General features: G+C 66.3%; 51 protein-coding genes. 26 read left to right on the top strand and 25 right to left on the bottom strand.

Annotation, left to right across the window (positions count from 1 at the left end):
• Positions 1-95: 95 nt before the first annotated feature.
• Positions 96-1010: a LysR family transcriptional regulator gene (locus E3T43_RS11450; protein ID WP_092447907.1), complete on the bottom strand. Its 915-nt coding sequence runs from the start codon at positions 1008-1010 to the stop codon at positions 96-98.
• 502 nt (positions 1011-1512) lie between these two features.
• Here E3T43_RS11450 and pyrE point away from each other — a divergent pair.
• Positions 1513-2061, top strand: a complete 549-nt coding sequence (gene pyrE, locus E3T43_RS11445) for an orotate phosphoribosyltransferase (RefSeq protein ID WP_134472546.1) — start codon at positions 1513-1515, stop codon at positions 2059-2061.
• Complete coding sequence (locus E3T43_RS11440) at positions 2061-3194, top strand: hypothetical protein (protein WP_134472545.1); 1134 nt, start codon at positions 2061-2063, stop codon at positions 3192-3194. Before pyrE ends, E3T43_RS11440 begins: the two co-directional genes overlap by 1 nt.
• A gap of 4 nt (positions 3195-3198) precedes the next feature.
• Here E3T43_RS11440 and E3T43_RS11435 read toward each other — a convergent pair whose 3' ends face one another.
• The 3 genes from E3T43_RS11435 to E3T43_RS11425 form a co-directional block, all read right to left on the bottom strand.
• Positions 3199-3999, bottom strand: coding sequence for an HAD-IIA family hydrolase (locus E3T43_RS11435; RefSeq protein WP_104131812.1), 801 nt, complete (start codon positions 3997-3999; stop codon positions 3199-3201).
• Positions 4000-4145: 146 nt separating this feature from the next.
• Positions 4146-4790: a metal-dependent transcriptional regulator gene (locus tag E3T43_RS11430; protein ID WP_134472544.1), complete on the bottom strand. Its 645-nt coding sequence runs from the start codon at positions 4788-4790 to the stop codon at positions 4146-4148.
• A gap of 36 nt (positions 4791-4826) precedes the next feature.
• A complete protein-coding gene (locus tag E3T43_RS11425) occupies positions 4827-6098 on the bottom strand; it encodes an Nramp family divalent metal transporter (RefSeq protein WP_134472543.1) in 1272 nt (423 codons plus the stop codon).
• A 77-nt stretch (positions 6099-6175) separates the two neighbouring features.
• Between E3T43_RS11425 and E3T43_RS11420 the strand changes: the two genes are divergently transcribed.
• The 9 genes from E3T43_RS11420 to E3T43_RS11380 all read left to right on the top strand — a co-directional run bounded on the left by E3T43_RS11420 (position 6176) and on the right by E3T43_RS11380 (position 13793).
• Positions 6176-6823: an RNA methyltransferase gene (locus E3T43_RS11420; RefSeq protein ID WP_134442351.1), complete on the top strand. Its 648-nt coding sequence runs from the start codon at positions 6176-6178 to the stop codon at positions 6821-6823.
• A 42-nt stretch (positions 6824-6865) separates the two neighbouring features.
• Entirely contained in the window at positions 6866-7234 is a 369-nt protein-coding gene (locus E3T43_RS11415; protein WP_104135897.1) for a nuclear transport factor 2 family protein, read from the top strand.
• A 193-nt stretch (positions 7235-7427) separates the two neighbouring features.
• Entirely contained in the window at positions 7428-7913 is a 486-nt protein-coding gene (locus E3T43_RS11410; RefSeq protein ID WP_092447899.1) for a DUF3151 domain-containing protein, read from the top strand.
• Positions 7914-9200, top strand: coding sequence for an adenylosuccinate synthase (locus tag E3T43_RS11405; protein WP_134472541.1), 1287 nt, complete (start codon positions 7914-7916; stop codon positions 9198-9200). It abuts the gene before it with no gap.
• Positions 9201-9241: 41 nt separating this feature from the next.
• On the top strand, positions 9242-10057 hold the full coding sequence (locus tag E3T43_RS11400) for a GNAT family N-acetyltransferase (protein ID WP_134472540.1): 816 nt from the start codon (positions 9242-9244) through the stop codon (positions 10055-10057).
• Positions 10058-10249: 192 nt separating this feature from the next.
• Positions 10250-11209 carry a DMT family transporter gene (locus E3T43_RS11395; protein WP_370449942.1) on the top strand — a complete coding sequence of 320 codons (960 nt, stop codon included), beginning with the start codon at positions 10250-10252 and terminating at the stop codon, positions 11207-11209.
• A 28-nt stretch (positions 11210-11237) separates the two neighbouring features.
• Positions 11238-11702: a chorismate mutase gene (locus E3T43_RS11390; RefSeq protein ID WP_134472539.1), complete on the top strand. Its 465-nt coding sequence runs from the start codon at positions 11238-11240 to the stop codon at positions 11700-11702.
• Positions 11703-11730: 28 nt separating this feature from the next.
• Positions 11731-12666, top strand: coding sequence for an SDR family NAD(P)-dependent oxidoreductase (locus E3T43_RS11385; RefSeq protein ID WP_241978952.1), 936 nt, complete (start codon positions 11731-11733; stop codon positions 12664-12666).
• 116 nt (positions 12667-12782) lie between these two features.
• Complete coding sequence (locus tag E3T43_RS11380) at positions 12783-13793, top strand: aldo/keto reductase (RefSeq protein WP_134472538.1); 1011 nt, start codon at positions 12783-12785, stop codon at positions 13791-13793.
• 75 nt (positions 13794-13868) lie between these two features.
• On the opposite strand, the gene E3T43_RS11375 is transcribed toward E3T43_RS11380, so the two are convergent.
• On the bottom strand, positions 13869-14780 hold the full coding sequence (locus E3T43_RS11375) for a hypothetical protein (protein WP_134472537.1): 912 nt from the start codon (positions 14778-14780) through the stop codon (positions 13869-13871).
• A 138-nt stretch (positions 14781-14918) separates the two neighbouring features.
• Positions 14919-17225, bottom strand: a complete 2307-nt coding sequence (gene purL / locus E3T43_RS11370) for a phosphoribosylformylglycinamidine synthase subunit PurL (RefSeq protein WP_134472536.1) — start codon at positions 17223-17225, stop codon at positions 14919-14921.
• Positions 17226-17497: 272 nt separating this feature from the next.
• On the opposite strand from purL, the gene E3T43_RS11365 reads away from it, so the two are divergent.
• The 6 genes from E3T43_RS11365 to E3T43_RS11340 all read left to right on the top strand — a co-directional run bounded on the left by E3T43_RS11365 (position 17498) and on the right by E3T43_RS11340 (position 23035).
• Positions 17498-18235, top strand: a complete 738-nt coding sequence (locus E3T43_RS11365) for a DsbA family protein (RefSeq protein WP_134472535.1) — start codon at positions 17498-17500, stop codon at positions 18233-18235.
• Between the two features lie 22 nt (positions 18236-18257).
• Complete coding sequence (locus E3T43_RS11360) at positions 18258-18761, top strand: SRPBCC family protein (protein WP_134472534.1); 504 nt, start codon at positions 18258-18260, stop codon at positions 18759-18761.
• 208 nt (positions 18762-18969) lie between these two features.
• Positions 18970-19344: a hypothetical protein gene (locus E3T43_RS11355; protein ID WP_134442732.1), complete on the top strand. Its 375-nt coding sequence runs from the start codon at positions 18970-18972 to the stop codon at positions 19342-19344.
• A complete protein-coding gene (locus tag E3T43_RS11350) occupies positions 19341-20324 on the top strand; it encodes a hypothetical protein (RefSeq protein WP_134472532.1) in 984 nt (327 codons plus the stop codon). Before E3T43_RS11355 ends, E3T43_RS11350 begins: the two co-directional genes overlap by 4 nt.
• A complete protein-coding gene (locus E3T43_RS11345) occupies positions 20321-21508 on the top strand; it encodes a S9 family peptidase (RefSeq protein WP_134472531.1) in 1188 nt (395 codons plus the stop codon). Before E3T43_RS11350 ends, E3T43_RS11345 begins: the two co-directional genes overlap by 4 nt.
• A gap of 159 nt (positions 21509-21667) precedes the next feature.
• Complete coding sequence (locus tag E3T43_RS11340; RefSeq protein WP_134472530.1) at positions 21668-23035, top strand: NAD-dependent succinate-semialdehyde dehydrogenase; 1368 nt, start codon at positions 21668-21670, stop codon at positions 23033-23035.
• A 19-nt stretch (positions 23036-23054) separates the two neighbouring features.
• Here the strand turns inward: E3T43_RS11340 and E3T43_RS11335 are convergent, their stop codons facing one another.
• Complete coding sequence (locus E3T43_RS11335) at positions 23055-24641, bottom strand: AMP-binding protein (RefSeq protein WP_198414354.1); 1587 nt, start codon at positions 24639-24641, stop codon at positions 23055-23057.
• Between the two features lie 331 nt (positions 24642-24972).
• On the opposite strand from E3T43_RS11335, the gene E3T43_RS11330 reads away from it, so the two are divergent.
• Positions 24973-25731, top strand: a complete 759-nt coding sequence (locus tag E3T43_RS11330) for a phosphonatase-like hydrolase (protein ID WP_134472548.1) — start codon at positions 24973-24975, stop codon at positions 25729-25731.
• Between the two features lie 2 nt (positions 25732-25733).
• Positions 25734-26972, top strand: a complete 1239-nt coding sequence (locus E3T43_RS11325) for an alcohol dehydrogenase catalytic domain-containing protein (RefSeq protein ID WP_241978951.1) — start codon at positions 25734-25736, stop codon at positions 26970-26972.
• Between the two features lie 69 nt (positions 26973-27041).
• On the opposite strand, the gene E3T43_RS11320 is transcribed toward E3T43_RS11325, so the two are convergent.
• Positions 27042-27503, bottom strand: a complete 462-nt coding sequence (locus E3T43_RS11320; RefSeq protein WP_134472528.1) for a DUF3817 domain-containing protein — start codon at positions 27501-27503, stop codon at positions 27042-27044.
• A gap of 301 nt (positions 27504-27804) precedes the next feature.
• Between E3T43_RS11320 and E3T43_RS11315 the strand changes: the two genes are divergently transcribed.
• Positions 27805-28671, top strand: coding sequence for an EamA family transporter (locus E3T43_RS11315; protein ID WP_134472527.1), 867 nt, complete (start codon positions 27805-27807; stop codon positions 28669-28671).
• Between the two features lie 102 nt (positions 28672-28773).
• Here the strand turns inward: E3T43_RS11315 and purQ are convergent, their stop codons facing one another.
• From purQ to kynA, 5 genes are all read right to left on the bottom strand, one after another.
• Positions 28774-29469 (bottom strand): phosphoribosylformylglycinamidine synthase subunit PurQ, encoded by a 696-nt coding sequence (gene purQ / locus E3T43_RS11310; protein ID WP_134472526.1) that lies wholly within the window; start codon positions 29467-29469, stop codon positions 28774-28776.
• Positions 29469-29753 (bottom strand): phosphoribosylformylglycinamidine synthase subunit PurS, encoded by a 285-nt coding sequence (locus tag E3T43_RS11305; RefSeq protein ID WP_134443034.1) that lies wholly within the window; start codon positions 29751-29753, stop codon positions 29469-29471. Before E3T43_RS11305 ends, purQ begins: the two co-directional genes overlap by 1 nt.
• A gap of 84 nt (positions 29754-29837) precedes the next feature.
• A complete protein-coding gene (locus tag E3T43_RS11300) occupies positions 29838-31130 on the bottom strand; it encodes a kynureninase (protein ID WP_134472525.1) in 1293 nt (430 codons plus the stop codon).
• Positions 31127-32041: an amidohydrolase gene (locus tag E3T43_RS11295; RefSeq protein ID WP_134472524.1), complete on the bottom strand. Its 915-nt coding sequence runs from the start codon at positions 32039-32041 to the stop codon at positions 31127-31129. Before E3T43_RS11295 ends, E3T43_RS11300 begins: the two co-directional genes overlap by 4 nt.
• Complete coding sequence (gene kynA, locus E3T43_RS11290; RefSeq protein WP_134472523.1) at positions 32038-32892, bottom strand: tryptophan 2,3-dioxygenase; 855 nt, start codon at positions 32890-32892, stop codon at positions 32038-32040. Before kynA ends, E3T43_RS11295 begins: the two co-directional genes overlap by 4 nt.
• Before the next feature lie 96 nt (positions 32893-32988).
• Between kynA and E3T43_RS11285 the strand changes: the two genes are divergently transcribed.
• Positions 32989-33702, top strand: a complete 714-nt coding sequence (locus E3T43_RS11285) for a TetR/AcrR family transcriptional regulator (protein ID WP_134472522.1) — start codon at positions 32989-32991, stop codon at positions 33700-33702.
• A gap of 37 nt (positions 33703-33739) precedes the next feature.
• Here E3T43_RS11285 and E3T43_RS11280 read toward each other — a convergent pair whose 3' ends face one another.
• The 3 genes from E3T43_RS11280 to purD form a co-directional block, all read right to left on the bottom strand.
• The gene (locus tag E3T43_RS11280) at positions 33740-34612 is read right to left on the bottom strand and encodes a VOC family protein (RefSeq protein WP_134443058.1); all 873 of its coding nucleotides are present in this window, start codon (positions 34610-34612) and stop codon (positions 33740-33742) included.
• A 251-nt stretch (positions 34613-34863) separates the two neighbouring features.
• Positions 34864-35841, bottom strand: coding sequence for a phosphoribosylaminoimidazolesuccinocarboxamide synthase (locus E3T43_RS11275; RefSeq protein ID WP_134443039.1), 978 nt, complete (start codon positions 35839-35841; stop codon positions 34864-34866).
• Positions 35842-35976: 135 nt separating this feature from the next.
• Positions 35977-37242: a phosphoribosylamine--glycine ligase gene (gene purD / locus E3T43_RS11270; protein WP_134472521.1), complete on the bottom strand. Its 1266-nt coding sequence runs from the start codon at positions 37240-37242 to the stop codon at positions 35977-35979.
• Positions 37243-37508: 266 nt separating this feature from the next.
• Here purD and E3T43_RS11265 point away from each other — a divergent pair, with 266 nt between their 5' ends.
• Entirely contained in the window at positions 37509-37877 is a 369-nt protein-coding gene (locus tag E3T43_RS11265) for a sterol carrier family protein (RefSeq protein ID WP_134443041.1), read from the top strand.
• Between the two features lie 94 nt (positions 37878-37971).
• On the opposite strand, the gene E3T43_RS11260 is transcribed toward E3T43_RS11265, so the two are convergent.
• On the bottom strand, positions 37972-38889 hold the full coding sequence (locus E3T43_RS11260; RefSeq protein WP_134472520.1) for a ribokinase: 918 nt from the start codon (positions 38887-38889) through the stop codon (positions 37972-37974).
• 38 nt (positions 38890-38927) lie between these two features.
• On the opposite strand from E3T43_RS11260, the gene E3T43_RS18965 reads away from it, so the two are divergent.
• From E3T43_RS18965 to purM, 3 genes are read left to right on the top strand one after another with little or no spacing between them, the layout of a single operon-like run.
• A complete protein-coding gene (locus E3T43_RS18965) occupies positions 38928-39332 on the top strand; it encodes a hypothetical protein (protein WP_174844343.1) in 405 nt (134 codons plus the stop codon).
• Positions 39333-39344: 12 nt separating this feature from the next.
• Positions 39345-40934, top strand: coding sequence for an amidophosphoribosyltransferase (gene purF, locus E3T43_RS11250; protein WP_134443043.1), 1590 nt, complete (start codon positions 39345-39347; stop codon positions 40932-40934).
• A complete protein-coding gene (gene purM, locus E3T43_RS11245; RefSeq protein ID WP_134472519.1) occupies positions 40931-42055 on the top strand; it encodes a phosphoribosylformylglycinamidine cyclo-ligase in 1125 nt (374 codons plus the stop codon). Before purF ends, purM begins: the two co-directional genes overlap by 4 nt.
• Positions 42056-42316: 261 nt before the next feature.
• On the opposite strand, the gene E3T43_RS11240 is transcribed toward purM, so the two are convergent.
• The 5 genes from E3T43_RS11240 to E3T43_RS11220 form a co-directional block, all read right to left on the bottom strand.
• On the bottom strand, positions 42317-42604 hold the full coding sequence (locus E3T43_RS11240) for a DUF3073 domain-containing protein (RefSeq protein ID WP_134472518.1): 288 nt from the start codon (positions 42602-42604) through the stop codon (positions 42317-42319).
• 248 nt (positions 42605-42852) lie between these two features.
• Positions 42853-44988, bottom strand: coding sequence for an APC family permease (locus E3T43_RS11235; protein ID WP_134472517.1), 2136 nt, complete (start codon positions 44986-44988; stop codon positions 42853-42855).
• A gap of 134 nt (positions 44989-45122) precedes the next feature.
• Positions 45123-45806: a PadR family transcriptional regulator gene (locus tag E3T43_RS11230; protein WP_134472516.1), complete on the bottom strand. Its 684-nt coding sequence runs from the start codon at positions 45804-45806 to the stop codon at positions 45123-45125.
• Positions 45803-46741 (bottom strand): DUF4097 family beta strand repeat-containing protein, encoded by a 939-nt coding sequence (locus E3T43_RS11225; RefSeq protein ID WP_241978949.1) that lies wholly within the window; start codon positions 46739-46741, stop codon positions 45803-45805. The genes E3T43_RS11230 and E3T43_RS11225 overlap by 4 nt, the downstream gene beginning before the upstream one ends.
• Positions 46742-46824: 83 nt before the next feature.
• Complete coding sequence (locus tag E3T43_RS11220) at positions 46825-47619, bottom strand: CPBP family intramembrane glutamic endopeptidase (protein ID WP_134472515.1); 795 nt, start codon at positions 47617-47619, stop codon at positions 46825-46827.
• 113 nt (positions 47620-47732) lie between these two features.
• On the opposite strand from E3T43_RS11220, the gene E3T43_RS11215 reads away from it, so the two are divergent.
• Positions 47733-48893 (top strand): M20/M25/M40 family metallo-hydrolase, encoded by a 1161-nt coding sequence (locus E3T43_RS11215; RefSeq protein ID WP_134472514.1) that lies wholly within the window; start codon positions 47733-47735, stop codon positions 48891-48893.
• Here the strand turns inward: E3T43_RS11215 and E3T43_RS11210 are convergent.
• Genes E3T43_RS11210 through E3T43_RS11200 form a run of 3 tightly spaced genes read right to left on the bottom strand, consistent with a single transcriptional unit; the run spans position 48880 to position 51641 of the window.
• On the bottom strand, positions 48880-49338 hold the full coding sequence (locus E3T43_RS11210) for a pyridoxamine 5-phosphate oxidase (RefSeq protein ID WP_134472513.1): 459 nt from the start codon (positions 49336-49338) through the stop codon (positions 48880-48882). The two genes, E3T43_RS11215 and E3T43_RS11210, sit on opposite strands and share 14 nt — an antisense overlap.
• Before the next feature lie 53 nt (positions 49339-49391).
• Positions 49392-50018, bottom strand: a complete 627-nt coding sequence (locus tag E3T43_RS11205) for a YitT family protein (protein ID WP_134443051.1) — start codon at positions 50016-50018, stop codon at positions 49392-49394.
• 57 nt (positions 50019-50075) lie between these two features.
• The gene (locus tag E3T43_RS11200; protein WP_134472512.1) at positions 50076-51641 is read right to left on the bottom strand and encodes a M23 family metallopeptidase; all 1566 of its coding nucleotides are present in this window, start codon (positions 51639-51641) and stop codon (positions 50076-50078) included.
• Positions 51642-51963 lie beyond the last annotated feature (322 nt).

The raw sequence follows: 51963 nt of genomic DNA, 5'->3' as shown, positions 1-51963 counted from the left end.
ACCCTGCATCACCCCAGTCTTAACGACCACGAGCCAACCCCCGGCAGGCGCGCCTTAAAAAGGCGAAACCACACCCAAAGTTGTTCAGCAGACTCCTAGTGGGCGGTGTGGGACTGCTGCACCCTCGCGGCTTCGGATTGCAGGGCTTCTATTACGGTGCGCACGGCCAGGCGCTCGGCCCGGTCGGGGCGCATGAGGGCCACGATTTGGCGCTCGGATTCGATTCCGCGCAGGGGCTTCAGCACGAGGCGGCCGGGCTGGCCGCCGCCGGAGGTGTAACGCGGCACCAGCGCGATGCCGAGCCCGGCGATCACGAACGATTCGATCAGGGCGAGGTCGGCGAACCGCTGCGACATCGACAGCCGCGCGCCCGCCTCCTGCTCGATCGCGTGCAGAATGCGCTCGAACGGATACCCGTCGGTCACGCCGATCCAGGTCTCGCCGATCAGGTCGCTCGGACGCACCCAGGCGCGATCTTCCAGCGGATGCCCCACCGGCAGCCCCACATCCAGCGGCTCGGTCATCAGCGGCACCACTTTCAGGCCGCGGCCGGCCCAGGAAAGCTGCCCACTCATCGAGTGGGCCAGCACGATGTCGTACTCTGCCGTGAACGCGGGAAAGTCGCTCAGTTCGGGGTCTTCATCGGCGCAATTGAGCACGAGGCCGGGCCTCAGGTGCTTGATCACGCCGGGCAGCAGCATCTGGCCGGCGGTGGGAAAGGTGACGAGGCTGACTTCGCCGGTGGCGAGGTTTCGAAATTCGTCCCAGAGGGCGGTCGCCTTCGCGAGTGACACCGCGACATCCGTTGCGCTGCGGGCGAGGGCGCGGCCGGCGTCGGTGAGCACGAGGCCGCGACCCTGACGCTGGGTGAGCGGCAGACCGGCTTCGCGTTCGAGCACCTTGAGCTGTTGGGAGACCGCCGAGGGGGTGCGGTGGGTGGCCAGGGCGACCGCTGTGACGCTGCCGCGGTCGGCGAGTTCGCGGAGTAGTTCGAGTCGTTGCACGTCCATGTAGTTAGCCTAAACAGTTCATGCAACATAAAGCGATTGTGCTGCACGGTTGCTGGTGGTCTACTAAAAGAGTCATACACGAGCAATGTCGCCTCCGTGCCGGGCCACTCCATCTCCTCTGAAAGGCACCTCGTGTTCATCCTCATCGCACTCCTGTCCGTTGCCGTTGTCTCCATCGCCGCCCTCGTCGTTGAGGTTCGCCGCGATGGCTACCGTCAGATCGAGCGTCGCAACTTGGTGCGCGCCTTCTAACTCCCACCGCTTCTCCACTTCACTTCCCGCTCTCGCGTGAGGTTGAGGGGTTGGCGCGAGCATCCGTCCCTCGTAGGGCCGTTTGCGAAACCGAGCCATCTGCGTCCTCACTGGCTGCGCTTGTGCACTCCATCATGGGGATCGGCGGTGGCAGGGTCACCTGCTCCTCGCTCAAAACTCGCAACCCCGCACGAAACCCCGCCCCGCCTTGTCTCTTGGGGGCTGTGAGCCATGCTCTAAACTGGCGAGCGTGACTGATACGCGGCAGAAACTCATCGACTTCATCTCGGCCGAGGCCGTTTTTCACGGCGACTTCGTTCTCACGAGCGGCAAGAAGGCCACGTACTACGTGGACATGCGCCGGGTGAGCCTTGACCATCGGGTCGCTCCGCTCATCGGGCAGGTCATGCTCGACCTGATTCAGGACGTTCCCGACGTCGTCGCCGTCGGCGGCATGACCATGGGCGCCGACCCGATCGCTGCCGCCGTCATGCACCAGGGCGTGGCCCGTGGCGCCAACTACGACGCGTTCGTCGTGCGCAAGGAGCCGAAGGACCACGGACGGGGCCGCCAGGTCGAAGGCCCCGAACTCGCCGGCAAGCGCGTGATCGTGCTCGAAGACACCTCGACGACCGGCGGGTCGCCCCTCGCCGCCATCGAAGCCCTGCTCAAGATCGGCGCCGAGATCGCTGGCGTCGCCGTGGTGGTCGACCGCAACACCGGTGCCCGCGAAGTGATCGAAGCCGCCGGCTACCCCTATTTCGCCGCGATCTCCCTTGAGGACCTGGGGCTGAACTAGTGGCGCCAGACGACGACGAGCTCGGAATCGACTGGCTCGCGTCGCAGCTCGGCAAGCCCGTCGGCGAGTCGGGTGCGGAATCCGGTGCCGATTCGCTGGTGGCGTCCGGTGCTGACGATGCGGATGCCGCCGCTCCCATTGTTCCGGTCACACCCATTTCGGACGAGCTCGGGCGAAGAGGCCACCGCGCCGCTGAGGCACAGGCCGAACCGGTTGCCGCCGTCGAGCCGGCGCCCGTCGCCCCCGAAGTCCCCGCAGCGACCGTCGACCTGCCCAGTTCTGAAACGGATACTGGTCCGCAGGGCCCGGCGGCGAGCATCCGCTCTCAGCCCGGTGAGGACGTCGGCGATCAGCCGACCGAGCTGCTGACTGCGCCGGGAGATGTCGGTCAGCCGACCGAGCTGCTGACCGCACCGGGCACGTTCGGTGCCACCGAGTCTGAGGCCAGCGGTGCTGCGGCCGCCACGACCGTCATCGCCGGCACCGCGACCCCGATCGCGGCGCCGACAGCTACCGAGCCGCCGAGCCGCCACAGCTCCCGGCGGGGTACCGGCGGTGCCCGCCAGGCCGGCCTGGTCTGGACCGCCGTCGGACTGCTCGCGGCCATCGTTCTCGCTGGACTGTTCTATCTGGGCCAACGGCTCGTTGCGAGCCCGGTTCCGGTGGCGGCGCCCACTCAATCCGCTTCGCCCACACCGACACCAACTCCCACGCCGACTCCGACGCCGGAGATTACCGCGGTACAGCCGGCCGGCGTGCACGAGTGGAACACCCTGTTCGGCGGGGAATGCCTCGAACCCTACGTCTCGCCGTGGGAAGAAGACTTCACGGTCGTCGATTGCGCAGCTTCGCATACGGGGCAGCTGGTGTTCCGCGGCGACTTCGGCGGCGACGCGACCACGGCCTTTCCAGGCGAAGCCGCACTGGCCGCGCAGATCAACCTGCTGTGCACGAGCCCCGGAATTTTGGACCTGAACGCCGCCGGCGCCTACCCGAACCTGCAGATGCAGGGCAGCTATCCGATCACCGAAGACCAGTGGACCGACGGTCCACGCAACTTCTACTGCTTCGCCAGCCGGGCCTCGGCTGAGCCGCTCAGCATGAGCATCATGGGAGCCGGCCCCGGCGTCTGAGAGGCTAGAGCTCGTCGCTCTCGATCAGTTCGGTCACGAGCAGCTCGTGCACCCCGGCCACGATCTCGTCTGGCCGAAACGGGTAGCGGTTGATCTCGGCCTCGTCGCTGATGCCGGTCATTACGAGAATCGTGTGCAGCCCGGCCTCGATGCCGGCGACAATGTCGGTGTCCATCCGGTCGCCGATCATACCGGTGTTCTCGGAGTGCGCGCCGATCTTGTTCATCGCGGAACGGAACATCATGGGGTTGGGCTTGCCGACGACATAGGGTTCCATACCGGTGGCCTTGGTGATAAGCGCCGCAATTGCCCCGGTCGCTGGCATCGGGCCGTCTTTGCTCGGTCCGGTGGCATCCGGATTCGTCGCGATGAACCGTGCGCCGCCCAGAATTAGCCGAATCGCCTTGGTGATGGCCTCGAACGAATAGTTGCGCGTCTCACCAACCACGACATAGTCGGGAGCGGTTTCGGTCATTATAAAGCCGGCCTCGTGCAGGGCAGTGGTGATTCCGGCCTCGCCGATCACGAACGCCGTGCCACCAGGCATCTGCGATTTAAGAAAGTCTGCCGTCGCGAGCGCCGAGGTCCAGATGCGGTCCTCCGGCACGTTCAGCCCGCTCGAACGCAGCCGGGCGCTCAGGTCACGCGGCGTGAAAATGGAGTTATTGGTGAGCACCAGAAACGGGGTGCCAGAATCCGTCCACTGCTGCAGCAGCTCGGAGGCCCCGGGGAGGGCCTCATTCTCGTGCACGAGCACACCGTCCATGTCGGTGAGCCAGCATTCGATTTCGTCGCGTCGTGCCATCGGGCGCTCCTTCATGTCGACTCTCAGCCTAGCTGCGCGAGGTTTCGCCTCGGTTACATCTCAGGCAATAAAACGGATGCTGCGGCCCCACCCGAAATCGCCCGTGCCGGCACGACGGCCGAAACTCCCGAAAGCTGGCTAGTGCCTCAGGCGGTGACCCAGATGGACGCGGCAGCAGCTGGCGTGATCAGCCGGCTCTGGCCATCCGCTAGCACGATGGTCAACGGCGCCGCGAGCATGAACGCGGTGCCTGGTCCGATCAGATCCACCGCGAGCTCGCGCAGCACTGCGGAGTCGCGGTCGCTGATGCGCAGCACGACTCCGGCGTGCCCGACCGCGGCCTCGGCCAGCAGCACGGACGGCTCGCGCACGACCGAGCCGTCGGCGGCCGGAATCGCATCGCCGTGCGGATCGTGCGTAGGAAATCCGAGCCGGGCGTTGATCGCTTCGAGCAGCCGATCCGAGATGGAGTGCTCAAGAATCTCAGCCTCGTCGTGCACCTGGTCCCAGTCGTAGCCCATTTCGCCGACCAGCCAGGCCTCGATCAGGCGGTGCCGTCGCACGACCGCGGTCGCGCGCAGCCGGCCGGCATCCGTCAGCGCCAGCGGCCCGTACGGAACGTGGGTGATGAGCCCGCTCGCGGCGAGCTTCTTCACCATTTCGGTCACGGATGACGGCGCCACCCCCAGTCGCACGGCCAGCGCCGACGGGGTGATCAGGTCGCTCTGCCACTCAGTGTGGGCGTAGATGGTCTTGAGGTAGTCCTCGGCGGCGCCGGTCGTGTAGGTCATATCGCTTTAAGGGTAACCGCTCACGCTCTGGTGAACTCAGGCTCCGGTGAAGACGAGTACGAGCAGCAGCACGTTGAGGGCGACCAGCGCCAGCGCGCACACCACACCGGCGGCGGTCGTGAACCAGCGGTTGGTGAACGTGCCGAGCAGGCCGCGCTGCGCGGTCAGCCAGACCAGCGGAATCAGCGCGAACGGAATGCCGAACGAGAGCACCACCTGGCTGAGGACGAGCGCCTGGGTGGGGTCGAATCCGACGCCCAGAATGAGCAGAGCCGGAATCAGCGTGACCAGCCGTCGCAACAAGAGCGGAATGCGCACGTGCAGCAGGCCGTGCATAATCTCGGCCCCGGCATAGGCGCCGACCGAGGTTGAGGCGAGCCCCGACGCGAGCAGTCCCACCGCAAACAGCGTCGCGACGATCGGTCCGAGCGTGTCCTTGAGCGCCGCATAGGCTCCCTCGAGCGTGTCGGTTCCGTCCACACCCTGCAAAGCGGATGCTGCGAGCAGCAGAATCGCCAGATTCACCGTTCCGGCGATGGCCATGGCGATCGTGACGTCCCATTTCGTGGCCCAGAGCAGGCGGCGGGTCGCGACCACGCCCTGCCATTCCGGGAATCGGTCGCGGGTGAGCGAGGAGTGCGCATAGATGGCGTGCGGCATGATCGTCGCGCCGAGAATGGACGCGGCGAGCAGCACCGAGTTGCTGCCCTCGAAGCGCGGAACCAGACCGTCGAGAACGCCGCCGGCATCGGGGGGGGAGACGAAGACGCCGGCCGTGAAACCGATGGTGATAATGAGCATGAGCATGATGATGACGCGTTCGAAAATGCGCGGTCCCCGCCGCGAGTGCACCATGAGCACGATCATCGAGATGGTTCCGGTGATCACGCCGCCCCAGATCAGCGGCAGGTTGAACAGCAGGTTGAGGGCGACGGCGCCGCCGATGATCTCGGCGAGGTCGGTGGCCATGGCGACGAGTTCGGCCTGAATCCAATAGAGCCGCCGCGCGGTGGGCCGTTTCATGCGCACCCCGAGAATCTCGGGGAGGCTCTGCCCGGTGACGATCCCAAGCTTGGCCGAGAGGTACTGAATGAGCCAGGCCATCACGTTGCCGGCCACGACCACCCAGACCAGCAGATAGCCGTAACGGGCTCCGGCGGTCATATTGCTCGCGACATTGCCCGGGTCGAGGTAGGCGACCCCGGCGACGAGGGCCGGTCCGAGCAGCCACAGCAGGCGGCTGGAGGCGACCGTGATGGGAGCCTGGGCGAGCACGCGATCGGGAGCGGGGGCATCCGTTTTAGACATGCCGAAACCCTAGCCGAAATTTAGGCACACCGAAAGCCCGAATCTGGGTTCGGCCGGCGGGTTACGGTTAAGCAGTGATCGAACCAGCCGCCCCCACCTTCGCCGTCGACAGCTCTTCCCCCGAACGCTCCACCTACGGGGTCGGCCCGTGGCCGGGGGAGTGGCCGAGCGAAGACCGGTACGACGCCGAGCTGCTCGAGCACGGCGACACCCGCAACGTGATCGACCGGTATCGCTACTGGAATATGGCCGCGATTGTGGCTGACCTGGATGAGCACCGGCATCCGTTTCACGTGGCGATTGAAAACTGGCAGCACGACATGAACATCGGTTCGATCGTGCGCAGCGCTAACGCGTTCGGCGCCGACACCGTGCACATTATCGGGCGCAAACGCTGGAACAAGCGCGGTGCCATGGTTACCGACCGCTACCAGCACGTGCTGCACCACACGGATGTCGCCGCGTTCGTGCAATGGTGTGCCGCAGAGGCGCTGCCGGTGATCGCGATCGACAACGTGCCAGGAAGCGTCATTATCGAGACCTTCAGCTTCCCAGAGCGCTGCGTGCTTCTGTTCGGCCAGGAGGGCCCCGGACTGTCGGAGCAGGCCATCGCCGCCGCGGAATCCGTCGTCGAAATCAGCCAGTTCGGGTCGACCCGCTCGATCAACGCCTCGGCCGCCGCGGCCGTCACCATGCATTCCTGGGTGGTTCAGCACCGGTTCTGATTTTTCCTTCATTCGGTGACGGTTTGGGGCTAGCGTGACGGTATGACTGCGATCACTGACGATCTACCCGCCCGCCTGCTGCACGAAGAAAACGCCGGATGGGAGGCCATTCTGGGCGGTACGGGCGGCGCCTACTACCAGCGCGAAATGACCGACGACGGGTTGATGATCGTGCCGGGCGCTGTCATCACGCGCGACCAGGTCACCGCCTACTTTGATCAGGCGGCGCCGTGGGAGAGCTACGGTATTCACGAGCCCGCCATCATTCGCCTCGGCGAGCACGCCGGTGTCGTCGTCTACAAAGCAATTGCCCGGCGCGGCGAGGTGGTGGCCGAACTGAACATGTCGACCACCTATCTGTTCGTCAACGGTGGCTGGCGCGTCGCGGCCCGGCAGCAGAGCCCAGCGTAGCCTGGCCCATCCGTTCAGCAGTCTGGCGTGCATGAGCGCGCCCGATGTGGGTGCTCGCTACGGCAACCGTACGTAGCGCCCACCGATATCGGGCGCGGTCACGAGATGTCGGACGCGAGACATGGGGCGCGGTCGCGAGACAGGGGTGGCAGCGCACCGAAAGCGGCGGCCTGCGGTCTTGGTAGGATTCAGTGTGACCGGCGACAATTTGATTTCAGAGCCCGAGACCCTTCTTCCCGCGGAACCGGAGGTGCTCGAGGCCCTTCGCCGAACCGCGTGGAGCGAGATCGCCGCTGTGGTGCAGGTGCACCCGACGTCGCCGCTGGCCTGGGCTGAGCTGGCCGATGCCACCCATTCCGAGGGTCGTGTGCTCGAGTCGTACGCCTATGCTCGGGTCGGTTATCACCGCGGACTCGACGCCCTGCGCAAGGCCGGCTGGCGCGGCCACGGCCCCATTCCGTGGCGCCACGAACCCAACCGCGGGGTGCTTCGCGCCCTGTTCGCGCTGCGCCGCGGTGCCGAAGAGATCGGTGAGGCCGACGAGGTCATCCGTCTCACCGCTTTTTTGACGGATGCCGATGCGAGCGCCATTGACATCATTGGAGCCCGTTACACCGGCAGCCCCGGCTTCGACCCGGCGCCGCCGACCGAAGCCTTTGTTATTCGAGGAGAAGACTAAATGCCCGCGATCGTACTCATCGGAGCCCAGTGGGGCGACGAGGGCAAGGGCAAGGCCACCGACCTGCTCGGTAGCCGGGTCGACTATGTCGTCAAGTTCAACGGCGGCAACAACGCCGGACACACCGTTGTCATCGGCGATGAGAAGTACGCGCTGCACCTGCTGCCGTCGGGCATCCTGAGCCCCGGAGTGACCCCGGTCATCGCGAACGGCGTGGTCGTCGACGTCGAGGTGCTGTTCGAAGAGCTCGACGCGCTGATGGAGCGCGGTGTCGACGTCTCCCGGCTCAAGGTCAGCCTGAACGCGCACGTCATCACGGCGTACCACCGCACCCTCGACAAGGTCACCGAGCGTTTTCTCGGAAAACGCCAGATCGGCACCACCGGGCGCGGCATCGGCCCGGCGTACGCCGACAAGATCAACCGCGTCGGCATCCGCGTGCAGGACCTGTTCGACGAGAACATTTTGCGCCAGAAGGTCGAGGGCGCCCTGGACCAGAAGAACCACATGCTGGTCAAGGTGTACAACCGTCGCGCCATCGAGGCCGAGGAGATCGTCACCGAGCTGCTCGGTTACGCCGAACGACTGCGCCCGATGGTCACCGACACCGCGTTGCTGCTGCACCAGGCGCTGATGGCCGGCAAGACCGTCTTGTTCGAGGGGGGCCAGGCCACCATGCTCGACGTCGACCACGGCACCTACCCCTTCGTCACGTCGTCGAACGCCACCTCGGGCGGCGCGGTGACCGGTTCCGGTATCGCACCCAACCGCATCGACCGCGTCATCGCCGTGGTCAAGGCGTACACGACCCGGGTCGGCAGCGGGCCGTTCCCGACCGAGCTGTTCGACGAGTCCGGCGAGTACCTGCGCGCCAACGGTTTCGAGTTCGGTACCACGACCGGCCGTCCGCGTCGCTGCGGCTGGTACGACGCCCCGATCGCCCGGTACACCGCCCGCATCAACGGTGTCACCGACTTCGTGCTCACCAAGCTCGACGTGCTCACCGGCCTGGCCGAGATTCCGGTCTGCGTGGCCTACTCGGTCGACGGCGTGCGCATCGACGAGGTGCCCGTCTCGCAGAGCGACTTTCACCACGCCGTGCCGATCTACGAGAACTTTCCCGGTTGGACCGAGGACATCACCGGTGTGCGCACGTTCGAGGAGCTGCCGCAGGCCGCGCAGAACTACGTGCTCGCGCTCGAAGCCATGAGCGGATCGCGCATATCGGCGATCGGCGTCGGCCCGGGCCGTGAAGCCATCGTGGTGCGGCACGACCTGATCGACTAAAGCCGCTACCCGTTTCGGGGTTGACCTGCCACACTGGGCGGGTGAGCGCCCTGAGACCCCATTCCCTGACCCTGACCGGTCGTTTTGTGCAGCTGCAACCGCTCGGCAGCGCGGTGCTGCCCGACCTGCACCGCGCCATCGCTCGCCCCGAGGTGTTCGCCGCCGGCTTCGGCGGTGGCCCGGCAGCGTTGCGCCGGGACGTGGACGGGTTTATCCAATGGGCCGACACCTACTTTCAGTGGGAGAGTCTGCCCTACGTAGTGCGCCTGCTCGGCGGCGCGCACGACGGCGACGTCGTCGGCACCACGACCCTCGGCGACATCGATGTCGTCAACGAGTCGATTCACCTCGGCTGGACCGCGTACGACCCCCGCGTCTGGGGCACCGCCGTCAACGCGGAGACCCAGCTGCTCGTGCTCGGCACCGCCTTCGACAATGGTTTCGGCCGGGTCAAAATTCAAGCGGATGCCATCAACGAGCGTTCCCGCGCCGCCATCCTCGGTATCGGAGCCACCTTTGAAGGCATCCTCCGCCGGGATCGCCCCCGCGCCGACGGCACCTGGCGGGACAGCGCGGTCTACTCGATCCTCGCCGATGAGTGGCCGGCCGTTCGCGCCGGACTCGAGGCCCGCCTCTCCGCATTCGAGTCCCGGTTCGTGTCCTATCGGAGCCTGCGCAAGGCCGGGCCGGGCGGCACGATCAGCGGCGGTGGCCCGCAGAGCGGCGTGCGCAGCAGCGTGAACGGCGGGAGCGCGCCGGATCTGCCGGGGGCGGCGCCCGGAGCCGCGCCGGGTTCGACCCGTGCGGCGGCCGGCTTTGACGCGGAACGAAATGCCGGGGCCGATACCTCGCAGTAGTGGCCTGGGGGCGTTCGTGCCCTCCACGAGGTGCTCAGCGCGCTGAAAATCACCGAATTGTGCGACGGTTGATCCCCTATTGGCGGGAATTCCCGCCGGCCGGGTGCGGCATCCGCTGCCATTCTTCGGCGCTTTTCAGACGTTGAGCTCGGCGGGGCGCTGGTGCGCCGACGCCCACTATAGGCTCGGACCGTGCCCCCACAGCCTGCCGCCAGCAAGACCCTCGTCACCCTGCAATTTCTCGGTATGGGGCTGATCTGGGGCTCCAGCTTTCTGTTCATCAAAATCGCGCTCGACGGGGTCAGCTTCGGTCAGGTCGCTTGGTCCAGACTCGTGCTCGGCGGACTCACCCTCGGCCTGATCGTGCTCGTGAACCGGCCGCGGGTGAACAACGGGCCGGTGCTGCCGCGCGAAGGCGTGGTCTGGCTGCACTTTCTGGTCATTGCGATCACCGGATGCGTGATTCCGCACCTGCTCTTCGCCTGGGCCGAACAGTACGTCTCGTCGAGCCTGGCGAGCATCTACAACGCGGTCACTCCGATCATGACGGCGCTCCTGGCGACGCTGGCGTTTCGGGTGGAGAAGCTCGCGCGCGCCCAGGTGGCCGGGGTGATGCTCGGCATTTTCGGCGTCGTCGTGATCATCGGTCCGTGGCAATATTCCTCGCTCACCGGCGATTTCTGGGGTCAGCTCGCCTGCCTCGGCGCGGCCGTCAGCTACGGCTTCACCTATGGCTACACGCGTCGTTTTCTGAGCGGCCGGCCGATCGCCGGCAGCACCTTCGCCTTTCTCAATATCGGCATCGGCGGCGGCATTATGTTGCTGCTGACTCCCGTGCTGGCCTGGAGCCCGGTGCAATTGACGCTGCCGATCGTGCTGTGTCTGCTGGCTTTGGGTGCCCTCGGCACCGGAGTCACCTACATCTGGAACATCAACGTGCTGCGCGCGTGGGGCCCGACCAACGCGTCCACGGTGACCTACGTGACACCCGTCGTCGGCGTTATTCTCGGGGTGCTCGTGCTGACCGAAACGTTCTCCTGGCACGAACCGACCGGGGCGCTGCTGGTGCTCATGGGCATCCTGCTCACGCAGAAACGGTTGCGGCTCGGGTGGTTCGGGGTGCGGGGCCGGGAGGCGGCGGCATCCGTTTGACGCGGGCAGCATGCATTATCGTAAAACCATGGCCGTACACGAGGAACTACCCCCAGAAGCCGACGCGGCTGCGATCGACCAGCTGCACAGCATTCGCGAGAGCATCGATAATATCGACGCCGCGCTCATTCATCTGCTGGCCGAGCGGTTCAAATTCACCCAGCAGGTCGGGCGTCTGAAGGCCACCCACGGGTTGCCGGCCGCCGACCCGGCGCGTGAACTCATGCAGATCGATCGCCTGCGCGGGCTCGCCGAAGAAGCGCACCTCGACCCGGCCTTCGCCGAGAAGTTCCTCAATTTCATCATCGCCGAGGTGATCCACCACCACGTGAAGATCGCCGGCGGCGAGCCGGTCGTGGTGGGACGGGCCGCTGGGGCTGCGGCGGGGCTTCCGGCTGGGTCGGCGACTGTGACTGCTAAGACTGCTGTGCCCGCTGCGACGCACCCGGTGCCGCACCCGCCGACCGCGCATGCACCGATCCGGGCGTCGTGATCGTTCGGCGCCGCGCTGTGGGAACCGTGTGGTCAGCAACGTGAGCTGGGATCCGCGCTCCCTCCCCGACCAGAGCGGCAAGACCTTCGTGGTCACCGGCGCCAACGCGGGCCTGGGTTATTTCACCAGTGAGCAACTCGCTGGGGCTGGCGCGCACGTCATTCTGGCCTGCCGCAACACCCTGAAAGCGGATGTCGCCGCGGCGGCCATCCGCGATCGCGCGCCCGGGGCATCCGTTTCTGTGCTGCAGCTGGATGTATCAGACCTGCAGTCGGTGCGCGAGGTCAGCGAGACCCTGCGTGCTCTGCCGCGTCTCGACGGTCTGATTCTGAACGCCGGAATCGTGCACCCGTCTGCCGACCGGCAGGTGAGCCTCGACGGCAACGAGCTCATCTTCGCGACGAACTTTCTGGGCCACTTCGCGCTCACCGCCGGCACCCTTACGGCCTTGCGCCGCACGCCCGGCAGCCGGGTGGTGTCGCTCGGGTCGCTGATTTCCCGACTGATGGACTCGTCCCTCGATGATTTGCAGCTCGCCGCCACGTACAACGGGTGGAAGGCGTACGCGCAATCCAAGATCGCCATGCAGGTGTTCGGATTCGAACTCGACCGGAGGCTGCGGGCGACCGGCGCCGGCATGGTGCAATCCCTGGTTGCACATCCGGGATATTCCATTTCGGGGCTGACTCCGACCATTCCCGGTGTCAACAGCGTCTCGCGGATCAAACGGGTGATCGACGGTGCGCAAACCGTGGTCGGCGCGCAGGGCAAGCACCACGGCGCCTGGTCGACCGTGCGTGCTGCAATCGACCCGGATGCCCACGGTGGCGACTACTTCGGCCCGCGCCTGCTCACCCGTGGCCGCCCCGTGCGCCAGCCCGCCACCCGCACCTCCCGCGACCGTGCCGTGGCGGCGCGTCTCTGGGAGCGAGCCGAAACCCTCATCGACGAGCCCTTCCTCTAGTCCCTCACGCGAAAGCGCAAAAAGTGCCCGATTGAGAGGTCCAATCGGGCACTTTTTGCGCTCTCGCGTGACGTAATACGCGTGGCATCGTGTCGCCACGCCGCTATCCTGACCAAATGAGTACAACTCCCGCCACCCTGACCGCAGTCACACTGGGCGACGGCCTCACGGTCAGCCTGCAGGGATACGGAGGCATGTCGCTCACTCCGGTCTACGGACCCATCGACCCCGATGACGCCCTGCGCACGGTGACGCATGCTGTTGACTCCGGCCTCACCTTCATCGACACGGCCAACGTCTACGGCAACGGGTTGAGCGAGCAGACCATCGCGCGCTTGATCGCCACCCGGCGCGATGAGGTGCAGCTGGCGAGCAAGTTCGGCATCCTCTCTGGTGGCGGTATTGGAGCGCGCGGCATCCGCGGTGACCGTGCCTACGTGTTCGAGCAGATCGACCTGAGTCTCGCCCGCCTCGGCACCGACCACCTCGACCTCTATTACCAGCACCGGGTCGACCCCGAAGTGCCGATCGAAGAAACCGTCGGTGCACTCGCCGAGCTGGTTCAGGCGGGAAAGATTCGCCACATCGGCTTGTCCGAACCGACCGGTGATGAGCTGCGGCGCGCGGTGGCCGTGCACCCGATCGCTGCGGTGCAGTCTGAGTGGAGCATTATCAGCCGGGACGTCGAGCGGCACGTTATTCCGACGGCGATCGAGCTGGGAGTCGGGTTCGTTCCGTACTCGCCGCTCGGGCGCCAATGGCTCACCGGACTCTTCGACCGTGCCTCGCTCACCGACGGCGACGGTCGCCACAAGTTTCCCCGGTTCGCCCCTGAGGCTCTCGCCGCCAACCAGCCGGTGCTCGACGAGGTGCTGGCGGTGGCTCGTGAGGCCGGGGTCTCACCGGCTCAGGTGGCGCTCGCGTGGATTTATGACAAGGGTCGCGCTCTCGGGGTCGCCGTGTCGCCCATCCCCGGCTCAAGGTTTATTGAGCGCGTGGACGAGAACCTGGCGGCCGCGGGCATCCGTCTCGATGCTGCGCACGTCGAGCGCCTGGACGCGCTCGCCGACCGCGTCGTCGCCGGCCGGTCATTCAACCCCCAGTGGGTCTCCGCCGGCCGCGAATAGCGACTCGCCTTCCTCGCGAGAGCGCAAAAAGTGCCCGATTGGACCTCTCAATCGGGCACTTTTTGCGCTCTCGGCTTACGGCCGCCAGCCGCCGGCCATGAGCGCCACCGTCACCCTGCGGATCACCTCGGGCGGATTGCGGAGGTGGGATTTGTTGATGCGGATGACCCGCCAGGTCTCCTCCATGAGCGCGTCGAGGCGGTCAACGTCCCAGTGGTACTGGTTCTCGTCGGTGCGATGCTGCCCGCCGTCGTACTCGAGCAGAACACGGTACCGGCGAAAGACCAGGTCCCCGGTGGCAAGTTTCCCGCCGGTGCGGCCCAGAATCAGGCCATTGACCTCGGGCTCGGGCAGGCCGGACCGCACGATCAGCAGCCGCAGGTCGGTCTCGCGGGGTGAGTCGACGCCCGGTCGAATCCAAATCAGCGCCTCGCGCAGGAGCTTCACGCCCCGGTGTCCCGAATAGCGACGAACGGCGGTGAGCAAGTCGCGCGTCGTTGCGAACGGATGCTTGCGGCGCATGAGTGCGTCGCCGATCCGGATCAAGTCGTCGAGTCCAAGCATGGTGGACAGCTGGCACCAGGTGTCGACCGCACTCGTGACGTGCAGGCCCTGAACGTCAACCACGGTAACTGTCTGGGGGGCGACGTGGTGGCCGCGAACCCCGCGTACCCGGTCGCGCAGCGCGGGTGCTTCAGTTGAGACATGAATGGTTTGGGTGCGTTCGACGGCGTACGGCAGTGGGAGCCCGTGCACGCGAGCAGCAGTCACATGGCTGAAAAAGTCTGATTCAGACATGCGGTGGGCGTAGGTGTGGATGAGCAGGTCTACCGAGTTGTTCTTTCCACGCGGGGTGCGCGTTGCCGGATAGGGACGCGCCAAGTCGGACGCCCGCATCCGCTTCTTGGATAGGCCGGCGCCACTGCCCTCGGCCGTGCTGAACGGACGTCCGTCAAAGTCCGGTGGAAGTCTGTGAGACCGATTCATGCCCACAGTGTGACCCAACTTCAACGAGTCCCAAGAGTTATCCACACCCCAAGCCCCTGGCAAGGTTCGCGAGAGCGCAAAAAGTGCCCGATTGAACCTCTCAATCGGGCACTTTTTGCGCTCTCGCGAGCTGGGGAGTTAGGCGAAGGCGGCGGGGAGACGGGATTGGTGACGATTGCGCATCTCGGAGAGAGTCGCGGTGAAGACGTCTTGCACCTCCAGGGCGTGCAGGGTATTGTCCGTCACGCCGATGCGCAGCACCGGAATGTAGCGGCCGGCACACAGGCCGAGGAACTTTACGTCGTCTTCGCGCGGCACGCTGACGATGACTCGCCCGGCTGACTCCGAGAACAGGGCAGTGGATGCGTCCACCCCGTCGCGCCCGCAGATGTCACCCAGCCAGACCCGTGCGCCCACGCCGAAGCGCATGACGGCTTCGGCGAGGGCCTGGGCGAGCCCGCCCTCGCTGAGGTCGTGCGCGCTGTCGATCAGGGCTTCCTTCGACGCGGCGTGCAGCAGGCCGGCGAGGGCCTTCTCCTTGCCGAGGTCGACGACGGGCGGACGGCCGCCGAGGTGGTCGTGCACCACGCCGGCCCAGGCCGAGCCGTCCAGCTCGAGGCGGGTTTCGCCGAGCAGGTAGATGTTGTGGCCGTCGTCCTGCCAGCCGCTGGGGATGCGGCGGGCGACGTCGTCGATCACGCCGAGCACGGCCACGACCGGCGTCGGGTGGATCGGCTGGTCGCCGGTCTGGTTGTAGAACGAGACATTGCCGCCGGTGACAGGAATCTCCAGCTCGAGGCATCCGTCGGCGAGGGCGGTGACGGCCTCACGGAACTGCCACATGACCTCGGGGTTCTCGGGCGAGCCGAAGTTGAGGCAGTCGCTGACCCCGGCCGGAACGGCGCCGGTCGCGGCGACGTTGCGGTACGCCTCGGCGAGGGCGAGCTGCGCGCCGCGGTACGGGTCGAGCTGGCAGTAGCGGCCGTTGGCGTCGGTGGCGATCGCGAAGCCGAGGCCCGACTCTTCGTCGACGCGGATCATGCCGCCATCGTCGGGAAAGGATAGCGCCGTGTTGCCCTGCACGTAGTGGTCGTACTGGTCGGTGATCCAGCTCGGGTCGGCCAGGTTAGGCGAGCCGAGCAGGTCGAGGAACTGCTCGCGCAGGGTCTCGCCGTCGAGTGCACGGGGCAGCACGGAGGCGGTGTCGGCCTGTAGGGCGTCGATCCAGGTGGGGTAGGCGAGCGGGCGCTCGTAGACCGGGCCGTCGACGGCCACGGTGCGCGGCAGCACGTTGACGATTTCTTCGCCGTGCCAGTTGATGATCAGTCGGCCGGTGTCGGTGACCTCGCCGAGCACGCTGGTCTCGACGTCCCACTTCTTCGTGACGGCGAGAAAACCCGCGAGCTTCTCGGGAGTGACGATCGCCATCATGCGTTCCTGACTCTCGCTCATCAGAATCTCTTCGGCGGTGAGCGTCGGGTCGCGCAGCAGAACCTTCTCGAGTTCGATGAACATGCCGCCGTCACCGTTCGAGGCGAGCTCAGAAGTGGCGCAGCTGATGCCGGCCGCGCCGAGGTCCTGAATACCCTCGACGAGCTTGCCCGCAAACAGCTCGAGGCAGCACTCGATGAGTACCTTCTCGGCGAACGGGTCGCCGACCTGCACCGCGGGGCGCTTGGTCGGTCCGCCGGCGCTGAACGTGTCCGAGGCGAGAATGGATGCCCCGCCGATGCCGTCGCCGCCGGTGCGGGCTCCAAACAATACGACCTGATTGCCGACGCCGCGGGCGTTGGCGAGGTGCAGATCTTCGTGGCGCAGCACGCCGACCGAGAGCGCGTTGACCAGCGGGTTGCCCTGGTAGACCCGGTCGAACACGGTTTCGCCGCCGATGTTGGGCAGGCCGAGGCAGTTGCCGTAGAAGCTGATGCCGCTGACGACGCCGTGCACGACACGGGCTGTGTCTGGATCGTTGATATCGCCAAAGCGGAGGGCGTCCATCACGGCGACCGGGCGGGCGCCCATCGAGATAATGTCGCGCACGATGCCGCCGACGCCGGTCGCGGCGCCCTGGAACGGTTCAATGTAGGAGGGGTGGTTGTGCGATTCGATCTTGAAGGTGACCGCCCAGCCTTCGCCGACGTCGAGCACACCGGCGTTTTCGCCCATGCCGACCATGAGGTTCTTCTTCATGGCGGGGGTGACCTTGTCGCCGAACTGGCGCAGGTACATCTTCGAGCTTTTATAGGAGCAGTGCTCGCTCCACATCACCGAGTACATGGCGAGCTCGCCCGACGTGGGGCGGCGGCCCAGAATTTCGCGAATCTTCGCGTACTCATCGGCCTTGAGCCCGAGCGCGCCGTAGGGCTGCTCCTTCTCCGGCGTCGCAATGGCGTTGGAAACGGTGTCGGCGACGCCGCGGGAAGAGGTGTTGGAAACAGCGGTCACGTGTGGAATTCTCCCCGAGATAGCGGATGCTTGACCCGGTCAGTCTACCGGTTGCCCCGAACCCGTCCTCATCTAACGTAGCGACACAGTCGGCACTGATCGCCAACCCATTCGCACGACATTCCCCGAGGTGGAGGAGCGGGTCGCTTACCGTGTACGCACCACGACAACGAATGCGGGCTACGAGCGATCCGTCATCCCGAGGCACACGTCGAGCCCACCTCGCCCGGTCCATCTTGGGCGTGCTTCCGGCATTGACCTAGGGTGGACGCATGGGCGCTGACATCAACTTCTACTTCGACCCGGTTTGCCCCTTCGCCTGGATGACCAGCAAGTGGGTGCGACAGGTGCAGGCGCAGCGCGACTACACCGTGGACTGGCGGTTCATCTCGTTACGCCTGATCAACGCCCACGTCGACTATGACGCGCACTTCCCTCCCGAGTACGAAGCAGGACATACCGCCGGGCTCCGGCTTTTGCGGGTAGCCGCCGCCGCGCGCGCCGAGCACGGCCGCGAGGCGATGGCGCCGCTGTACGCAGCCTTCGGGGCCCACATCTTCGACACCGCCCCCGGTCCAGACGACCATCGGAGCGAGGGCGAGGTGCGTGAGCTCCGCGGGACGCGTGCGTTTGCGGAGCCGATCCTCGCCGAGGCGGGCCTACCGCTCGAGCTGGTGGAAGCTCTCGACGACGAATCATGGGACATCGAGATCCAGCAGGAGACGGACGAGGCACTCTCGCTGACGGGAAAAGACGTGGGCACGCCCATCATCCACTTCGAGCCGCCCGCCGGTGTGGCCTTCTTCGGACCGGTGATCAGCCGGCTTCCCCCCGAGGACTCGGCGGTCGAGTTGTGGGACCACGTGGTGGGGCTGTCCCGCTTCCCGGGTTTTGCCGAGCTCAAGCGCAGCCTGCGCGAGCAGCCACAGCTGGCGGCGTTCGGAGTCGAAGCGGACACGGTCGGAAAGCAAGAAGACTGGCACGGCGGCAGCCGGCGGCAGCAGAAATGACTCCCGCCATTAGGTTAAATGCATGAATGAGACGAGAACCCTCAGCCACCAGGAGTCCATAATCGTCGAGGCGTCGGCCGCGTTTCTCTACGACCTACTCTCTGACATCACCCGCACCGGCGAATGGAGCCCGGTCTGTACGTCCTGCTGGTGGGACGACGAGGCCGAGGCCGGTCGGGTCGGTGCCTGGTTCACCGGGCACAACGAGCTCCCACACCGGACCTGGGAGACCCGGTCTGAGGTGGTGACGGCAGAGCGCGGTCGCGAGTTTGCCTGGGTGGTGGGCGGCAGCTTCGTGCGCTGGGGCTTCAGCTTCGCCGCCGCGGAGACCGGCACGATGCTCACCGAGTCTTGGGAGTTCTTGCCGGACGGGATCGCCATGTTCGAGGAGAAGTTCGGCGCAGAGGCGCATGCTGAGATCACCGACCGCACCCAGCAGGCCCTCGATGGCATCCCGAAAACCCTCGCCGCGATCAAGCGGATCGCCGAAGTCTCCATCGACGCAGGGGAGCCTGCCCAGCCATAACCCGGCCGCTCGGGGAGAGGCTGTCTTTTAAACGGTGTTTCAGCGCCATAGACGTCGATCAGGGAAATTCTGAACCCAGTAATCTATGAATCTGATGAGAAAAAGAATTAGGGATTCGTCCGCGGAGGGCGACCGGACCCCTCGGGAACAAGCCGTTGCCGCATTTACGGCATTAGTTCTTCCCTCCCGAGTGTCGATCCCGAGCCTTGTGTCCCTCGTCGAGCAGTCAAGAAAGACCCACATCTCGATCGCATCCTCGCCGCTACTGAATGGAACCGAGATTTGCGGGCTCTGGCTGTCGCGCGAAACCGACGATCTGATCTTCCACGTCGAAACGGATTCGGAACATCATCGGCAGCAGATTGTTTGTCATGAGTTAGCGCACATGATCTTGCGTCATGACGAGGTGGCCGACCCGACGTTGCACGGCATGCTCGGAGCGGAAGGTCCGGTAATCGCGTTCGGACGTTCCGATTTTCGCGACGAGTTCGAATTCGCTGCAGAGTCGCTGGCCGACCTTCTGACCAGCGCCATCCGCACCAGCACTAAAGAGCCCGAGGGGTTCGAGGGAGTTTTCGGATGATGCAATTGATCGTCGCCGTGGCACTCTGGGGGCTCGTGGGCGCGCTGGCGATCGGCACCCGTCGACGCACTGATCAGAGCATTCTGTATGCCGCCGTCATGATTGCGGTCTCGCTGACCCTGAACATTGACGCGGTGTACTTCGCGGCAGACGGGGTCCTCGGAGGCCGTAACTATGCGGACCTGCCCGCGAACCTTCTCCTTCTCCTAGGCGTTTATTTTCTGTCTCGAGCCATTCTGCGAGCATCATCGCCGAGCCGCGCGCACGCGACGGCCAGGCCGTTTCGGATCGGCGCCATCATCACGGCCAGCCTGATGGTGACGACCTTTGTTTTCATCGACGCGCCCACGACCTCGGGAACGTTCATGAGGGATTTCGGCAATCAACCCGCAGCTGCCGCTTACTCTCTAGTCCAATTCACCTATTTGGGCATCGTCGTGGCCCTGACTGGAACGATCTGCCTGCGCTTTGCGGGGCGCATGAGTACCCCCGCTCGTCGACTCGGATTCCGTGTCGTGGGCACCGGCTGTGGAGCGGCCGTCCTCACCGCGCTCAGCGTCGTGGGCATGGATCTCGCGCACGTCTTCGGAGCGATGCCTCTGCTTGCCCTGTTCGCGGGTGCCTACAACGTGCTGAACCTGGCCGCGATTCTGCTCCTCTGCTTTGGATTATCGCTCCCGCCGATCCTGGGTTGGGTAAGCAATACGATCGACCGGCGGAAACTGCAGGCGGTTCTTCCCGACCTCACTCGCATCTGGATCGAGGTCTCTGCCCAACACGTTGAGTTGCGTGATGAGTCTCACCCCCACGCCCCAGGTTTGGTACCGCGCGACGTCGACAAAGTCGTGCACCGCACGCTGGTCGAGATCCGTGACGCTCTTCTGTTCGACCCGAGTGCTCGCGACCGGCTCACGGACGAGGATCTCGAGTTGCTCACAGCGACCGAGACGCGCATCGGTGCGCAACGGACATCCGAGTGAAACTGGGCTACCTGCTGACCGCAGGGGGTCTCGCCGCCAGCGGTCTCATGATTGCGAGTCTTGCCGTCGTCAGACAGATCGTGAGAACGGATGCGCCCAGGCGCGAACGACTCCGCGTTCTCGCGGTCGATAATGTCTCGTCGTCGACTGCCACCGTGACCCTGTCGTTGAACGAGGCGACACGGGCGCCGGGGCACTACGCGATCTGGTTCGACTCCGGCCGCGGCTACGCACAGCTCGGGGGAGTCCTTGCCGTGGATGAGCGTGCCTCCATCGTCACGCGTGTGGTCGTCAGCTCGCGCGGCAGTCGGCTGCGAGCGGGCCTCTCGGCGAGGTGGAGCGGTGTCGTACCGTCGCAAGCAGTGGATGTCGGGCTGCCGTTCACCGCAGTCATCATCCCGACCGCGCTCGGTCCTGCGCCCGCTTACCGCTTCGATGCCCCCATCGACCGGCCACCCACCTCGACGTGGGCGATCCACATCCACGGGCAGGGCGCGAGCAGGGCGGGCCCGCTGCGCGGCGTTCCGGTCGCCCACCGTGCCGGCCTCACATCGCTCGTGGTCTCATACCGGAACGACCAGGAGGCCCCGAGCTCGCGCGATCGAAAGTCGATGCTGGGCCAGACCGAGTGGCACGATATCGACGCGGCCCTCGAGTACGCCGTGGCCCACGGCGCCGAAAGTATCATTCTCGTTGGCTGGTCAATGGGCGCGATAATCGCTCTGCAGCTCACCCGGTCAGCGCAGCAGCGGAAGCGAATCGCCGGGCTGTGCCTCATCGCCCCGGTCGTGGATTGGCGGTCGACGATTCTCGCCGCCGGCCGTCGAGCGCGCGTGCCGGCACCCGTTACCCGTTTGGCGCTGGGTGCGCTCGGAAGCTCCTTGTGGCGACGGGCAACCGGTCTGCAGGAGTCGATGCGCCTCTCGGATTTGAACTGGATCAACAACGGCCGCGACCTCAACGTCCCAACGCTGGTACTGCACAGTTCCGGCGACCGATCCGTTCCGATCACCCTGTCGCAGGCGTTCGCGGATGCCCACACAGAGCTGGTCGAGCTCGTCACGCTGCCCCCGGCTCCGCACACACTCGAATGGAACAGAAGCCCCCACCTCTGGGAAGACGCGCTATCCGATTGGCTGCATCGCCTACAGCTTTCAAGGGCTCTCTCGCGCAGCTCGGAATAAGCGCAACAAACCAGCAGAACAGGAGGACCACTCCGCGACGAAACTAGCCGGCTCGATGTTCACTGGCCTCATTCGCCTTGACAAAGTCCGCGACCATGATTGGCTCGTACTACGCGATAATCTCCGGCAGATCACCCCGATTGTGAAAGGAGGTGGCTCGTGAGCCACCACGCCGTTGTCAACCCCGCCACAGGCGAGACCATCAAGACTTACCCCCAGATTTCGGATGATGAAGTCGAGCAGGTCATAGCATCGGCGGACGAGGCCCACGTCGGCTGGTCGCGGAAGTCTTCAACCGACGAGCGGGCCGCGCTCCTGCGCAGGGTCGGCGATCTGCATGAGGAGCGCCGCGGCCAGCTGGCCGCCATCATCGTGCGCGAGATGGGAAAGCCCGTCGACGAAGCGCTCGGGGAGATCGACTACGCCGCCGACATCTACCGGTACTACGCCGACAACGCACAGGAATTTCTGAAGGACGAACCAATCACCCTTCTCAGCGGCGAGGGTTCCGCATTCATGCGCTCCAAATCTCTCGGTGTGCTGATTGGGATCATGCCGTGGAATTTTCCGTACTACCAGGTTGCGCGCTTCGCCGCACCGAACCTCATGACCGGCAACACGATCATCCACAAGCATGCGTCGCAGTGCCCGGAGTCGGCCGCGGCGATTGAGCAAATCTTCCACGACGCAGGCTTCCCGGCTGGGGCCTACATCAATGTGTATGCGGACAGCGAGCAGGTCGCCACGATGATCGCCGACCCGCGGGTACAGGGCGTGTCCCTCACCGGTTCGGAGGGTGCCGGCGCGGCCGTTGCCGAGGTGGCCGGTCGCCACCTCAAGAAGGTCGTGCTGGAACTGGGCGGGTCAGACCCGTTCATCCTGCTGAGCACCGACGACATGGCCGCCACAGTGGATGCCGCCGTCGAAGGTCGTCTCCGCAATGGCGGGCAGGCCTGCGACGCAGCTAAGCGATTTATCGTGATCGACGAACTTTATGATGAGTTCACGGAGAAGTTCACGGCCGCCATCCTGGCGATGTCACCCGGCGACCCGACCGTTCACGGTGCAGACTACGGCCCACTCTCTTCGCTCGGCGCGGCTGAGCATCTGGAGGAGCAGGTAGAGCGCGCGGTCGCGCAGGGCGCGACCCTGGCGACCACTGGCAAGCGGTCTGGTGCCTTCTATCCGTCTGCCGTGCTCACCGATGTCACGCGGGACAACGACACTTACCACGAGGAGTTCTTCGGCCCGGTAGCGTTCGTCTACCGGGCAGGCTCAGAGGATGACGCCATCACCCTCGCCAATGACACTCCGTTCGGACTGGGCTCCTACCTGTTCACGACCGATCCCGAGCAGGCACTGCGGGTCGCCGACCGTATCGAGGCCGGCATGGTCTACGTCAATCTCGTCGGCGCAGGCAGCGCAGAGCTGCCGTTCGGTGGGGTGAAAAGAAGCGGCATGGGGCGCGAACTCGGGCGCTACGGTGCCAGCGAATTCGTGAATAAGAAACTCATCCGCATCGGCTGACCCTGGCCGATCGTGGCGGCTAAACCGCCGCGGCATGCTCCTGCGCGCGAAGGTCTTTGCGCAGAATTTTGCCGGAGGCCGACTTCGGAATCGCTTCGATGAACTCGACCGCCCGCACCTTCTTGTGCGGGGCGACCCGCTCGGTGACGTAGGCCATGACCTCTTCGGCTGTCACGGCGGACGATGCCACGACGAAGGCCTTGGGAATTTCCTGGCCGTCGGCATCCGCTACCCCGATCACGGCCGCATCCTTGATGCGCGGATGGGTGAGCAGCAGCGCCTCGAGCTCGGCCGGCGCGATCTGGTAGCCCTTGTACTTGATCAGCTCCTTGCTGCGGTCGACGATGGTCACCTCGCCGAGCGCACTCACCGTGGCGATGTCGCCGGTGTGCAAAAAACCGTCGGCGTCGATGGTCTCGCGGGTGGCCTGCTCGTTGTTCAGGTAGCCGAGCATCACGTTGGGGCCGCGCACGAGCAACTCGCCAGGCTCGCTCACCCCCGCTGAGGGCACCTCGATCTCGTCGCCGGTTTCGGTCGAAATGAGCTTGCAGTCCATGTTCGGCACGGTCACCCCGACCGAGGCGCGCGACAGGTGCGGCGCGTCGATCGGAATCAGGTGGCTCACCGGGCTGACCTCGGTCATGCCGTAGCCCTGCAGAATGCGGCAGTCCAGCCGGGCGGCGACGGCCGCGGCGAGGGTGCCGTCGAGCGGTGCAGCGCCGGAGAGGATCGTGTGCACGCTCGACAGGTCGTAGCTTTCGACGAGCGGATGCTTCGCCACGGCGACCGCAATCGGCGGCGCGATGAACACGTAGCTGCAGCGATGATCCTGAATCATTCGTAGAAATTCGACGAAGTCGAACTTCGCCATCGTGACGAGGGCGGCCCGCTGTTTGAAGGCGAGGTTGAGCAGAACCGTCATTCCGTAGATGTGGTAGAACGGCAGCAGTGCGAGCACCCTGTCTTCGGGCACGACGCCGATCAGGTCCCGCGCTTGCTGCACGTTCGCGACCAGGTTGCGGTGGCTGAGCATGACGCCCTTCGGCGCCGCTGTCGTGCCCGAGGAGTACGGCAAAACGGCCACGTGCGTGGCCGGGACGATGGTCACGACCGGCGCTGCGGCATCCGCTGCCAGCAAATCAGCCAGCGACGGATGCCCCGGCTCGCCGTCGATCACCACGATGTGCTCGTCGGGAATGCCGGCGGCGTGCGCTGCAGCCGTGGCACCGGGCAGCAGTGGCGAGACGGTCACAAGCCAGGTCGCGCCGGAGTCGACCAGCTGACGCTGAATGTCGTCAGGGGTGTAGAGCGAATTGATGGTGGTGACCGTGGCGCCGGCGCGCAGAATACCGTGGAAGACGGCGGTGAACTCCGGTGTGTTGGGGCAGAGCAGGCCGATGACCGTGCTGGGGCCGACGCCTTGGGCGGCAAGAGCGCCAGCCACTCGGGTGATCTGGTCGACGAGGGTGCGATAGCTGAGTGCCGCGCCCGTGGCCCCGTCGATCACCGCGGTGCGCTCGAGCTCGGCCTCGGTCAAATCGCCGAACAGAAAATCGAAAATGCTCAGGTTGGGAATCTCGACCGGAGCGTAGGGGCTCGTGAACACGGGGATCTCCTTTGATCGGGTGCGGCGGTTCACCGTACCGCTCGGGGCTGGCGCGAAACTGTGCATGTCACGAAAGTGTCGATCTCGGCGCCAGATGTAGCTGGCGCGTTCACCGGCAGGTCGCGCGGTGACCGAGTGTCACGGAGCCCAATTGCCATGGCGCGTTCACCTGCCGGCTACCCGGGTCGCCTTGGCTGTTGGCGTGGTCTGCCTAGCGTTGCAGAACGTCCTGGCCGCGCTGGCGTCGGCCACGACCGGAATCGGTGTGACGACCGGTCTCGGCGAGCACGTCATTTCTACTGTCTGCGATCACCTCTCTGAAAGGCATTTCATGAGTACTGCACCGCTCTCTCCCGACCTGGACTCAGACCTCGACCTCGATGATTTCGAACCGGACGACGTCGAGGTTGAACTCGTCGTCTTCGACATGGCCGGCACCACCGTGAGCGACAACGGACTCGTCGAGCGGGCGTTTGTGCTGGCAGCGCAACGCAGCGGCATCGCCGACACCGCCGACGCGTTGGAAGAGGCCGTCGCCTTCGTGCGTGAAACCATGGGCCAGTCCAAGCTGGATGTCTTTCGCGAACTGACCGACTCCGAAGAGGATGCCCTGGCGGCCACGGAAGCCTTTGAAACCGCCTACGGTGAACTCGTCGAGCGGGTCGGGGTGAGCGCGATCGATGGTACGTCCGACCTGTTTCAGGAGCTGCGCGACAACGGCCTGAAAATTGCCCTGGTCACCGGTTTCTCCCGCGCGACCCAGGACACGCTGATTGACGCCCTGGGCTGGAGCGATCTGATCGATGTGAGCCTGTGCCCGGCCGAAGCCGGTCGCGGCCGCCCCTATCCTGACCTGCCGCTCACCGCCTTATTACGCACCGGTACGTCCAGCGTTGCGGCGATGGTCGTCGTGGGAGGCACCGCCAGCGACATGCTCTCCGGGCTGAGTGCGGGCGCTGGACTCGTGGTCGGCGTGCGCACCGGTACCCATGACACCGAGACCCTGGAGGATGCCGGGGCTGACGTGGTCATTGACAGCGTGGCCGACCTCGCCGAGCTGCTCGGCCTGCGTGAGGAAACGATCGAGTAGTCATGTCGAAATCGGACCCGCACTCGAGGCCACCGTCGACGGACGGGATGCTGGCGACCGCTGCCGGGGATGTACTGCCGGTGAGCGGCTACCGGCTCGGCCGCGAGATCGTGCTGCCGCGCACCGCCGAGGCGATGGTCTGGTTGGGAGCAGGCCTGCCGCTGGAGTGCGTGGCGGTGCCGGGAGTGCTGCTGCGTCCCGGCGACGTGCTGGTCGAGGTGGAGTTGGCGACCGTCTGCGGATCCGACGTGCATACGGCGCTGGGGCACCGCCCGGCCGCGAAGCCGCTCGTGCTCGGCCACGAGCAGGTCGGTCGCATCGTCGCGACCGGCGACCCGGCATATGCCGCAAATGGAATGCCTCTGCGGGTGGGGCAGCGCGTGGTGTGGTCGGTCACCGTGAGCTGTGGAACGTGCCCCCGTTGCCGCCGCGGAGTCCCGCAGAAATGCCTCGACCTGGCCAAATACGGCCACGAACGGATGCAGCGGGGCTGGGAACTCAGCGGCGGCTTCGCCACCCACGTGCAGGTGTGTGCCGGCACGGCGATCGTGGTGGTGGACGAGCAGGTTCCGGCGTCGGTGCTCGCGCCGGCCTCCTGCGCGACCGCGACGGTCGTCGCCGCGCTGGCTGCGGCATCCGCTTTGGTGCCGCTGGCCGGAGCCACGGTGCTGGTAACCGGTGCGGGGATGCTCGGGTTGACGGCCTGCGCCATGGCGACGGATGCCGGTGCCAGCGTGGTCGTGAGCGACCCGGATGCTGCGCGGCGCCAGCTCGCGCTGGCCTTCGGAGCGGCCGCCGTTGCAGACCCGGGTGCGCCCGGCGAGTCGCCGACCGGGGTGGCGAGCGTTCTCGCCGCGCTGCAGGATACCGGTGCGGCCGAGCCGACGATCGCGCTGGAACTGAGCGGTGCCCAAACGGCCGTGCAGACCGTCATCGACCTGATCGGCATCGGCGGAGTCGTCGTGCTGGTCGGGAGCGTTTCTCCGGGGGAGCCGGTGCTGCTCGACCCGGAGTCGATGGTGCGCCGCCTGATTACGCTGCGCGGTGTGCACAACTACACGCCGGCCGATCTGCAGCAGGCGGTGACCTATCTGAGCGGCGGCTGGCATCGGCATCCGTTTTCGGCGCTGGTGGGGACGACGTTTCCCCTCGAGAAAGCGGATTCTGCCCTCTTGAAGGCCGCCACCGCCCGCTACCCCCGCGTCGGAATCACCCCGCAGCAGCCCGCTACTCTCGGCTGACCTGCCCCGCCGTTTCGCTCCATCGCTGTGAACAGGCCCCGTCCCCATTGAATCCGTATTGAGGGGAGGCTAGCTGGCGCCGCCGGGCGGGCCAAGTGTGAGCAGCGTGGCCATGATCGACACCAGGGCGACCGCCATGGCTGTCACGAGCAGCACCGGGCGGGCCAGCACCCAGCGGAGCAGGGCGCTCACCCGGGTCTGATCGCGGGTATCATCGGTGCGAGTACGGCGCCAATCGCCGTCGAGCCGGCCCTTCTTCTCCAGCCCGCGGTCGAGGGAGATCGTGACGAACGGAATGATCGCGGTGACCATGGCGATCGCGGTGAGCTTCGGGCCCCAGTGCTGGTTGACGCCGACGAACCCGGCCGTCAGGCCGAAGGCGATGAAGACGAGGCCGTGCAGGAACCCGCCGATCTGCACCCCGAGCTCCCCGACCTGAAGGACATATTTCAGGAACATCCCGGTGAGCAGCAGCGCCCAGGTAATGGCTTCGGCAATGGCGACGGAACGAAACAGCAGGCGCGGGGTCATGGTGACTTTCAACTCAGGGCAGGGCAGGGGCATTCCCATCGTCGCAGCCGCAGCTGAACAACCCCCGGCGGGCACGCCTGAGCGTTCGCCAAGAAACATGCATCACTAGAAACTTGCAGTTGCGCAACCGCGGCCGGGTTCCTGATGATCCCGATGATGGCCGCGCTGCTGATCAGCTCGATCGGTTCCGGCTGGTCAGCAAGTTCGGGCGCTACAAGTGGATGCGCATCGCCGTACCCGGCCGCTGCTACCGTGAACCCATGCGCACGCTTTCGCCCCGCCCTAACCGCCCGGCTGCGGCATGATCGGGGTCGTGCTCGCCCTCGTTTCGGCCGCGGCCTATGGTATGAGCGACTTTCTCGGCGGCATCGCGTCCCGCCGGGTGGCCGCACTCCGGGTCGTCCTCCTGTCGTATCCGATCTCGGCCCTGATTATCGCCGTCGCTGCCGCGTTCGTCGGCGGCGAGTTCTCCTGGCGGTCGATGCTGTTCGGCGCGGCGTCCGGCGTGGTGATGGCCCTGGCCATGTGGTGGTTCTACATCGCCCTCGCCGAGGGGCCGATGAGCGTGGTGTCGCCGCTGACCGCCGTGATCGTCGCCGGAATTCCGGTCATTGTCGGAGTGCTGATCGGGGAGCGGCCCTCGGGCATCTCCTACGCCGGAATTGCGCTGGCGATCGTCGCGGTGATCATGGTGAGCCGCGAGCCGAAGGGGGTCGAAGACCACACCGTTTCCGGGGCCAATGCTCCGCGGTTCACCCGCCGGGTGGCCTGGTTCACGGTGGGATCCGGCGTCTGCTTCGCCCTGAGTTTTATCTTCACCAACGAGATTGAGGTCGGCACCGGGCTGTGGCCGCTGGTGGTGGCGCGCACCGTGGCATCCGTGATCGTCATCGCGGTGGCGATTGGAACCCGGCAGTTGGGCAGGCCGCCGCTGACGATTCTCGGCCTCGCCGTACTCGTGGCGACGCTCGACGTCATTGCCACGATCACGCTGCTCTACGCGCTGCAGGGTGGCCTGCTGTCGCTGGTGTCGGTACTCGTGGCGCTCTACCCGGCCGTGACCGTGCTGCTCGCGGTGCTCGTACTCAAGGAACGGGTCGGCGGCTGGCAGGTCGCCGGCATGGGCCTCGCCCTGGCCGCGGTCGCCGCCATCGCCGCCAACGGCTAGCTGCCCGGCTCGCCAAGCGGATGCCTCGCCAAGCGGATGCCGCGCCCGAACGTGATGAGGCGAGCGCGGGCGCGGCTATCTGGCCGAACCGACGCAGCGCGGCTACGCGCCGACGAGCGTCCGCGCGATGACCGAGGTGAAGAACGTGAGGCCGTCAATACCGCTGGCCATCGCCGCGTCGGTGTCGGGCCCGAAGCCGGCCTCGACGGCGTGCTCGGGGTGTGGCATGAGGCCGACGACGTTGCCGCGGGCGTTGGTCACGCCGGCAATGTCGTTCAGTGACCCGTTCGGGTTTCCGAGGTAGCGAGCTACGATGCGGCCTTCACCCTCGAGTATTTTGAGGGTCTCGGCCGAGGCCATGAACGAGCCCTCGCCGTTCTTGAGCGGAATGACGATTTCGGCGTTGGCTTCGAAACCGTTGGTCCAGTCGCTCGCGTTGTTCTCGATGCGCAAGCCCTGGTCCCGGCAGATGAAGCGGCCCTTGTCGTTGCGAATAAGTCCGCCGTCGAGCAGGTGGGCCTCGGTGAGCATCTGGAATCCGTTGCAGATTCCCAGCACCGGCATGCCCTTGTTGGCCGCGTCGATGACCTCGGTCATGATTGGCGAAAGGCTTGCGATGGCGCCGGCCCGCAGGTAATCGCCGTAGCTGAATCCGCCGGGCAGCACGATGGCGTCGACGCCGTGCAGGTCGTGGTCGCCGTGCCAGAGGGCTACGGCGTCGGCGCCGGCGAGACGAATCGCGCGCGCAGCGTCACGATCATCGAGCGAGCCGGGAAAGGTGACGACGCCGATCCGCATCAGGCGACCGCTGACGAGGGGGCGTCCTGCACGTGGATGCCGACGACATCCTCGATTACGGAGTTGGACAGCACGGTGTCGGCGAGCTCGCGCACGGCGGCGAGGGTCGTAGCATCCGCTTCACCGTCGAGGGAAATCTCGAAGCGCTTGCCGACGCGCACGCCGGTGACGTTGGCCAGCGCTGATTGGGTCTGACCGAGGCGACCGAGGGCGCCGGCGACGGCCTTGCCCTGGGGGTCAAGCAACTCAGCCTTGGGCATTACTTCGACGACGATCGTTGGCACAGGGCACTCCGCATACAGTCTGGGGCTATTAGTCGTGGCAAATCACTACAATTCTACAGGTCGAGCCCGACCTGGCCCGCCGGTCTACTGGCTCAGCCCGCTTTGGCCGAGCAGAATGCCGCGCAGCACGTCGCGTACGGCGGCCACGCCGTCGTAGGTCTCGACGAAGCTCGTGCTGAGCGGAGCCAACCCGAGCCGCAGCCCGTTTGGGGCGCGAAAGTCGGGAATCACATCGTTATCCCACAGAATCTTGGTCACCTCACGCATGAGCGGATGGTTGATCGTCACGTGCCCGCCGCGATGCGTCTGTTCCCGCGGCGATGCCACGGTGACGCCCATCGGCGCGAGCCACTCGTCGACGAGGGTGATCGCGAACTCGGTCAGCGCCACCGACTTCGCGCGCACCGACTCGATCGTCGCCTCGTCGAGCATGGCAATCGTGTCCTGCATCGCGAGCATGCCCAGCACGGCGGGCGTTCCGCTCATGAATCGACGGATGCCGGTGGCCGGCCGATACCCCGGCCCCATTTCAAAGATGTCCTGCGTTCCCATCCAGCCCTGAATTGGCTGGGTCAGCACATCCTGCAGGTCACTCTTGACGTACCCGAAGGCCGGCGCGCCGGGCCCGCCACTCAGATACTTGTAGGAGCAGCCGACCGCGAGGTCGACGTCGCAGAGGTCGAGCTGCACCGGAACCGAACCGACCGAATGGCTCAGGTCCCAGAGCACGAGGGCGTCGTGTTCGTGGGCGATGGCGGTGATCGCCCTCATGTCGGCGAGGTAACCGGAACGGTAGGCGACGTGGCTGAGCAGCACCAGCGAGGTCTGTGACCCTACGACCTGGCGCACCTGTTCGGCCGTGACGCCACCCTCCGGATCGGAGTCGATCCAGCGCAGCGTGAGGCCACGCTCCCGCGCGATGCCCTCGAGAATGTAGCGGTCGGTGGGAAAGTTGTCGCTGTCAAGCACGATTTCGGTGCGGTTGGGACGTGAATCCACCGCGGCGCGGGCAAGTTTGTAGAGCAGTACGGTCGTTGAGTCGCCGACGAACACCTGCCCGGCGGCCGCGCCGAGGCAGGCCCGGCCGAGGTCGTCGCCGATCTGCAGGGGCAACTCCATCCACTGCTCGTCCCAGCCGCGAATGAGTCGCGTACCCCAGTCCTGCTGCAGAAAGTCGGCGATGCGTTCGGCGCTCGCCCGCAGTGGGCGGCCGAGCGAGTTGCCGTCGAGATAAGAACGGGGGTTGGCGGTCTCGGGATCGGCGTCGGTGCCGAGAAAACGGCCGCGGTAGTGCGCCAGGCCGTCGATGCGGTCCATTCGGCGCGCAAAGGTGAGCTGGGCGTCCAGGCCGGTTGCTCCGGCAAGGGTGGGCGTCATTCGAGTACCTCGAGTTCTGAGTGGGTGAGGGCGCGGGCGCTGCCGAGCCACTCGGTAAATTCGTCTGGATCGCGTGGTCGCTCGCCGGGAATGAAGGTCACCCGCGTATCGGCGAGGGCCAGACCGAGCGGTGCGCGCGGGCACAGGGCGTCCAACACGTCGTCGGGGGTCAGCCCGGCGCCGAGCAGAGCGCTGATCTCGCGACGGTTGATGCCGAGCGGGAGCGGCCCGTTGCCGAGGTCGGTGCCGTACAGCACTCGCCCGCCGGCGGCGTGAAACCGGTGCAGGTTGTCACTGGCGATATCGAAGGCTTCGGTCGGCGTGCCCCAGCCGTGAATGTCCAGGGTGCTGATCCAGGTGATGCTGGCCGCCATTGCCGTCACCAGATCGTCGGCGAGGCGCTCCGAAAACGGCGTGTGCGCGAACGCATCGACTCCCGCGGCGAAGGCCCGATCGGCCTGCCCGGCGCCCTCGGCGTGCGCCACGACCGGCAGCCCGCATTCGTGGGCCCGACCGACCGCCGCGGTCAGTGCCTCGGCATTCAACACCGGACCGGCCACGGCATTCAGCGTGACCTTCAAAACGGATGCCCCCGCCGCGGCCTGTAAATCGACTGCCGCCGCAGCATCCGCGGCTGTTGCAATCTCCCGGCACCAACCGGGTTCGGCCCAACCGGACTGGCTCGGGTAGCCGCCCGGCGCCGTGAGGAATTGGTAGGCATATGCCACATCAGGCATGTCTTCGCGTTTGCCGTCCGGCAGCCAGCCGCCGAGGTCGATCACTCGGGCGATGCCGCCATCGACCAGCTGGCCCGGATCAATCAGGGCCAGGTGCACGTGGGCGTCGAGAAAGCCCCGATAGACCGCGCCCCGCCCGTGCAGAAAGTGCCCATGAACGGACTGGCCGGTCACGCTCCGATCTCCGTGCGCACCGCGAACAGCTCCGGAAAGAACGTGAGCTCGAGGGCCTTTTGCAGAAAGGCTGCGCCGCTCGAACCGCCGGTGCCGTGCTTCATACCGATAATGCGCTGCACTGTCTTCAAGTGGCGAAAGCGCCACAGTTGAAAGTTGTCTTCAAGGTCGACGAGTTCTTCGCAGGCCTCGTAGGCGGCCCAATTCTCGGACGCGTTCTCGTAAATTCCGCGAAAAGTATGTACGAGTTCGGGGTGAAACGTCCAGGCCTCGGTGACGTCGCGGCCCCGGATGGCGGCCGGAATGTCGAAGCCCGCGCGGTGCAGGTAACGGAGAAATTCGTCGTACAGGCTCGGCGCCTCGAGCATGTCGGTCAGCAGGGCGTGAGCCGGGGCATCCGCTTCAAAGACCGTCAGCATGCGGCGGTTCTTGTTGCCCAGGGCGAATTCGACCGCACGGTACTGGTACGACTGAAACCCGCTCGAATTACCGAGAAAGTGCCGAAACTGCGCGTATTCAGTCGGGGTGAGGGTGGCGAGCACCGACCACTGCTCGGTCAGTGTGCGCTGGATGTGTTTGACCCGGGCAATGCCTTTGAGGGCCGGCGCGAGTTGATCCTGGCGCAGCGCTTCGGTGGCTGCGCGAAGCTCATGCAGCATGAGCTTGAGCCACAGTTCGGTGGTCTGGTGCTGAATAATGAATAACAGCTCATCGTGGTGTTCCGGAACGCTGACCGGATTCTGCGCAGCGAGCAGCACGGGAAGGTCAAGGTAGGTCCCATAGCTCATCTTCTCTCGAAAATCGGTGACGATCTCGGGGTCGAACTCGCGGGTGTTGTTTTTGAGGGTCATGGGTTCCGTTCGGCTTGTTCAAATTGTGCGCACGTTGCGGCGGCGGGCGCAACACCGGGGGCGAAGCGCACAGGGCGAAGTTCTAGACTGGACCGCATGACCTCGCCGACCCGAAAGCCCCAGGATGGCGTACCGGCTGCCTCGGCTGCTGAGCGAAGCACGCCGCCGCGTCGCCGCGACGCCCGGCTGAACCGCGACCGTCTCATCATCAGCGCGCGCGCTCTGATCGCGCAGCACGGCGTCGACGCATCGCTCGAAGAGATCGCCCGCCAGGCCGAGGTCGGCGTGGCTACCCTGTACCGCAACTTTGCGACCAGAGACGATCTGGTGCGCACCCTCTACGACCTGGCCCTGGCGGAGTTACACGCGGTGCGCGGCGAAATCGAGGCCGCGCCCACACCGTGGGACGCGCTCGTCGTCTACACCGAACGGGTCGCCGAATGGCTGGTCGCTGACCCGTCGCTGCCGCCGATACTGCGGCGCATGGCCCAGCTCGACCCGTCGGCACGGCCGGCCGCCGAGTTCGACGGCTTCATCGCAAGCCTGGTCGCTCGTGCGAAGAAGGACGGCACCCTGCGCCGCGACGTCGACGCGGTCGATCTCGCCGTGCTCGTCACGATGGTCGGATCGCTCGGCAGTCTCGGCGACGGCTACGCCGGTCAGTGGCGGCGTCAGCTGTCGATCGTGCTCGACGGCCTGCGTGCGGCGGATGTGCCCCGGCCGAAGCTGCCCGGTCGCCCGCTCAACGTGAAGGACTACCAGGCGACCGTGCACGGCCTCACCCGGCGGGCGGCCCGCGCCGCCCGCTGAACGTCACCGGAAGCGTCGCTCGTTGCTCTCCGGGAAGTTAAGGCATGGCGACGGGGTCCGTGGCGGATGCGGGGGCGCCTGGAGTTTCAGCGACATCCGCCGCGCGCACGTGGATGAGGTTGGCCCAGGGGTCGTCGAAGCGGAGGGTCTGCCCATCGTGACGGGTGTCGACGTTGTAGTGGTCCAGGCGCTCGTTGAGGGCACCCACGTCGTCAGTGCTGGGCACGATAATGCTGACCTCGCCCAGACCGAGGGCCAGGCGGCGCTTGCCGCTGCCCGAGCTCTCCCAGGTGTTCATGGCCATGTGGTGGTGGTAGCCGCCGGCCGAGACGAACAGGGCGGAGGGGCCGAAGTTCGCGGTCGCCTCGAAGCCGAGTCGGTTCACGTAGAACTCGCGGGCACTGGCGACATCGCCAACCGAGAGGTGCACGTGGCCGACGATCGCGTGTCCCGTGCTCGGCCGCTCCGACATATGCTCCGAAATGAATGCGTTCGGATCGAGGTAGAGCGAGGCCATTTCGACCTGGCCGTGGGTCCAGCTCCACAGTGTGCGATCGCGGTCCCAGTACAACTCGATGCCGTTGCCCTCCGGGTCGGTGAAGTAGAAGGCCTGGCTGACCAGGTGATCCGCGCTGCCGGTGAACGTTTCGGGGGATTTCGTGCCGATCGAGTACACCGCAGCGGCGAGGTCGGCCTGCGTGTCGAACAGAATGGCCGTGTGGTACAGCCCGGCCGAGCGTGGTTCGGCGGCCCTGAGCTCGGGGGCGTGCTGCAAAATGACGAGCGGAACAGGACCGCGGCCGAGCACGGCGACGGGGCCGTCCTGGCTGATGAGGTCGAGGGTCACGATGTCGCGGTAGTACGCGATCATGGCGTCGAGGCTGCCCACGCGCAGGGTCACGGCGCCCATTCCGGTGTCGGCGGCCAGCAGATCTTTCGCAGTTAGGGTCACAGCAGGCACAACTTAGGCGTCGCCCGGGCTATTCCGCGATCCGCGCAGTTATGCTCCCCCCGACTGCGGGCCGGCTCGACTGCGGGCCGGCTCGACTGCGGGCCGGCTCGACTGCTGCTGCGCCGACTGCTGCTGCGCCGACTGCGGGCCGCGCCGGTTGCGGCGCGCAGGGCGTCGTGCGCCGACAGACGCCTCAGCGCCGCGACGGGTCAGGCCCGTGACAGGCGCTCAAGCAACTCGCGGTAGCGGGCCGCGGTCTGCTCGACGATCTCGTTCGGCAGTACCGGCGGGGTGCCGGCGCCGTCCCAGTGCGCGGCGAGCCAGTTGCGCACGATCTGCTTGTCGAAGCTCGCCATCCGGGTCTCCGGCGTGGTGCCCGTCTTCCAGGCTTCGGCATCCCAGTACCGACTGGAGTCGCTCGTGAACACCTCGTCGGCGAGCACGGTCACCCCGGTCTGCCGGTCGGCGCCGAACTCGAACTTGGTGTCGGCGAGAATGACGCCGGCCTGTTCCGCGATCGCGCTGGCGGTAGCGAACAGGGCGAGCGACAGGTCACGCAGCTCGGCGGCGACCTGCGCGCCGACGAGCTCGACCGTGCGCTCGAAGGAGATGTTCTCGTCGTGCTGACCCATCGGGGCCTTCCACGCCGGAGTGTAGATGGGTTCGGGCAGTCGGTCGCCGTTCTGCAGGCCGGCCGGCAGCGCAATGCCACACACCGACTGAGACTGGAGGTATTCCTTCCAGCCGCTGCCGGTGAGGTAGCCGCGCACGACGCACTCGATCGGGTACATGTCGAGGGTGCGGCAGAGCATTGCTCGGCCGGCCACGGCGGCGGGAATCAGCTCGCGCACCGAGTTGCCGACCAATTCATGGTCGGCGACGAGGTGGTTGGGAACGTCGCGCAACCGGTCGAACCACCACAGGCTCAGGGTGGTCAGCAGTGCGCCCTTGCCCGGGATGCCGGGCTCGAGCACGTGGTCGAAGGCGCTCACCCGGTCGCTGGCGACCACGAGCACACGTGAGGCTGTCTCGAGGGAGGGGGCGGCATCCGCTGTCTCGATACCGCTTGATTCAACGTAGAGGTCGCGCACCTTGCCCGAGTAGACGAGCGTCCACCCGTCAAGGACGGCGGCAGCGGATGCGGGGGACTCGTGCTCAGATTGGCTCACCCGTTCATTCTCCCGCATCTCCAGTGCACACAACTCCTGCTGAAAATCTGCTCGGCGGGCGGCGCCCCCGCAAGGACGGGGGAGTTCTGGCGCCCGTCAGCAAATTGCAGCAGTTATGCACGGCACGAGTGGGGACGGCACCGGCGCGGGGACTCAGGCGACCCGGGCGGCGATATCCGTGCGAAAGTGCGCGCCGGCCAGGGACACGTGCCCGAGAGCCTCGTAGGCGCGGGCGCGAGCCTCGGCGAAGGAGGCCCCGACAGCGACAACGCTGAGCACCCGGCCGCCGGTCGACACGAGCGCGCCGTCAACGAGCCGGGTCGCGGCGTGCGCGATCGTGACGCCGTCCACGGCCAGGGCGGCGTCGAGCCCGGTGATTTCGCGCTCGACGAGCGGCTCTTGGGGGTAATTTTCGCTCGCGAGAACGACGGTGACGGCCACGTCGGCCGAAAAAACCGGCCGGGGCAGCCCGCCGAGCAGGCCGGTCGCCGCGGCGAACAGCAGCCCGGAGAGCGGCGTGACCAGGCGCGGTAGCACGACCTGAGTCTCTGGATCCCCGAAACGCGCGTTGAATTCGATGACGCGAATGCCGGCATCCGTCAAAATAAGGCCGCAGTAGAGCAGGCCGACGAACGGGGTGCCCTCGGCCGAGAGCTGGCGCACGGTCGGCAGCGCGACGGTTTCGATGATCTCGTCGACGAACGCGTTCTCGCTGCCGAACTGGGCGTCGAGCCAGGGCAGCGGGGAGTACGCGCCCATGCCTCCGGTGTTGGGGCCGGCGTCGTTGTCCAGGGCGCGCTTGTAGTCCTGAGCGGGGGAGAGCGGCAGCACGTTCTCGCCGTCGCTGAGCAGAAAGAGCGAAATCTCCTGGCCATCGAGAAATTCTTCGATCAAAACGCTGCCGTGTTCGAGCCAGAAGGTCGCGTGACTGATCGCGGCGTCGCGGTCAGTGGTGACCAGCACGCCCTTGCCCGCGGCGAGGCCATCAGCCTTGACCACGAAGGGCGCGCCGAACTCGTCGAGGGCGGTTTCGGCCTCGGCCAGGGTGCCGGCACGCACGGCACGGCCGGTGGGAACGCCGGCCGCATCCATGATGCGTTTGGCGAAGGTTTTGCTGCCTTCGAGGGCTGCGGCGGCTTTGTCCGGTCCAAACACGGCGATGCCGCGGGCGCGCAGGGCGTCGGCGACACCGGCCACGAGCGGAGCCTCCGGGCCGATCACGACGAGCTCGATGCTGTGCAGCACCGCATAGTCGGTCACGGTGACCGGGTCGTTCGGATCGAGAGCGACAACCGGCACCTGGGCCGCGATTCCGGCGTTGCCGGGGGCGCACTCGACGCTGGGCCGCGGCTCCTCACGGAGCAGCGCGGTGATGATGGCGTGCTCGCGGGCACCGGAACCAAGGACCAGAATTTTCACGGTCTCAGGCTACCCGATGCCTCGGGCCCGCCACGGCACTGGGATATGGGCATGCCCCTGATCCCGGACTCTCGTCCCCGTCAGCGTCCCCGGTTACCGGTTGGAAGCCGCCGTCGAGGCGTTGCACCGCGCGCTGATTCCAGACGCGGACGCGCGCATCATCGCGCTCACCCAGAGCACCAATTGGATCTCCGCCAGGTTCGCCCGAACATCGTTCTCGCCGTCGTGGAGTACACGCCCGCCGCCTGATCCGGCAGACTGGAGCCATGGCACGAGCGCGCATCGACGACGGAGCCGGCCGGGCGGCCGTGCGGGCAGCGCTCGAGGGCGGCCGCGCCGCGAGCCGGGATATCCGCGCCCAAGCGGTGCGCTACACCCTGCAACTGCTGGCCGAACAGGCCGAAGGAAACACCCTCGAGGTGCGCGTGCCGCCATTTGGCGCCACGCAGTGCATCGAGGGTCCCCGGCACACCCGTGGCACGCCGCCCAATGTGGTCGAAATGGATGTCGCCACCTGGCTTGGCCTCGCCACCGGCACCCTCGCCTTCGCCGATGGTGTCGCGTCGGGGGCCATCCACGCCTCCGGGGCCCGCGCCGACCTGACCGGCCACGTGCCCGTGCTGCCCCTGCACTAGCGGCGTGCCTTGATGGCGCGAGATGCCATCTTCGGCCCTGGGCGAGGTTCAGGTCTCGTTGCCAAACGGGCGTTTGTGCGCTTTTGCGAACGTGCTAGACGAGGATTGCCTCTACTTCGTCGCGGGTAGGCATCGACGAGGTCGCCCCCGCCCTGGTCACCGCGATCGACGACGCGACGGTCGCGAAACGCACGGCCTCGACCATCTCGTCCGGCGTCACAGCCGTGCCACGGACGTATCCCGCCGCTAGGCGCGCCACGAGCGCCCCGACGAAGGTGTCGCCGGCCGCGGTCGTATCGACGGCCGTCACCGGCCGGGCCGGTGCGAGTCCGAGGACCTCGCCGTCATAGGCGACGACCGAACCTTCCGAACCCAGCGTCACGATCGCCCAGGTCTGGTCAGCGCTGAGTACCTCGGCGGCTCGCACCGGGTCGCTTTCCCCGGTGAGTTCGGCGGCCTCGATCTGGTTCGGAACCACGAGGTCGACCGAGGCGAGAAACCCCTCGGGCAGCGGCATGACCGGCGCCGGGGTCAGCACGGTGAACACTCCGACGGCGTGGGCCGCGGCGATCCCCTCGACCAGTACCGAGATCGGCAGCTCGCACTGCATCACCAGAAACGCCGACTCCGCGATCGCCGCCCGCTGCACCTCGCTCAGCGTCGTGACCGCGGCGTTCGCGCCCGACACCACCACGATCGAGTTCTCGCCACTGTCCACGACGGAGATGTGGGCGGTGCCGGTGGGGGCATCCGCTGTCGCGAGGCCATCAGAACGGATGCCCTCGGCCAGCATCAGCGCGCGCAGCTCGCTCCCGTAGGTATCCGCTCCCACAGCTCCCAGAAAGTTCACGGCCCCGCCCAACCGGGCCGCGGCGACCGCCTGGTTGAGTCCTTTTCCACCGGGAACCGTGCTGAAGCCAGCCCCGAAAATCGTCTCGCCTGGTCGGGGCAGGCGCGACTGCCGCACGACGAGGTCCATGTTGGCGCTTCCGAGTACCGCAATCGAGTTCATAGAGTCAGTCTCGCATCCGCTCATGGGACAATAGAGGCGTGAGTTCTTCTGAGCAGCCCCAGAACCCGTCGGCCGAGAACGAGATCGTGCGCGCCGAGGCGACCGTGACCCTGCACCGGGCCCCGCGGTACCGCAATTTCATGTTGCTCGGCGCCATCGTAGGGGTGCTGGTCGCGCTCATTCTCACCGTCTCCTTCCCGGAGACCGAGGAGTATGAACGGATGCAAATCTTCGGCTTTCTGCTGCTCGGCGGGGTCGCCATCGGCACTGCGCTCGGCGCGGTGGTGGCCCTCGTGATCGACCGAATCATTGGCCGCTCCAAGATGTCGGTCGTCGCGGATAGACTGGGCACGAACGGTGTCAGTACCACAAGCGAATTGCGTGCCGCTGAGCCTGGCTCCGGCACCCCCGATGACGAATTCCCCACGTTCAACGAGAAGTAAAGAGGCTGCGGCTTGCCCGGTGGCGACGGACTGTTAAATCACGATCTTCTTCCCAACGAGAAGGGCCCACAAGACGCTTGTGGGGTCTTCGGAGTCTGGGCTCCCGGCGAAGAGGTGGCCAAACTCAGCTACTTCGGCCTCTACGCCCTGCAGCACCGCGGCCAGGAATCGGCCGGAATCGCCACGAGTGACGGCAGTAAGATCCTCATCTACAAAGACATGGGATTGGTCTCGCAGGTCTTCAATGAAGCCTCGCTGAGCACCCTGCTCGGGCACATCGCCGTCGGGCACACCCGCTATTCCACGACCGGGTCCTCGAGCTGGCAGAACGCCCAGCCAACCCTCGGCCGCACCTCGAGCGGAACGGTGGCCCTCGGCCACAACGGCAACCTCACCAACACGGCTGAGCTGCTCGAACTCGTGCGTGAACGCTACCCCAAGGTCGACGGTGAGCTGGCCAGGGGCAACACCACCGACACCGCAGTGATCACCGCCCTGCTCACCGGCGACCTCGACCACACCCTCGAGGCCACGGCGCTCGAGGTGCTGCCGCGGCTGCGTGGGGCCTACTGCCTCGTGTTCATGGACGAAACCACCCTCTACGCCGCTCGCGATCCCCAGGGCGTTCGCCCGCTCGTGCTCGGCCGCCTCGAACGCGGCTGGGTCGTCGCCTCCGAAACCGCAGCCCTCGACATTGTCGGCGCGAGCTTCGTGCGCGAGGTCGAGCCCGGCGAGCTCATCACGATCGACGAGAACGGGCTGCGCACCCAGCGGTTCGCCAAGGCCGACCCCAAGGGCTGCGTCTTCGAGTACGTCTACCTCGCCCGCCCCGACACCACGATCGCTGGTCGTGGCGTGCACGAGGCACGGGTCGAAATGGGTCGCAAGCTCGCGGCGGAGTACCCGGTCGAAGCCGATCTCGTGATCCCCACGCCGGAATCCGGCACTCCGGCAGCCATCGGCTACGCGCAGGCGTCCGGCATTCCGTTCGGTCAGGGTCTCGTGAAGAATTCCTACGTCGGGCGCACCTTCATCGCGCCGTCGCAAACCATCCGGCAGCGCGGCATCCGTTTGAAATTGAACCCGCTCAAGAACGTGATCAAGGGCAAGCGCCTCATCGTGGTCGACGACTCAATCGTGCGCGGCAACACCCAGCGCGCGCTCGTGAGCATGCTGCGGGAGGCCGGCGCCGCCGAGGTGCACGTGCGCATCTCAAGCCCGCCGATCACCTGGCCGTGCTTCTACGGCATCGACTTTGCCAGTCGTGCCGAGCTCATCGCGACCGGCCTCGAGGTCGACGAGGTGCGCCAGTCGATCGGCGCCGACTCGCTCGGCTACCTCTCCGAAGACGGCATGATCGAAGCCACCGAGCAGCCGCGGGAGCGTCTCTGCACCGCCTGCTTCACCGGCGTATACCCGATCGCGCTGCCCGAATCGCAACACCTCGGCAAGAACCTGCTCGAGCGGCCGGCCGCATCAAACGGATGCGACCCGGGTCCCGATTCCGATCTGGAAGCCGTGCTGGCACCCGCCGCACGGCAAGAAGAAGCCCTCGCCCGCCTGGGCCAGGTACCGTTCGGTGATCCGGGAAGACCAGAATGAGCAACAACTCGTCCAGTATCTCCAACGCGTCTTATGCAGCGGCCGGAGTCGATACCCGAGCCGGTGACCTTGCGGTCGAGCTCATGAAGTCCGCCGTCTCGAAGACCCACGGCCCCGAGGTCTGGGGCGGGGTCGGCGGCTTCGCCGGACTTTTCGACGTGTCTTTCCTCACCAAGTTTCGGCAGCCGCTGCTGGCCACCTCAACGGATGGCGTCGGCACCAAGGTCGCCATCGCGCAGGCCATCGACAAGCACGACACCATCGGCCAGGACCTCGTCGGCATGGTCGTTGATGACATCATCGTGGTCGGTGCCCGCCCGCTGTTCATGACCGACTACATTGCCTGCGGCAAGGTCGTGCCCGAGCGCATCGCCTCGATCGTCGCCGGAATCGCCCGCGCCTGCTCCGAGACCGGGACGGCCCTCGTCGGCGGCGAAACCGCCGAACACCCGGGCCTGCTCGGCCCGGACGACTATGACGTGGCCGGCGCGGCCACCGGCGTGGTCGAAGCCGACCAGGTTCTCGGTGCCGAGAAGGTTCTCTCCGGTGATGTCGTCATCGCTATGGCCTCCAGCGGCCTGCACTCCAACGGCTACTCGCTCGTGCGCCATATTCTGGCCCAGCGCGGCATCGGCTACACCGATACCTCCGCCGAACTCGGCGGCGTGGTCGGCGAAGTTCTGCTCGAACCGACCCGACTGTACACCGGCCCGCTGCTCGATGTGCTCGGCGACCCAGAGCTGGCCGGCGCCATCCACTCACTCAGCCACGTCACCGGCGGTGGCATCGCCGCCAACCTCGCTCGCGTGCTGCCCGTTGGCTCCTGGGTCGAGGTTGACCGGTCCACCTGGTCGCCCGCCCCCGTGTTCCGGGTGCTCGGCGACATGGCCGGGTCAACGCTCGAAAGCGCTGAAGGAACCTGGAACCTCGGAGTCGGCATGTTCGCGGTCGTGGATGCGGCATCCGCTTCATCGGTCATCGCACGGCTGGCTCTGAGCGGAATTCCCGCCTGGGTCACCGGCCGCGTCTCGCGCGCCGAGCACGACCTGACCGGGTTCGAGCAGGGCGCCAAGGGCGTCAACGGCGGCGCCGTGCGTCTCGTCGGCGCCTACGCGAACTAGGGTTCCCGCCTCCGGGGCCCTCACCCGGTCGCTTGTTGCCCGGGGCCCCCGGTTGGCTCCCGGGGTGGCAGCAGCGCGGCCGGTTGCTGCACGGGCGTCCGTGAGCGCCAAGAGCGGCGCGGCCGGTTGCTGCACGGGGTGCCTCGTGGTGATCGCGCGCGTGGCGTGCCGAGCGCGCGGGCCACAAATGGCAGCACGACCCGCGTGCACCCCAAGCAGCGCGCGATACACCAGGCATCGCGACCGAGGTCGCTGGCGGCGTTAGGCGCGCTTCTTCTCGTCTTCGGTGGCGTAGTGGTCGACGTAACGGTCGTCGTCATCCGGATCGTCGTCGTCATCGTCAGCGGAATCAACGGTGCCACCACCGGTGGCCTTCTTGGCCTTGTCCGCTTCATACTCCGGCCACTTGGCGAGGTCTTCGTCGAGCCGAGGATCGGACGGATGCCCGGTCAACTCGCGTTCGAGCGCGTTGTAGTTGGTATCCGGGCTGAAGTACTTCAGTTCCCGAGCTACCTTGGTGTGCTTTGCTTTTTGACGGCCGCGCCCCATGCGTGACCCCCTTACGATGCCAGGCCGAGCGAGTCGCGAGACACTCGGGATTTGCCGAACGGAATGTGTAAAAACTAGAGCTTAGTTTAGCATGACGGGCCTTGCCGCCCACTGACGCTGCTCAAAGATCAAACGGGCCGGTCAGACCGTAAGAATGGATAGTGGATCGGTTCTCCGGCCCGGCCTGGTCGCGCAAATCATGGTGAGCGGATACCGCTGGCTGGCTGGTCCCGGGCGCCGGCCCGACGCTACTTGCGCTTCCGGCGACGCGATGCCGTCGGCCGAGACTGCGACGGCACAACGACCGGGCTCGACTTCGTCGCCGCGTCGGGGGCTCCGGTGGGCGGTGCGAGCGGACGGCGCGACACCGGGCGGGATCGCACCGGCTCACCGCGTCGATCCTGGCCGGGGATCGGCCGCGAGCGGCGACCATAGATGAGCTCAGACGAGTCGAGCAGCCAGGGCACGAGGGCGATCGTGACGCCGTGCACCATCATCAGCTTCTGACGCAGCCGGCGGGCCTTGTGGTTGTGCAGCAGGTTCTCCCACCAGTGGCCGACGATGTAGATGGGCGTGTACACGGTGATGACCTCGGAGCCGTGATCGTCGCGGCGACCCCGAATGTAGCTGATCAGCGGCCAGCTGATGTCGCGATACGGTGAGGCGACGATGCGCAGCGGCACCTGAATGTTCTGCTTCACCCAGGCGCGTTTCAGTTCCTTGGTCTCGGCTGTGTCGATCGAGACGTGCACGGCTTCGAGGCTCACGTGGCGGGCGGCGATCGCGTAGTCGAGTGCCTTGAGCACCGGTTTCTGCATCTTGCCGACCAGCACGATGGCATGATCGCCCTGCGAACCGAACGTCGTGACGGGGTCGACCTCGATCTCCTTGGCCACGTCTCGGTAATACCGGTTGACGCCCATCATGAGGAAGAACAGCACCGGCATCATCACGAACACGAGCCAGGCGCCGTGGGTGAACTTGGTGATGGTGACAACGATGAGCACGACACCGGTCAGCGCCGCGCCGAAACCGTTGATCGACAGGCTCAGAATGATCGACCCGCGGTTCGGCGGATTCTTCTTGAGCAGTTTCAGCCAGTGCCGCACCATGCCGGTTTGGCCGAGCGTAAATGACACGAAGACGCCGATGATGTAGAGCTGAATCAGCACGGTCAGGTTGGCCCGGTAAACCACCATGATCACGCAGGCGGCCAGGGCCAGGAGCACGACACCGTTGGAGTAGATCAGGCGGTCGCCGCGGGTGCTGAGCGACTTCGGTGCGTACTTGTCGCGCGCGAGCACGGAGCCGAGCAGTGGAAAGCCATTAAACGCGGTGTTGGCGGCCAGCAACAGCACCGCTGCTGTCGCTGCCTGCAGCACGAAGAACATGATCGAGAAGTTGCCGAACGTGGCAGCGGCGACCTGCGCGATGAGGCTGCGCTGGGGCGCAGTGGCGCACTCGGCCCAGCCGATCAGGTCGCAGGGAGCCTCGGCGTAGTGCACCTTGGAGATCAGCGCGAGGGCGGTCAATCCGACGAACAACACGATGGCAATGCCACCCATGAGCGTCAGGGTGCGCTGGGCGTTCTTGACCTTGGGGTGTTTGAACGCCGGTACCCCGTTGGCGATCGCTTCGACGCCGGTGAGGGCGGAGCATCCGCTCGCAAAGGAGCGCAGCAGCAGCAGAATGAACGCGGCCTGCGCGAGGTTCTCGCCCTGCACGTCGTACCCGGCCGACTCGGCGACGGGGGCGTCGCCCATCAGCGCCCGAACGAGGCCGACGACGATCATGAGCAGCACGCTGCCGATGAAGAGGTAGGTCGGAATAGCGAAGGCATTGCTCGACTCGCGCACGCCGCGGAGGTTCACCGCCGCGAGCAGAATGATGAAGATCACCGCGAGCTCCACGCGGAGCGGGGCGAGAGCTGGAATGGCGGAGATGATGTTGTCCACGCCGCTGGCCACCGAGACGACCACGGTCATCACATAGTCCACGAGCAAAGCGGATGCGACGACCAGGCCAGCCTTTTCGCCCAGATTCTTGTGGGCGACCTCGTAGTCGCCGCCGCCAGATGGGTAGGCCTTGATCAGCTGGCGATACGACGCCACGACAACGATGAGAAGCATGACGACGACGGCAGCGACCCACGGCGCGAAGCTCAAAAAGGCGAGCCCGCCGAGGGTCAAAATCATCAGAAGTTCTTGCGGCGCGTAGGCCACGCTCGACAGTGGGTCGCTGGCAAAAATGGGAAGAGCGAGGTGCTTGGGTAGCAGCTGGCCGTCCAACTGCTCGGTGGGGAGCGGATCGCCGATGATCCACCGCTTGGGTGATCGGCTTTCCGGTACTGGGGCGTTCGCCTCGGGTGTCACGAGGGACGACATTACACCTAAGCTGGCCCCTGTCAAATCGGGTGGCTTTTTTAAGCGGATGCGGCTGGGCGGCCTGGGCGGCACAATCATCCGCTGGTCGAGCTTTTCGAGACCACCACCGACTCGCGCTGGCGGTCTCGAAAAGCCTACGGGTGCAGCGTGGCGAGGATGTTCGCGCGCACGTCGGCGAGCTGGCGTCGCAGCGTGGGCACCGTGTCGGGCGGAACAACCGAGCGGGCCGCTTGCGTGCGCAGGTCTGTGCGCAGCTGCTGCCGGAACTCGTTGAGCACCATGTCGGCTTCGTGCAGGGCGAGACGTGAATCCAGGCGAGCGGATGTCTCGTCGCTGGTCGACGATGGCGCCTCGGCCTCCGTTGGTGTATCCGGGGCATCCCAGGACTCGGGCGTGCCGTCGTAGCCGCGCGAAACCGGCGACCCTGCGTCGCGTGCCTGCCGGGCCGCGGAGGCCAGGTCGGCGCGCAGGGACTTCATGGCGGAGTTGACGCCGCTGCGCACCTGGTCGGCGAGGCGCCGCACCGAGTCGGTCACCTCGTCTTCGATCGCGCCGAGTTCTCCGTCGCGGGCGAGCAGCTCGGCGCGACCGGCATCGGTGATCTCGTAGACGGTCTTGCGGCCGTCGGCCTGCTTGGTGACCAGGCCCTCTTCCTCGAGTTTGGCCAAGCGCGGGTAGATCGTTCCGGCGCTGGGGCTGTAGGTTCCGCCGAATCGGTCACTGAGCGCCTGAATCAGCTCGTAGCCGTGCCGGGGCCGCTCCGCGAGCAGGCTCAGCAGGTAGAGGCGCAGGCTCCCGTGGGCGAACATGGCGCTCATGCCGGGTCTGCCTGGGTAATGTCGGCCGCGGCGGGCGCTGCGGCATCCGCTTGACTGGATGCTGCCGGAGCTGACGCTGCACTCATCGACGCTGCACTCATCGACGCTGCACCGCCCGGCGCGCTGCCGCCGCTCTCCCGCCGCACGACCGAGATATCGCCGGACACCGAATTACCACGCAGGTCGAGCCAGCTGCCGTCGAGGGTGCCGGTGGAGCCTTCGTAGCCCTTGCCGAACGCGGTGCGCACGGTCTGGTCGTCGAGCTGCAGCGTTCCGGAGAGGGTGTTGAGGTGGTACCGCGCGGCGACGCCCGGCTCGAGCCGCACCGTGAGGTTGCCGCTGACCGAGTTCGTCACGATCTGGTCTGGTGTGCCCGCGAGGTCGAGAAACACGTTGCTCGCGACCCCGTCGAGCGTGAAACGACGGATGTTGCCGCTCGCCGTGATATCGCCCGATACGGTGTGCACGGCCAGTGCTCCGACGTGGTTGCGCACCGAGATCTCGCCGTTGACCGCATTGAGTTCGAGGTCACCCTCGACGTCGTCGATTACGACATCGCCGGAGACGGTGCTGAGTTTGGCGTCATTGCGCAGTCCGGACACGAGGGCATCCGCCGAGACAACACCGAAGCGCAGGGCGACGTCGCGCGGGACCAGTACGCTCACCTCGGCGCGGGCGGTGCCGCGGAACGAGGTGAACACCTCGAGAAAGTTATCCCAGCGCAACTGGGGGTGGTCGATTTCGAGGCGGTCGCCGTCCATCGAGATCTTCAGGTCTTTGCCGGTGACGCCGTGCACTTCAATGCGGGCGCCGGGTTCGTCGTGGCCGATGATGTCGACCGTGCCGCCGATCAAACTGACCTTGAGCTTCCGCACCAATTCGACATCGATGATTTTGGTCTGCCCGGGGGTGACCAGCCATTTTTCCAATGACACTGGGTTGTCCTTTCAGGAGAGTGAACTCGCGTTATATCGCGTGTATTGAAAGACACGATATATCGCGTTCCTGAAAGTTGCAATCAGTACAGAAAAATATCCAGCCACTGGCGATTGTGGGCGTGTACCAGCACGGCGAACACCACGACGTCGAACAAAAGGTGCACGCAGACCACGTAGGTGAGCGAGCGAGTGCGGGCAAAGGTGTAGCCCTGCAGCAGCGCGAACGGCACGGTCAGCAGCGGCCCCCAGGCCTGGTAGCCGAGCTCCCAGAGGAACGACGAGAAGATCACGGCCTGCAAAATATTGGCCTGCCAATCGGCAAAGTGCCTCCGCAACAGGGTGAAGGCGACGCAGATGAAGAACAGTTCGTCCCAGATCCCCACGAAGCCCACGCCCACGAACAGTCGGGCAATCTCATCGGGAGCGGTCACCGCTGGCCAATTCTGGTACGCGCCGCTTCCGATGAAGTAGCTCGGCAGAATCAGGTACCCGAGCAGCACTACGAGTGGCAGGTAGGCGCGTTCGAGCCGGGTCCAGCGTTGCCCGGTGCGAATCGGAAACCGGATCGCGTGGTCCTTGAAGTAGTACCGCGAGAGCAGATACGGCACGAGCACCGACAGGCTGAGCACCGTGCCCATCAGGGCGATATTCGGGTAGCTGATGTTCGCCTCAACCGAGATGGTGCTGATGATCCCCAGCCCAACGGCAATCAGCAGCAGATCGCGAAACAGCGCCCGATGGATCAGGAACGCGAGCGCCAGGGCCGCCGCCAGCACGCCATAGCCGGCCACCGGCATCCGCAGCGCAAACAGCAGCACAGCGGATGCGCTCACCAGCGCCGCCGGAATCAGCCCCCACCGCGATCTAATACCCATGCTGCACCCTACCCAGAGCACCTCCCAATTTAACGAGAGCGGAAAAAGTGCTGCTTCGGCACCCCGGAGGCAGCGATTTTCCCGCTCCCGCGGGGAGGGCCTAGATTCGAGGGATGAAGCGTTTTCCCAGCGACCCGGTCGCGATCTTGCAGCACCTCGTGCGCATCGATTCGGTCAATCCTGACCTGGTTCCCGGGGCGGCGGGTGAAGCCCAGATCGCAATCTGGTGCAGTGAATGGCTGCTCGAGCAGGATTTTCAGGTCACCCTGCTCGAGCAGGTTCCCGGGCGGCCCTCGGTCGTCGGCATCAAACGCGGCACCGGCGGCGGACGCTCGCTCATGCTCAACGCCCACCTCGACACGGTCGGCGTCGCCACCTACGCGGGCGATCCGTTCAGCGGAGACCTTCGCGCCGGCCGGGTGTACGGGCGTGGGGCCGTCGACACCAAGAGCGGGCTCGCGGCCATCCTCGTGGCGGCAGCGCGGGCATCCGCTGTCGGGCTGGCCGGGGATGTGATCGTGACGCTGGTCGCCGACGAAGAATTCGGCAGCATCGGAACGGAAGAGGTGCTGCGCACATTGAGCGCCGATGCCGCCCTCGTGATCGAGCCGAGCAGCCTGGAACTGACCACAGCGCACCGCGGATTCGCCTGGTTCGAGCTCTGCCTGACCGGCCTGGCCGCGCACGGATCGCAGCCGGAGCTCGGCGTGGATGCCATCTGGCATGCCGGGCTCGCGCTGCGTGCCCTCGACGAGCTGCGGCAGCAGCTGAACTCGGCCCCGGCGCATGCCACACTCGGCCACGGTGCCGTGCGGGTGTCGAAGATTGTCGGTGGTGACGATGCCGCCACGGTCGCGGCCCGCTGCGTGCTCACCCTGGAACGACGGATGCTGCCCGGCGAGTCCCCGGAGCGCGTCGAGTCCGAGCTGCGGGCACTGTTCACCGAGCTGGCGCGCACGGAGCCGCAGTTTCGGTTTGAGCTGACCCGGCTGGTGGCGCGGGCTGCCTTTGAGGCCGAGCCGCACTGGCCGATCCTGCGCGCGCTCAGTGGCAATGCCGAGCGGGTGCTCGGCGCCCCGGCGAAAACGCGCGGCGAACCGTTCTGGACCGACGCCGGACTTATTCTCGAAGCCGGTATTCCCTGTGTGGTGTTCGGTGCCGACGGTGAAGGCCTGCACGCCGACACGGAATGGGTCGACGCGCAGTCGGTGCGCGCGCTCGCCGAGATTCTTGAGGGCACGATCACCCAGTTTTGCGGGCCTACAGTCGGCTGATTCGCTCCCACCCCCGGCCCTCGTGCCACGATTCAATGACCAGATGCGTGTTGTCGGAGTCGATGTAGGTGAGCACGACCTCGTGTACGTGCAGCTCGAAACTGAATGTATCCGGCGGATCGGTCGGTTCCGGCTCGGTCACCACCAGCACCCCGGCCAGTTTCGCGTCGCCGGCCCACTCCGACGGCTGCCCGACTGGCGGCTCGAGGGTGGGCGAGTGGATGGCCACCCGCGGGTCCCTCAGCACATCGTGCAGCTTGAGCGAATGGGGCATCATGCCCAGGGTGATGCGCCCGTTGTTGATCACGAGCTCGGTGCCGCTGATCCGCGGGGCACCATCCCGGCGCAGGGAGGCCATTGTTTTGTTGGTGCCCGCGTCGAATCGTGAGCGTACCCGCGCTGCGAACTGCGGAGCATCCGCTTCAATTTCTCGCCAAGTTGCCATGCGTTGAACGCTACCTCGGCACCGACACGAGGGCTTAACGCACCGCGCAGTAGCTACCCGGCAACGCGCTCGGCATCAGGATCGGGCACCGGCGAAACGGCCGCGGGGCGGCGGACTGCGAAGAAGGGGATCGTGCGCTGGCAGAGGGGGCCGATCAAGACGGCGAACAGCACGGTGCCGATTCCCACGTTGCCGCCGAGCACCCAGCCGATGCCGAGCACCATCACCTCGATGCCGGTGCGCACGATCCAGATCTTCCAGCCGGTGCGCTGGTGCAGCCCGGTCATCAGGCCGTCGCGCGGGCCGGGGCCGAAGTGTGCCCCGATATAGAGGCCGGTGGCGACGGCGATCAGCAGGAGTCCCGCGGCGAACAGGAGGATGCGGGCCCAGAGGTCGAGGTCGGCCGGAATGAGCCACAGTCCAACATCGGCTGACGGGCCAACGAGCAGCGCGTTGAGCAGAGTGCCGGCACCGGGCTTCTGGCGGATGGGGATCCAGAGCAGGAGTACGACACCGCTCAGCAGAATCGTGATCAGCCCGAAGCCGAGGTGCGTGTGGTTGTCGATGCCCTGGGCGAGAACATCCCACGGGGCGACGCCGATGGCGGCGCGCACGATCAACGCGATGCCGATTCCGTAGAGGAACAGGCCAATCAGCAGTTGAATCACACGACGAGTCACGAGAATTCAGTCTAAATGCCGCTCGGCGCCCACGTCGGCCACCGGTCCCTGCGGGGCTCAACCGCCGAGGATGATTCCGCGGTTGAGGAAGAACGGCTGGGGGTCGATCCTGACGCCGTCAACCCGAACCTCGACGTGGGTGTGACAGCCGGTGGACAGGCCGGTGCTGCCGACCCGTCCGATCTGTTGGCCGGCGCCGACCCGATCGCCGACATTGACCAGGGTCTCATCGTCGGCCAAATGGGCGTAACCGGTCTGCACTCCTTCGCCGTGGTCGATCAGTATCCAGTTGCCGTAGCTGCCGGCCGCTCCGGCGGCGCGCACAGTGCCGGTGGTGGCTGCGAAGACCGGTGCCAGGCAACCCGCCCCAATGTCGGTGCCGTAGTGGAACGCGCCCACCCCCGGGAGGGGGCGGACCGGCCTGGGCCCGTAGACATCCGTTGTGGGGCCGCTAGCTGGATTTGCCCAGCCCTGATCGTTCAGCTGGCCGTAGTCGGTTGGAGTGATCGGACGCAGGTCCAGTCCGGACAGGCCGGCAGCGGCACTCGCGGCCTGAGCTGCGGCGTTTACCAGAGCCAGGCCGGCAGCTTCGACGTCGTTTTGGGCAGCGTCGAGCGCGGCCCGGCTCGCGTCGACCGACGGGCCGCTCGCGGCGGCACGGGTCTCGGTATCTTGCTCGTTCAGCCGCTGCGCTCGGGCTTCGTCGGCCTCGGCGCGGGCCTGAATCGTCTCGATATTGTCGGTGACATGATCCAGCTGGTCGAGTGTGCTGAGCTGGTCGAGCACGTTGCCGAGGGAATTACCGCCGAGGAAGACCTCGGTCACGACAGCGCCGGATTGCTGCTGCGCTAGTTTGCGCGCGAGCACGGCAAAGCTTCGTTTGGAGTCGGCGGCTTGCTGCGTGGCCTCCACGGCGAGCCGGTGCACCAGTGCGGAGCGACCGCGCGCGAGCGTCTGACTCGCCTGCGTCGACTCGAGCGTACGCTGGGCGGTGGCCCGCACCGCCTCCGTTGACTGTGACCGGGTGAGCGCCAGGGCCAACGCTGCGGCTCTTTGTGTCGAGTCTTGTTGAGCGGATGCGCGCTGCGCGGCCGCCAGCGCGGCGGCCGCCTGACTGTCGGCGAGGGCGGTTGCGGCTGTCGCGCGAACGACTGCGGCCGCTGCCTGGGCTGCCGCCTGCGCCTCGATGCCAGTGTCACTGGGAGTCGGCGCTACCTTGGGTGGATCGGGGAGATCGACAACGGGCGGGATCGGTCCGTCTGTCGGCTCGGGAACTGGTTCGTTGTCCGGTTCTGGGGTCAGTTCGACCGTGGGTTCCGGGGTCGGCTCGACGTTCGGTTCTGGGGTCAGTTCGGCGGTGGGCTCCGGGGTTGGCTCAGTCGTGGGTTCCGGCGTCGGCGTCGGTTCGGGGGTCGCTTCGGTCGTGGGCTCGGGAGTGGGCTCCGCGGTCGGTTCTGCCGTCGGCGTGGGCGTCGGGCTGCTGGTTGGTTCGGCGGTCGGTTCAGCGGTCGGTTCCGGGTTCGCGCTCACGGCCGGCGTGGACGTGCCGGTCGAACCGGCTGGAAGTTCACCGGCGCTCGCCGCGACCGGGGCACCGAAGAGGAGCAGCGCGGTCACGACCATGATCGCCAGCGGGCCGCCTGGCCCCCGATGTGTCGCGGCCCGCTGCCGTGCTCGCAGGAGAAGCGCAGCGGGACCGTGACTTGGGGCTAAAAACATCGGCAAACCTGATCCATTCGGGTATGGACTAACGCGGGCGGGCTGGCGTGGCGACAGTATGGCACGCCAGCCCCACGCTCACAACGGGTCAAACGAGCAGTCCAAGGTGCTTATAAGGTGCGGTTCGCGCTAGCGGGAGTTTCCTAGCTATTTCCGGAACGCCAGATTGCGCTGAAGTCAATTCCAGTGCTGGTCTGGCGTTCTTCGGCGTGGTGGCGTGACTTTT

This window comes from Cryobacterium sp. Hh7 (assembly GCF_004403155.1).
GTDB lineage: Bacteria > Actinomycetota > Actinomycetes > Actinomycetales > Microbacteriaceae > Cryobacterium > Cryobacterium levicorallinum.
The sequence above is the reverse complement of the archived record's forward strand: the minus strand, read 5'-3'. Positions and strand labels throughout refer to the sequence as shown.

What these genes read in the sequence shown, in the direction of transcription:
- E3T43_RS11450 (WP_092447907.1), bottom strand. Translation starts at nt 1,010, where the DNA reads ATGGACGTGCAACGACTCGAACTACTCCGCGAACTCGCCGACCGCGGC.
- E3T43_RS11435 (WP_104131812.1), bottom strand. Translation starts at nt 3,999, where the DNA reads ATGGCACGACGCGACGAAATCGAATGCTGGCTCACCGACATGGACGGT.
- E3T43_RS11430 (WP_134472544.1), bottom strand. Translation starts at nt 4,790, where the DNA reads ATGACCTACACGACCGGCGCCGCCGAGGACTACCTCAAGACCATCTAC.
- E3T43_RS11425 (WP_134472543.1), bottom strand. Translation starts at nt 6,098, where the DNA reads ATGTCTAAAACGGATGCCCCCGCTCCCGATCGCGTGCTCGCCCAGGCT.
- E3T43_RS11415 (WP_104135897.1), top strand. Translation starts at nt 6,866, where the DNA reads ATGACTGCGATCACTGACGATCTACCCGCCCGCCTGCTGCACGAAGAA.
- E3T43_RS11405 (WP_134472541.1), top strand. Translation starts at nt 7,914, where the DNA reads ATGCCCGCGATCGTACTCATCGGAGCCCAGTGGGGCGACGAGGGCAAG.
- E3T43_RS11390 (WP_134472539.1), top strand. Translation starts at nt 11,238, where the DNA reads ATGGCCGTACACGAGGAACTACCCCCAGAAGCCGACGCGGCTGCGATC.
- E3T43_RS11380 (WP_134472538.1), top strand. Translation starts at nt 12,783, where the DNA reads ATGAGTACAACTCCCGCCACCCTGACCGCAGTCACACTGGGCGACGGC.
- E3T43_RS11375 (WP_134472537.1), bottom strand. Translation starts at nt 14,780, where the DNA reads ATGAATCGGTCTCACAGACTTCCACCGGACTTTGACGGACGTCCGTTC.
- E3T43_RS11365 (WP_134472535.1), top strand. Translation starts at nt 17,498, where the DNA reads ATGGGCGCTGACATCAACTTCTACTTCGACCCGGTTTGCCCCTTCGCC.
- E3T43_RS11360 (WP_134472534.1), top strand. Translation starts at nt 18,258, where the DNA reads ATGAATGAGACGAGAACCCTCAGCCACCAGGAGTCCATAATCGTCGAG.
- E3T43_RS11350 (WP_134472532.1), top strand. Translation starts at nt 19,341, where the DNA reads ATGATGCAATTGATCGTCGCCGTGGCACTCTGGGGGCTCGTGGGCGCG.
- E3T43_RS11330 (WP_134472548.1), top strand. Translation starts at nt 24,973, where the DNA reads ATGAGTACTGCACCGCTCTCTCCCGACCTGGACTCAGACCTCGACCTC.
- E3T43_RS11325 (WP_241978951.1), top strand. Translation starts at nt 25,734, where the DNA reads ATGTCGAAATCGGACCCGCACTCGAGGCCACCGTCGACGGACGGGATG.
- E3T43_RS11320 (WP_134472528.1), bottom strand. Translation starts at nt 27,503, where the DNA reads ATGACCCCGCGCCTGCTGTTTCGTTCCGTCGCCATTGCCGAAGCCATT.
- E3T43_RS11315 (WP_134472527.1), top strand. Translation starts at nt 27,805, where the DNA reads ATGATCGGGGTCGTGCTCGCCCTCGTTTCGGCCGCGGCCTATGGTATG.
- purQ (WP_134472526.1), bottom strand. Translation starts at nt 29,469, where the DNA reads ATGCGGATCGGCGTCGTCACCTTTCCCGGCTCGCTCGATGATCGTGAC.
- E3T43_RS11300 (WP_134472525.1), bottom strand. Translation starts at nt 31,130, where the DNA reads ATGACGCCCACCCTTGCCGGAGCAACCGGCCTGGACGCCCAGCTCACC.
- kynA (WP_134472523.1), bottom strand. Translation starts at nt 32,892, where the DNA reads ATGACCCTCAAAAACAACACCCGCGAGTTCGACCCCGAGATCGTCACC.
- E3T43_RS11285 (WP_134472522.1), top strand. Translation starts at nt 32,989, where the DNA reads ATGACCTCGCCGACCCGAAAGCCCCAGGATGGCGTACCGGCTGCCTCG.
- E3T43_RS11280 (WP_134443058.1), bottom strand. Translation starts at nt 34,612, where the DNA reads ATGGGCGCCGTGACCCTGCGCGTGGGCAGCCTCGACGCCATGATCGCG.
- E3T43_RS11275 (WP_134443039.1), bottom strand. Translation starts at nt 35,841, where the DNA reads ATGCGGGAGAATGAACGGGTGAGCCAATCTGAGCACGAGTCCCCCGCA.
- E3T43_RS11265 (WP_134443041.1), top strand. Translation starts at nt 37,509, where the DNA reads ATGGCACGAGCGCGCATCGACGACGGAGCCGGCCGGGCGGCCGTGCGG.
- E3T43_RS11260 (WP_134472520.1), bottom strand. Translation starts at nt 38,889, where the DNA reads ATGAACTCGATTGCGGTACTCGGAAGCGCCAACATGGACCTCGTCGTG.
- purM (WP_134472519.1), top strand. Translation starts at nt 40,931, where the DNA reads ATGAGCAACAACTCGTCCAGTATCTCCAACGCGTCTTATGCAGCGGCC.
- E3T43_RS11240 (WP_134472518.1), bottom strand. Translation starts at nt 42,604, where the DNA reads ATGGGGCGCGGCCGTCAAAAAGCAAAGCACACCAAGGTAGCTCGGGAA.
- E3T43_RS11235 (WP_134472517.1), bottom strand. Translation starts at nt 44,988, where the DNA reads ATGTCGTCCCTCGTGACACCCGAGGCGAACGCCCCAGTACCGGAAAGC.
- E3T43_RS11230 (WP_134472516.1), bottom strand. Translation starts at nt 45,806, where the DNA reads ATGAGCGCCATGTTCGCCCACGGGAGCCTGCGCCTCTACCTGCTGAGC.
- E3T43_RS11220 (WP_134472515.1), bottom strand. Translation starts at nt 47,619, where the DNA reads ATGGGTATTAGATCGCGGTGGGGGCTGATTCCGGCGGCGCTGGTGAGC.
- E3T43_RS11215 (WP_134472514.1), top strand. Translation starts at nt 47,733, where the DNA reads ATGAAGCGTTTTCCCAGCGACCCGGTCGCGATCTTGCAGCACCTCGTG.
- E3T43_RS11210 (WP_134472513.1), bottom strand. Translation starts at nt 49,338, where the DNA reads ATGGCAACTTGGCGAGAAATTGAAGCGGATGCTCCGCAGTTCGCAGCG.
- E3T43_RS11200 (WP_134472512.1), bottom strand. Translation starts at nt 51,641, where the DNA reads ATGGTCGTGACCGCGCTGCTCCTCTTCGGTGCCCCGGTCGCGGCGAGC.